General features: G+C 73.0%; 49 protein-coding genes, 3 tRNA genes and 1 pseudogene. 34 read left to right on the top strand and 19 right to left on the bottom strand.

Annotated features, from left to right (window positions below; translation table 11 throughout):
- Positions 1-11: 11 nt before the first annotated feature.
- From OO63_RS47765 to OO63_RS12320, 4 genes are all read left to right on the top strand, one after another.
- Entirely contained in the window at positions 12-425 is a 414-nt protein-coding gene (locus tag OO63_RS47765; RefSeq protein ID WP_380834613.1) for a hypothetical protein, read from the top strand.
- A 396-nt stretch (positions 426-821) separates the two neighbouring features.
- Positions 822-2,138: a helix-turn-helix domain-containing protein gene (locus OO63_RS12310; protein WP_030360004.1), complete on the top strand. Its 1,317-nt coding sequence runs from the start codon at positions 822-824 to the stop codon at positions 2,136-2,138.
- Positions 2,139-2,148: 10 nt separating this feature from the next.
- A complete protein-coding gene (gene orn / locus OO63_RS12315) occupies positions 2,149-2,751 on the top strand; it encodes an oligoribonuclease (protein WP_030360005.1) in 603 nt (200 codons plus the stop codon).
- A gap of 111 nt (positions 2,752-2,862) precedes the next feature.
- Positions 2,863-2,935 (top strand) — tRNA-His (locus OO63_RS12320).
- A 70-nt stretch (positions 2,936-3,005) separates the two neighbouring features.
- On the opposite strand, the gene OO63_RS12325 is transcribed toward OO63_RS12320, so the two are convergent.
- Entirely contained in the window at positions 3,006-3,416 is a 411-nt protein-coding gene (locus OO63_RS12325; RefSeq protein ID WP_157853991.1) for a hypothetical protein, read from the bottom strand.
- Positions 3,417-3,675: 259 nt separating this feature from the next.
- Entirely contained in the window at positions 3,676-4,731 is a 1,056-nt protein-coding gene (locus OO63_RS12335) for a LacI family DNA-binding transcriptional regulator (RefSeq protein WP_030360007.1), read from the bottom strand.
- A gap of 260 nt (positions 4,732-4,991) precedes the next feature.
- On the opposite strand from OO63_RS12335, the gene OO63_RS12340 reads away from it, so the two are divergent.
- Genes OO63_RS12340 through OO63_RS12355 form a run of 4 tightly spaced genes read left to right on the top strand, consistent with a single transcriptional unit; the run spans position 4,992 to position 9,768 of the window.
- Positions 4,992-6,332, top strand: a complete 1,341-nt coding sequence (locus OO63_RS12340; RefSeq protein ID WP_030360008.1) for an ABC transporter substrate-binding protein — start codon at positions 4,992-4,994, stop codon at positions 6,330-6,332.
- A 7-nt stretch (positions 6,333-6,339) separates the two neighbouring features.
- On the top strand, positions 6,340-7,368 hold the full coding sequence (locus tag OO63_RS12345; RefSeq protein WP_106983411.1) for a carbohydrate ABC transporter permease: 1,029 nt from the start codon (positions 6,340-6,342) through the stop codon (positions 7,366-7,368).
- Positions 7,369-7,377: 9 nt separating this feature from the next.
- The gene (locus OO63_RS12350) at positions 7,378-8,271 is read left to right on the top strand and encodes a carbohydrate ABC transporter permease (RefSeq protein WP_051810789.1); all 894 of its coding nucleotides are present in this window, start codon (positions 7,378-7,380) and stop codon (positions 8,269-8,271) included.
- A 57-nt stretch (positions 8,272-8,328) separates the two neighbouring features.
- On the top strand, positions 8,329-9,768 hold the full coding sequence (locus OO63_RS12355; RefSeq protein WP_030360011.1) for a GH1 family beta-glucosidase: 1,440 nt from the start codon (positions 8,329-8,331) through the stop codon (positions 9,766-9,768).
- Between the two features lie 118 nt (positions 9,769-9,886).
- Here the strand turns inward: OO63_RS12355 and OO63_RS12360 are convergent, their stop codons facing one another.
- The 3 genes from OO63_RS12360 to OO63_RS12370 form a co-directional block, all read right to left on the bottom strand.
- Positions 9,887-11,353 carry a cellulose binding domain-containing protein gene (locus OO63_RS12360; RefSeq protein WP_030360012.1) on the bottom strand — a complete coding sequence of 489 codons (1,467 nt, stop codon included), beginning with the start codon at positions 11,351-11,353 and terminating at the stop codon, positions 9,887-9,889.
- A gap of 314 nt (positions 11,354-11,667) precedes the next feature.
- Entirely contained in the window at positions 11,668-13,098 is a 1,431-nt protein-coding gene (locus OO63_RS12365) for a sensor histidine kinase (RefSeq protein WP_051810790.1), read from the bottom strand.
- A 28-nt stretch (positions 13,099-13,126) separates the two neighbouring features.
- A complete protein-coding gene (locus OO63_RS12370) occupies positions 13,127-13,825 on the bottom strand; it encodes a response regulator transcription factor (protein ID WP_030360014.1) in 699 nt (232 codons plus the stop codon).
- 78 nt (positions 13,826-13,903) lie between these two features.
- On the opposite strand from OO63_RS12370, the gene OO63_RS12375 reads away from it, so the two are divergent.
- A complete protein-coding gene (locus OO63_RS12375) occupies positions 13,904-14,467 on the top strand; it encodes a hypothetical protein (RefSeq protein WP_030360015.1) in 564 nt (187 codons plus the stop codon).
- Positions 14,468-14,496: 29 nt separating this feature from the next.
- On the opposite strand, the gene OO63_RS12380 is transcribed toward OO63_RS12375, so the two are convergent.
- Positions 14,497-15,282 (bottom strand): spermidine synthase, encoded by a 786-nt coding sequence (locus OO63_RS12380; RefSeq protein ID WP_380834671.1) that lies wholly within the window; start codon positions 15,280-15,282, stop codon positions 14,497-14,499.
- A 206-nt stretch (positions 15,283-15,488) separates the two neighbouring features.
- On the bottom strand, positions 15,489-15,971 hold the full coding sequence (locus tag OO63_RS12385; RefSeq protein ID WP_030360017.1) for a hypothetical protein: 483 nt from the start codon (positions 15,969-15,971) through the stop codon (positions 15,489-15,491).
- A gap of 352 nt (positions 15,972-16,323) precedes the next feature.
- On the opposite strand from OO63_RS12385, the gene OO63_RS12390 reads away from it, so the two are divergent.
- The gene (locus OO63_RS12390; protein WP_030360018.1) at positions 16,324-17,769 is read left to right on the top strand and encodes an NsdA family TPR-like regulatory protein; all 1,446 of its coding nucleotides are present in this window, start codon (positions 16,324-16,326) and stop codon (positions 17,767-17,769) included.
- Between the two features lie 45 nt (positions 17,770-17,814).
- Here OO63_RS12390 and OO63_RS12395 read toward each other — a convergent pair whose 3' ends face one another.
- Positions 17,815-18,411, bottom strand: coding sequence for a histidine phosphatase family protein (locus OO63_RS12395; RefSeq protein ID WP_030360019.1), 597 nt, complete (start codon positions 18,409-18,411; stop codon positions 17,815-17,817).
- 226 nt (positions 18,412-18,637) lie between these two features.
- Here OO63_RS12395 and OO63_RS12400 point away from each other — a divergent pair, with 226 nt between their 5' ends.
- The 7 genes and pseudogenes from OO63_RS12400 to OO63_RS12425 all read left to right on the top strand — a co-directional run bounded on the left by OO63_RS12400 (position 18,638) and on the right by OO63_RS12425 (position 25,339).
- Entirely contained in the window at positions 18,638-19,729 is a 1,092-nt protein-coding gene (locus OO63_RS12400; protein ID WP_051810791.1) for a phosphatase PAP2 family protein, read from the top strand.
- Positions 19,716-20,792, top strand: a complete 1,077-nt coding sequence (locus tag OO63_RS12405) for a hypothetical protein (RefSeq protein WP_051810797.1) — start codon at positions 19,716-19,718, stop codon at positions 20,790-20,792. Before OO63_RS12400 ends, OO63_RS12405 begins: the two co-directional genes overlap by 14 nt.
- Positions 20,783-22,387 (top strand): hypothetical protein, encoded by a 1,605-nt coding sequence (locus tag OO63_RS12410; RefSeq protein WP_030360022.1) that lies wholly within the window; start codon positions 20,783-20,785, stop codon positions 22,385-22,387. The genes OO63_RS12405 and OO63_RS12410 overlap by 10 nt, the downstream gene beginning before the upstream one ends.
- The gene (locus OO63_RS12415; RefSeq protein WP_234311265.1) at positions 22,384-23,742 is read left to right on the top strand and encodes an AAA domain-containing protein; all 1,359 of its coding nucleotides are present in this window, start codon (positions 22,384-22,386) and stop codon (positions 23,740-23,742) included. Before OO63_RS12410 ends, OO63_RS12415 begins: the two co-directional genes overlap by 4 nt.
- Positions 23,743-24,025: 283 nt before the next feature.
- A pseudogene (locus tag OO63_RS12420) lies at positions 24,026-24,367 on the top strand (hypothetical protein); the annotation flags it as partial.
- A 230-nt stretch (positions 24,368-24,597) separates the two neighbouring features.
- A complete protein-coding gene (locus OO63_RS46730; protein WP_078619091.1) occupies positions 24,598-25,275 on the top strand; it encodes a bifunctional DNA primase/polymerase in 678 nt (225 codons plus the stop codon).
- Positions 25,266-25,339: transfer RNA gene (locus tag OO63_RS12425), tRNA-Lys, on the top strand. Before OO63_RS46730 ends, OO63_RS12425 begins: the two co-directional genes overlap by 10 nt.
- Positions 25,340-25,548: 209 nt before the next feature.
- On the opposite strand, the gene OO63_RS12430 is transcribed toward OO63_RS12425, so the two are convergent.
- Positions 25,549-26,775, bottom strand: a complete 1,227-nt coding sequence (locus tag OO63_RS12430) for a M6 family metalloprotease domain-containing protein (protein ID WP_030360025.1) — start codon at positions 26,773-26,775, stop codon at positions 25,549-25,551.
- Positions 26,776-27,169: 394 nt separating this feature from the next.
- Here OO63_RS12430 and OO63_RS12435 point away from each other — a divergent pair, with 394 nt between their 5' ends.
- Positions 27,170-29,029, top strand: a complete 1,860-nt coding sequence (locus tag OO63_RS12435) for a putative bifunctional diguanylate cyclase/phosphodiesterase (RefSeq protein WP_030360026.1) — start codon at positions 27,170-27,172, stop codon at positions 29,027-29,029.
- 9 nt (positions 29,030-29,038) lie between these two features.
- Here OO63_RS12435 and OO63_RS12440 read toward each other — a convergent pair whose 3' ends face one another.
- The 4 genes from OO63_RS12440 to OO63_RS12455 all read right to left on the bottom strand — a co-directional run bounded on the left by OO63_RS12440 (position 29,039) and on the right by OO63_RS12455 (position 33,281).
- Entirely contained in the window at positions 29,039-29,947 is a 909-nt protein-coding gene (locus tag OO63_RS12440; protein ID WP_030360027.1) for a LysR family transcriptional regulator, read from the bottom strand.
- A 192-nt stretch (positions 29,948-30,139) separates the two neighbouring features.
- Positions 30,140-31,255, bottom strand: coding sequence for an LLM class flavin-dependent oxidoreductase (locus OO63_RS12445; RefSeq protein WP_397622111.1), 1,116 nt, complete (start codon positions 31,253-31,255; stop codon positions 30,140-30,142).
- 350 nt (positions 31,256-31,605) lie between these two features.
- Positions 31,606-32,346, bottom strand: coding sequence for a maleate cis-trans isomerase family protein (locus OO63_RS12450; protein ID WP_030360029.1), 741 nt, complete (start codon positions 32,344-32,346; stop codon positions 31,606-31,608).
- The gene (locus OO63_RS12455; protein ID WP_030360030.1) at positions 32,343-33,281 is read right to left on the bottom strand and encodes a maleate cis-trans isomerase family protein; all 939 of its coding nucleotides are present in this window, start codon (positions 33,279-33,281) and stop codon (positions 32,343-32,345) included. The genes OO63_RS12450 and OO63_RS12455 overlap by 4 nt, the downstream gene beginning before the upstream one ends.
- 485 nt (positions 33,282-33,766) lie before the next feature.
- Here OO63_RS12455 and OO63_RS12460 point away from each other — a divergent pair, with 485 nt between their 5' ends.
- Positions 33,767-34,708 carry a D-2-hydroxyacid dehydrogenase gene (locus OO63_RS12460; RefSeq protein WP_030360031.1) on the top strand — a complete coding sequence of 314 codons (942 nt, stop codon included), beginning with the start codon at positions 33,767-33,769 and terminating at the stop codon, positions 34,706-34,708.
- A gap of 123 nt (positions 34,709-34,831) precedes the next feature.
- Complete coding sequence (locus tag OO63_RS12465) at positions 34,832-36,241, top strand: amidase (protein WP_030360032.1); 1,410 nt, start codon at positions 34,832-34,834, stop codon at positions 36,239-36,241.
- A gap of 81 nt (positions 36,242-36,322) precedes the next feature.
- Here the strand turns inward: OO63_RS12465 and OO63_RS12470 are convergent, their stop codons facing one another.
- The gene (locus OO63_RS12470) at positions 36,323-36,811 is read right to left on the bottom strand and encodes a DUF3830 family protein (RefSeq protein WP_030360033.1); all 489 of its coding nucleotides are present in this window, start codon (positions 36,809-36,811) and stop codon (positions 36,323-36,325) included.
- Positions 36,812-36,920: 109 nt separating this feature from the next.
- On the opposite strand from OO63_RS12470, the gene ehuB reads away from it, so the two are divergent.
- From ehuB to OO63_RS12505, 7 genes are all read left to right on the top strand, one after another.
- Complete coding sequence (gene ehuB / locus OO63_RS12475) at positions 36,921-37,820, top strand: ectoine/hydroxyectoine ABC transporter substrate-binding protein EhuB (protein WP_031192602.1); 900 nt, start codon at positions 36,921-36,923, stop codon at positions 37,818-37,820.
- A complete protein-coding gene (gene ehuC / locus OO63_RS12480) occupies positions 37,817-38,563 on the top strand; it encodes an ectoine/hydroxyectoine ABC transporter permease subunit EhuC (protein WP_030360035.1) in 747 nt (248 codons plus the stop codon). The genes ehuB and ehuC overlap by 4 nt, the downstream gene beginning before the upstream one ends.
- Positions 38,564-38,607: 44 nt before the next feature.
- A complete protein-coding gene (gene ehuD, locus OO63_RS12485) occupies positions 38,608-39,225 on the top strand; it encodes an ectoine/hydroxyectoine ABC transporter permease subunit EhuD (protein ID WP_030360036.1) in 618 nt (205 codons plus the stop codon).
- The gene (ehuA, locus tag OO63_RS12490; protein WP_030360037.1) at positions 39,215-40,030 is read left to right on the top strand and encodes an ectoine/hydroxyectoine ABC transporter ATP-binding protein EhuA; all 816 of its coding nucleotides are present in this window, start codon (positions 39,215-39,217) and stop codon (positions 40,028-40,030) included. The genes ehuD and ehuA overlap by 11 nt, the downstream gene beginning before the upstream one ends.
- A gap of 232 nt (positions 40,031-40,262) precedes the next feature.
- Positions 40,263-41,021, top strand: a complete 759-nt coding sequence (locus OO63_RS12495; RefSeq protein ID WP_030360038.1) for an IclR family transcriptional regulator — start codon at positions 40,263-40,265, stop codon at positions 41,019-41,021.
- Between the two features lie 95 nt (positions 41,022-41,116).
- Positions 41,117-41,190 (top strand) — tRNA-Lys (locus OO63_RS12500).
- Between the two features lie 116 nt (positions 41,191-41,306).
- Positions 41,307-42,035: a thioesterase II family protein gene (locus tag OO63_RS12505; RefSeq protein ID WP_030360039.1), complete on the top strand. Its 729-nt coding sequence runs from the start codon at positions 41,307-41,309 to the stop codon at positions 42,033-42,035.
- 16 nt (positions 42,036-42,051) lie between these two features.
- Here the strand turns inward: OO63_RS12505 and OO63_RS12510 are convergent, their stop codons facing one another.
- The gene (locus tag OO63_RS12510; RefSeq protein ID WP_030360040.1) at positions 42,052-43,425 is read right to left on the bottom strand and encodes a class II 3-deoxy-7-phosphoheptulonate synthase; all 1,374 of its coding nucleotides are present in this window, start codon (positions 43,423-43,425) and stop codon (positions 42,052-42,054) included.
- A 261-nt stretch (positions 43,426-43,686) separates the two neighbouring features.
- Between OO63_RS12510 and OO63_RS12515 the strand changes: the two genes are divergently transcribed.
- Positions 43,687-45,210: an anthranilate synthase component I family protein gene (locus OO63_RS12515; protein WP_030360041.1), complete on the top strand. Its 1,524-nt coding sequence runs from the start codon at positions 43,687-43,689 to the stop codon at positions 45,208-45,210.
- A gap of 124 nt (positions 45,211-45,334) precedes the next feature.
- A complete protein-coding gene (locus OO63_RS12520) occupies positions 45,335-45,943 on the top strand; it encodes an anthranilate synthase component II (protein WP_030360042.1) in 609 nt (202 codons plus the stop codon).
- On the opposite strand, the gene pdxR is transcribed toward OO63_RS12520, so the two are convergent.
- Positions 45,927-47,339 carry a MocR-like pyridoxine biosynthesis transcription factor PdxR gene (gene pdxR / locus OO63_RS12525; protein WP_030360043.1) on the bottom strand — a complete coding sequence of 471 codons (1,413 nt, stop codon included), beginning with the start codon at positions 47,337-47,339 and terminating at the stop codon, positions 45,927-45,929. The two genes, OO63_RS12520 and pdxR, sit on opposite strands and share 17 nt — an antisense overlap.
- Before the next feature lie 198 nt (positions 47,340-47,537).
- Between pdxR and trpD the strand changes: the two genes are divergently transcribed.
- The 5 genes from trpD (at position 47,538) to OO63_RS12550 (ending at position 54,373) form a co-directional block, all read left to right on the top strand.
- Positions 47,538-48,602 (top strand): anthranilate phosphoribosyltransferase, encoded by a 1,065-nt coding sequence (gene trpD, locus OO63_RS12530; protein WP_030360044.1) that lies wholly within the window; start codon positions 47,538-47,540, stop codon positions 48,600-48,602.
- Positions 48,603-48,713: 111 nt separating this feature from the next.
- A complete protein-coding gene (locus OO63_RS12535) occupies positions 48,714-49,553 on the top strand; it encodes an endo alpha-1,4 polygalactosaminidase (protein WP_030360045.1) in 840 nt (279 codons plus the stop codon).
- A 209-nt stretch (positions 49,554-49,762) separates the two neighbouring features.
- Positions 49,763-51,208: a sensor histidine kinase gene (locus OO63_RS12540; protein WP_051810793.1), complete on the top strand. Its 1,446-nt coding sequence runs from the start codon at positions 49,763-49,765 to the stop codon at positions 51,206-51,208.
- Positions 51,141-51,878 (top strand): response regulator, encoded by a 738-nt coding sequence (locus OO63_RS12545; protein ID WP_051810794.1) that lies wholly within the window; start codon positions 51,141-51,143, stop codon positions 51,876-51,878. Before OO63_RS12540 ends, OO63_RS12545 begins: the two co-directional genes overlap by 68 nt.
- Positions 51,879-52,105: 227 nt before the next feature.
- Positions 52,106-54,373, top strand: coding sequence for an MMPL family transporter (locus OO63_RS12550; protein WP_078619093.1), 2,268 nt, complete (start codon positions 52,106-52,108; stop codon positions 54,371-54,373).
- Between the two features lie 42 nt (positions 54,374-54,415).
- Here OO63_RS12550 and OO63_RS12555 read toward each other — a convergent pair whose 3' ends face one another.
- From OO63_RS12555 to OO63_RS12565, 3 genes are all read right to left on the bottom strand, one after another.
- Positions 54,416-54,751 (bottom strand): hypothetical protein, encoded by a 336-nt coding sequence (locus tag OO63_RS12555; protein WP_030360049.1) that lies wholly within the window; start codon positions 54,749-54,751, stop codon positions 54,416-54,418.
- A gap of 76 nt (positions 54,752-54,827) precedes the next feature.
- The gene (locus tag OO63_RS12560) at positions 54,828-55,502 is read right to left on the bottom strand and encodes a response regulator (protein WP_030360050.1); all 675 of its coding nucleotides are present in this window, start codon (positions 55,500-55,502) and stop codon (positions 54,828-54,830) included.
- Entirely contained in the window at positions 55,460-56,794 is a 1,335-nt protein-coding gene (locus OO63_RS12565) for a sensor histidine kinase (RefSeq protein ID WP_030360051.1), read from the bottom strand. The genes OO63_RS12560 and OO63_RS12565 overlap by 43 nt, the downstream gene beginning before the upstream one ends.
- Between the last annotated feature and the right edge of the window lie 66 nt (positions 56,795-56,860).

Genomic DNA, 56,860 nt, shown 5'->3' on the forward strand with positions numbered 1-56,860 from the left:
GGGAGCACGCCGTGCCAGGACCGTCCACCGCCGCCCCGGCCGCCGCAGCCACCACCCGCCGCCGCGCACCCGAGGGGGCGCGCGAGCGCCGGGCCCCCTCGGTCCCCGCGCCACGCCCCGCGAGGACCCCGGCGCCCGCCCCGCAGGAATCGGCGAGCGACGTGGTGCGCTGGGCGGCCTTCTCCTGTGTCCTGGTTCCGGTGGTCCTCGTCGGGTACGGGACCTCGCTGGCCGGCGCGGGCGGAGCGGCCCTGGGGCTCGCCGCCGTGACCGGGGTGTGCCGGGTGCTTCTGCAGCAGTCCGAGCGCGGGGCGGCGCGGGCCCGTGCGCAGCGGGGCGCGGCCACGCGCGGGAGGCGCAAGGGGCAGGCTCCGGGGGCGCACCGGGGCGGCCGTCGTCCGGGGCCGGACGCGCCGGTGGACTGACTGATTCCCACGCACTCTCCCGTACGTTTTCAGCCAACTTCCCGGCCGTCGGCATTCCCTGGCGGAACGGGGGGTCAACCCACGTCTCACCAGGGGTGAAAGGAGCGGGGAAGGCCTCTGCACCCTACGTTGACCGGCCACTGGCACAAGGCGCACTTCCCTGCGCGGCCCGTGAGTGCGACGCTTCGTGATCGAATGCTTCACGCCAAGTTGCCATGTCGACAATGCGCCGGGTGCTGAACTGGTCACAGCGGCGTCACGTGACGCAGTAGATTCGATCTTGACTGTAGTACGGCGGGGGACTGGTGGAGGACCGAGGGGAAACGTGCAGGAGCGACAGGCCCAGAAAGCACGTCAAGAACAGGGAGCCGCGACGACCGAGGGGGGCTTAGCACCATGAGCCACGACTCCACTGCCGTGCAGGAAGCCGCGGCGCGGAAACTCTCCGGGCGGCGACGTCGGGAGATCGTCGCGGTGCTGCTCTTCAGCGGTGGTCCCATTTTCGAGAGTTCCATACCTCTCTCCGTGTTCGGCATTGACCGGCAGGACGCGGGAGTACCCCGATACCGGCTGCTCGTGTGCGCCGGTGAAGAGGGGCCGCTGCGCACCACCGGCGGGCTGGAACTGACCGCGCCCCACGGGCTGGAGGCGATCTCGCGGGCGGGCACCGTCGTGGTGCCGGCCTGGCGCTCGATCACATCGCCGCCCCCGCTGGAGGCACTCGACGCGCTGCGCCGCGCGCACGAGGAGGGCGCGCGCATCGTCGGTCTCTGCACCGGCGCGTTCGTCCTGGCCGCGGCCGGTTTACTGGACGGCCGACCGGCGACGACGCACTGGATGTACGCGCCGACGCTGGCCAAGCGCTACCCGTCCGTGCATGTCGACCCGCGCGAGCTGTTCGTCGACGACGGCGACGTGCTGACGTCGGCCGGCACCGCGGCCGGAATTGATCTCTGCCTGCACATCGTGCGCACCGACCACGGCAACGAGGCGGCGGGCGCGCTCGCCCGCAGGCTGGTCGTGCCGCCGCGCCGGGCCGGTGGCCAGGAACGCTATCTGGACCGGTCGCTGCCGGAGGAGATCGGCGCCGACCCGCTCGCCGAGGTCGTCGCCTGGGCACTCGAACACCTTCACGAGCAGTTCGACGTGGAGACGCTGGCTGCCCGCGCCTATATGAGCAGGCGCACCTTCGACCGGCGGTTCCGCTCGCTGACCGGGAGCGCTCCCCTGCAGTGGCTGATCACTCAGCGGGTGCTGCAGGCACAGCGGCTCCTGGAGACCTCCGACTACTCCGTGGACGAGGTCGCCGGACGCTGCGGCTTCCGCTCGCCGGTCGCACTGCGCGGCCACTTCCGGCGTCAGCTCGGCTCCTCGCCCGCGGCGTACCGCGCGGCGTACCGGGCGCGGCGGCCGCAGAACGAGCGGTCCCTGGAGTCGGCGTCGGCGCCCCCGGCACCGTCGGCCGCCTCCGCGGCCACGGCGGCGGCCGCCATGAGCGCCGGACCCTCGGTGGTCGCCGCGGACGGACCAGGACCGGGTCCGGGCGGACATTCCGGTCTGGCGCCGGGCCCCGTCCCGTCCCAGACCCGGCGCACGGCCGCCGCCAGCTCGCTCGGAGCCACGGCTTCGCTGCCGATGGATCCGGGCAAGCCGCACTCCGACGCGTACGCGCCGGGTCGCACTCCCCTGCCCGGTCAGAGGAGCGCGCCGTAGGGTTGGGCGCATGAACGATCGCATGGTGTGGATCGACTGCGAGATGACCGGGCTCTCGCTGACGGATGACGCACTTATCGAGGTGGCCGCACTGGTCACCGACTCGGAACTGAACGTGCTCGGCGAAGGTGTGGACATCGTGATCCGCCCGCCGGACGCGGCCCTGGAGACCATGCCCGAGGTGGTGCGGCAGATGCACACCACCTCGGGGCTCCTCGACGAGCTGGCCGGCGGCACCACGCTGGCCGACGCCGAGGAGCAGGTCCTCGCCTACATCCGGCAGCACGTGAAGGAGCCCCGCAAGGCCCCGCTGTGCGGCAACTCGGTCGGCACGGACCGCGGCTTCCTGCTGCGGGACATGCCGACCCTCGAGGACTTCCTGCACTACCGCATCGTCGACGTCTCCTCCATCAAGGAGCTGGCCCGGCGCTGGTACCCGCGGGCGTACTTCAACAGCCCGGACAAGAACGGCAACCACCGCGCCCTCGCCGACATCCGCGAGTCCATCGCGGAGCTGCGCTACTACCGCGAGGCGATCTTCGTCCCGCAGCCCGGGCCGGACTCCGACACCGCCAAGTCGATCGCCGCGAAGTACGTCCTGCCTGCGGATTAGCCCTCCCCGGCACCCCGTGTACGGGGTCCGTAAAAGGCGTGCGCGAGCACCCCTTCGGACCCTGTACACTTTTTCTCGGCCGGTCGGAAGAACGACAAAGACCGGCCCGTGGTGGGTGTAGCTCAGTTGGTAGAGCACCTGGTTGTGGTCCAGGTGGCCGCGGGTTCAAGTCCCGTCACTCACCCTGAAGGATCGGCCCCTGACCCGGGAACGGGTCGGGGGCCGATTTGTTTCCGGCTCGCGCGCGACCTGGCCTAGGGCGATGCGTGCCTCGTCACATCGGTGACCCGGCAGACGATCTTCCCCGACGCCTGACGCAGCCCGGACGCAGTCTCGTTCGCCACGCGATCCGGCGCCAAGTTGCTCGCGACAGCGCCTCCCTCGGCAATACGCACACCGTCGGCATCGACGAACTCCACCGCGATCAAGTAGTCGGACGTCTGCGAGCTGTGGTTGGTGATGCGCAGCTCAGCGGTGGGCCAGCCGGTACTCGACGCCACCGAGCACTTCGTGAGCTCTACGTCAGCACGCGCGTCCGGCTCCGACGGAGCGGTCTGCTCCTGGGAAGGGCCCCGCTCGGGAGGATTCTCCTCACCACCGCCACCGCCGCCGGAGAGCACCAGCGCCACCACGATCGCCACCAGGACGACAGCGATCAGGGCCACGTACAGAAACACCCGCCCGAGCCGCTTCCGCTTCGGCGAAGGACGCTGTCCCCAGGGAGGCCCGCTCAGTGGCCCGCTCGGCGGCCCACCCGGTGGCCGCCGCCCCCACCCACTCGGCGATGACGCGGCAGGAGGCCGCTGACCTGGCATGACGCCCCCAGATGGCGCGCGGGGCTGATACGTCAAGTATCTCTCTGCCAGATGAAAGGCGCATGTCAGGCCGCGCCTCCCGGCCCCCGCACGGACGGAGCCGAACCCCTCAGGACGAAGCCCTGCGCACCAGCTCTGTCGGCAGCACGATCTGTCGGCGGGCGAGGCGGCGGGCTGCTGCCGGGCGGGTGTCGGCTATCTCGGCGAGGAGGACGTCCGTCATGGTGCGGCCCATCTCCGTGATGGGCTGGCGGACGCTGGTCAGGGGTGGGTCCATGTGGCGGGCGATGGCCGAGTCGTCGAAGCCGACCAGGGCCACGTCGTCCGGTATGCGGCGGCCCTCCTCGCGCAGGATCTGGCGGGCGCCGGCCGCCATCACGTCCGAGCCCGCGAAGACTGCGTCCAGGTCGGGGCGGCGGGCCAGGAGCTCCGTCATGGCGCGGCGGCCGCCGTCCTCGGTGAAGTCGCCGCGGGCTGTCAGGGCCTCGTCGACGGGGTGGCCCGCCTCGGTGAGGGCGTCGCGGTAGCCGTCGAGGCGGCGCTGGGCGCCGTACACGTCCAGGCGCCCCGTGATCGTGGCTATCGTGCGGCGGCCCCGGTCCAGGAGGTGGTCGACGGCCGCCCGGGCGCCCGCGAAGTTGTCGGAGTCCACCGAGGCCAGCGGCTCGTCGGCCGAGCGGCGGCCGCTGATCACTGCGGGGATGTCGAGCTGCTGGAGGAGGTCCGGGAGGGGGTCGTCGGCGTGCACCGAGACCAGCAGGACACCGTCCACGCGGTGCGCCGACAGGTACTGGGCGAGGCTGCGGCGCTCCCGGTCACCGCCCGCGAACGTCAGCAGGAGCTGCATGTCCGTATCCGCGAGCGCGGTGCCCACGCCGTGGATGATGTCCGAGAAGTACGGCTCGGCGAAGAACCGGGACTCGGGCTCGGGGACGACCACGGCGATCGAGTCCGTGCGGTTCGCGGCGAGCGCCCGGGCCGCCGTATTCGGGACATAGCCCAGCTCCGCGACCGCCTCCTCGACGGCCGCGCGCGTCTGCTCGCTCACCCGGGGCGAACCGTTGATCACCCGGGACACCGTGCCACGCCCGACCCCCGCCCGCGCGGCGACCTCCTCCAGCGTGGGCCGTGCCCCGCCGCGCCCCCTGGGCTGACCGCTCCCCATCAGTGCCTCCCCACGACGCGAATCTAACAGCAGGGCCACGACCACCAGCGACGGCGCCGACGGCCCGCAACTCCCGGCGTCCGGTGCCTTGACACCCCCCGGGCGAGCCGCGAACCTTCAAGGCATCACACATGGGAGCGCTCCCACCCTACCCGGCTCTTACATGACCCGCACGTCCCGTCCGAGCCATTTCCCACCAACTCGCACATTTCATACGAGAGTTGACCGGCTGTCGGTACGTCTGGGACCAGGAGGACGCAATGCGCTACAGGACTCGAACGTCCCGCACGGCCGTGGTCCTCGCGGCCGCCACCGCTCTCGCCGCCGGACTGCTCGCCGGCTGCGCGGAGGACTCCGACGAGCCCGGCGGTTCCTCGGGGGGCGGCGGGGACGGCGGGGGCGGAAAGGGCAAGACGACCCTGACCGTCGGGGTGTTCGGCGCCTTCGGCCTGCAGGAGGCCGGGCTCTACGAGGAGTACGAGGACCTCAACCCGGACATCGACATCAAGCAGAACTCCGTACAGCGCAACGAGAACTACTGGCCTGCCCTGCTCACCCACCTCAGCAGCGGCAGCGGCCTCTCCGACATCCAGGCCGTCGAGGTCGGCAACATCGCCGAGCTGACCGGCACCCACTCCGGCAAGCTGATGGACCTCGGCAAGGCCAAGGGCGTGGACAAGGGCGCCTACCTCGACTGGAAGTGGCAGCAGGGCACCACCGACGACGGCAAGACCATCGGCCTCGGCACCGACATCGGGCCGACCGGCATCTGCTACCGCAAGGACCTCTTCAAGAAGGCCGGGCTGCCCACGGACCGCGAGGAGGTCGGCAAGCTCTGGGCCGGGGACTGGAACAAGTACCTGGAGGCGGGCAAGCGGTTCAAGGAGAAGGCGCCCGAGGACACCGCCTTCGTCGACGGCGCCACCGGCGTGATGGCCGCCGTGCACGGCTCCGGCAAGGAGAAGTTCTACGACGCCGAGGGCGAGCTGGTGTACAAGGACAGCGCGGGCGTCAAGGAGGGCTGGGACCTCGCGGCCGAGTTCGCCGAGGCCGGGCTCACCGCGAAGCTCCAGCAGTTCCAGCCCAGTTGGGACCAGGCCTTCTCCAACGCCTCCTTCGCCACCGTGACCTGCCCGCCCTGGATGCTCGGCTACATCAAGGACAAGGCGGGCGACAAGGGCGAGGACCAGTGGGACGTCGCCGCCGCGCCCAAGCCGAGCAACTGGGGCGGCTCCTTCCTGACCGTGCCCGAGGCGGGCAAGAACAAGGAGGAGGCCGCCAAGCTCGTCGCCTGGCTGACGGCACCGAAGCAGCAGGCCAAGCTGTTCGACAAGCGGGCCAGCTTCCCGAGCGCCGAGGCCGCGTACGCCCTGCCCGAGGTGAAGGACGCCAAGAACGCCTACTTCGGCGACGCCCCGGTCGGACAGATCTTCGCCAAGGCCGCCGAGGGCGTGCCGGTCCAGCCCATCGGCCCCAAGGACGGGATCATCTCCCAGTACCTGGCCGACACCGGGATGCTCGGCGTCGACCAGAAGGGCACGTCTCCCGACAAGGCCTGGGACAAGGCAGTGAAGACGATCGACAACGCACTGGACCAGTGATCATCCGGTGACCGACATCCCGAGCGACACCCGTACCGCCGCGCCCTCCACGGGGAAGGAGGGCGCGGCCCCCCGCGCACGGTCCGTGGCGCTGCTCGCCGACCCGGCGGCCGAGCGCCGCCGGGCCCGGCGCAGCCGCCGCTACCGCTGGGACATGAAGTGGAGTCCCTACGCCCTCATCGCGCCGTTCTTCCTCTTCTTCATCGCCTTCGGGCTCTTCCCTCTGCTCTACACGGGGTGGGCCTCGCTGCACCGGGTGGAGCTGGGCACGCCCACCGACATGGAGTGGGTGGGGCTGCGCAACTTCTCGCGGCTCCTGGAGGACGACTTCTTCTGGAACGCGCTGCGCAACACCTTCACCATCGGCCTCATCTCGACCGTGCCGCAGCTCCTCATGGCCCTCGGCCTCGCCCATCTGCTGCACTACCGCCTGCGCGGCTCCATGTTCTTCCGCGTCGCGATCCTCACCCCCTACGCCACGTCCGTGGCCGCGGCGACGCTCGTCTTCGTGCTCATGTTCAGCCGCACCGACCACGGCATGATCAACTGGGCGCTCGGGCTCGTCGGCGTCGACGCCGTGGACTGGCAGAACGGCGACTGGACCGCGCAGTTCGCCGTGTCCTCGATCGTCATCTGGCGGTGGACCGGCTACAACGCGCTGATCTATCTGGCCGCGATGCAGGCCATCCCCAACGATCTGTACGAATCGGCGGCGCTCGACGGCGCGAGCCGCTGGCAGCAGTTCCTGCACGTCACGATTCCCTCGCTGCGGCCGACGATCCTGTTCACCTGCGTGGTGTCGACGATCGGGGCGACCCAGCTCTTCGGCGAGCCGCTGCTCTTCAGCCAGGGCGCGAGCCCCACCGGCGGCTCCGACCACCAGTTCCAGACGCTCGGTCTCTATCTCTACGAACAGGGCTGGTTCAACCAGCACCTGGGCCGGTCCTCGGCGATCGCCTGGACCATGTTCCTCATTCTCGTCCTGATCGGCCTGCTCAACTGGGCGATCAGCCGCTGGATCCGCAGAAGCGCGTGAGGGGATGACGTGGCAAGCCTCAAGACACGCGGCGCAAGCCTCAAGACAAGCGGCGCACGCCTCAAGAAGCGCGGCGCCGGACGCCAACTGCACGGCGGCAAGCTGGCCTACGCCGTACTGATCCTGTTCACCATCGGCTCCCTCTTCCCCCTGGTGTGGACGGCGATCGCCGCGTCCCGCAACAACACGCGGCTCGCCGAGACACCCCCGCCCTTCTGGTTCGGCGGGAACCTCTTCAAGAACCTGGAGATCGCCTGGACCGACGCCAACATGGGCACGGCCCTGCTCAACACCCTGGTGGTGGCGGGCACCATCACCGTGGGCACCGTGCTCTTCTCCACCCTCGCGGGCTTCGCCTTCGCCAAGCTGCGGTTCCGCTTCCGGGGGCTGCTCCTGCTGCTCGTGATCGGCACGATGATGGTGCCGCCGCAGCTGAGTGTCGTACCGCTGTTCATGATGGTGGCCGAGTTCGGCTGGACCGATCAGCTGCAGTCGGTGATCCTGCCGACGCTCGTGAGCGCCTTCGGGGTGTTCTTCATGCGGCAGTACCTCATCGAGGCGCTGCCCACCGAGGTGATCGAGGCCGCCCGGGTCGACGGGGCCAGCAGTCTGCGGCTGATCTGGCACGTGGTGTTCCCCGCGGCCCGGCCCGCCATGGCCGTCCTCGGCATGCTGACCTTCGTCATGGCCTGGAACGACTTCTTCTGGCCCATCATCGCGCTGACGCAGGGCGGCGAACCCACCGTGCAGGTGGCCCTCGCCGGGCTCGGCCGCGGTCAGATCCCCGACCAGTCCGTGATCATGGCGGGCGCGCTGCTCGGCACGCTGCCACTGCTCATCGCCTTCGTCCTGTTCGGCAAGCAGATCGTGGGCGGCATCATGCAGGGCGCCGTAAAAGGCTGAACCCACTCCACCGGCACGCCTATTGGACCTTTCCGTACGACCCATGGGAGCGCTTCCATGACCCACGCGAACCTGCGATTCCCGGCCTCCTTTGTGTGGGGCGCCGCCACCGCCGCGTACCAGATCGAGGGGGCGGTGCGGGAGGACGGCAGGACGCCGTCGATCTGGGACACCTTCAGCCATACGCCGGGCAAGGTGCTCGGCGGGGACACCGGGGACGTGGCCTGCGACCACTTCCACCGGTGGCGCGACGACGTGCGGCTGATGGCCGACCTCGGGATCGGCGCGTACCGCTTCTCCGTGTCGTGGCCGCGGGTGCAGCCGACCGGGCGCGGGCCCGCCGTGCAGCGCGGGCTCGACTTCTACCGGGCACTCGTCGACGAGCTGCTCGCGCACGGCATCACGCCGATGGTCACGCTCTACCACTGGGACCTGCCCCAGGAGCTGGAGTCGGCCTTCCCCAGCGGCTCCCCGGCGGGCGGCGGCTGGCCGGAGCGGGACACCGCCTACCGCTTCGAGGAGTACGCGGGCATCGTCGCCGGGGCGCTGGGCGACCGCGTGGAGCTGTGGGCGACCCTCAACGAGCCCTGGTGCAGCGCGTTCCTCGGCTATGGCTCGGGCGTGCACGCGCCCGGCCGCACCGACCCCGAGGCCGCCCTGCGCGCGGCGCATCACCTCAACCTCGCCCACGGCCTGGGCGCCCGGGCGCTGCGCGCGGCGCTGCCGCCCCGCGCCCGGGTCGGCGTCTGCCTCAACCCGAGCGCCGTGCGCCCGCTGACCCCGTCCGCGGCGGATCTCGACGCCCGGCGCCGCATCGACGCGCTCGCCAACCGCGTCTTCACCGGGCCGATGCTCCGCGGGACGTACGACGACGATCTGCTCGCCGACACCGCGCGGATCACGGACTGGTCCTTCGTGCGCGACCGCGACCTGGCCACCGCCCGGCAGCCGCTGGACTTCCTCGGCATCAACTACTACTCCCCCGCTGTCGTGTCGGCCGCCCCGCACGCGGACGGACCGCGTCTCGACGGGCACGGCGCCGCCGACCACTCCCCCTGGCCGGGCGCCGACTCCGTCTCCTTCCACCGGGCGCCCGGCGAACTCACCGCCATGGACTGGCCGGTGGACCCCACCGGCCTGAAGGACCTTCTCCTTGAGTACACCGCTCAGGCCCCCGGGGTTCCCCTTTTCGTGACGGAGAACGGCGCGGCCTACGACGACAAGCCCGGCGCGGGCGGCCAGGTCCACGACCCCGACCGGATCCGCTATCTGCACGGCCACCTCACCGCCGTGCACGAGGCGATCCTCGCGGGCGCCGACGTGCGCGGCTATTTCCTCTGGTCGCTCATGGACAACTTCGAGTGGGCGTACGGCTACAGCAAGCGGTTCGGGGCGGTGTACGTCGACTACGAGACGCAGGAGCGGACGCCGAAGTCGAGCGCGCACTGGTACGCGAAGGTGGCGGCGAGCGGGGAGCTGCGCGCGGCCGAGGAGTGAGTCCTGCGGCCCAGGGGACAAGTGTGCGCCCCGGCCGGGTGGGGGGAAGGTGCCGGCCGGGGCGCGTGTGGGGGGATGCGGTGGCTGTGGGAGGCCGCTCCTCGGCGGCTGCTCGCGGCTACTTGTAGGCGGCGAACGCCTTCGTGAACGCCAGCGGGTCCTGCGCGATCGACGAGCACGTCGGCTGAACGGAGTTGTTGCCGCCCGCGCAGGCCTTGTCGCGCGTCGACGACCACATCGACAGCCATCCGAGGCCCTTGTCCTGGGCGAACTTCACCAGCTGGGTGGCGTCGTCGACCTTGAAGATCTCCGTGGTGACGTCGTTGACGCCGATCATCGGGGTGACCGCGACGGTCTTCCAGGCCTGCGCGTCCGACAGGCCGAGCACGCCCTTGATCTGCGCCTGGGTCGCGGTCGCCGCCTGGGTGGCGTAGGTGCCCATGTCGTCGCTGTAGGCGGGTCCGTAGTCCATGGCCATGATGTTCACGGCGCCGATCTTCACGCCGTTCTTCTTCGCGTCGGCGAGCAGGTCGACGCCCGGCTGGGTCAGGCCCTCGGGCATCACCGGCAGCGTGAAGGACACGTCGAGCCCCGGGTGGTCCTTCTGGAGGGCGGCGATGGCCTGCGCGCGGCGGGAGTTGGCGGCGGTGTCGGGCAGGGCCGCGCCCTCGATGTCGAAGTCGACCTTGGTGAGCTTGTACGTGTCGATGACCTTGCCGTACGCCTTGGCGAGCGCGCCCGCGCTGTCGCAGCGCAGGCCGAGCTCGGATCCTGCCGCGCCGCCGAAGGACACGCGGACGTCACCGCCCTTGGCGCGCAGATCACCTATCTGGGCGGCCACCTTGTCGTCGCCGAGCGCGGTGCTTCCGCCCCACAGGGGTTCGCAGCCGCCACCGGAGGTGACGAAGGCCAGGTTGAACTCCTTCACGCCGGTCTTCGTGGCGGTGTCGAGGAGGTCGTAGGCCGGAGCGAGGGAGGTGTCGACGAAGGGGGCGAACTTGGCGGCGCCCTTGGTTCCGGCGCCCTCGCTCGGGGTGGGGGTCGGGGTCGGCTTCTCCGTCGGCTTGTCGGTGGGCTTGTCCGTGGGCTTCTCGGTCGGCTTGCCGGTCGGGTCCTGGGTGGGCTTCTCGGTGGGGCGGCCGGAGGGCTGCGGGGCCGCGCCGTCGTCGGCCGCGCACTTGGCATCGTTGATCAGGCACTTGACCGGATCGGCGGCGCCGGACACGACGAAGCCGACCGTCAGGGACTCGCCCGGCGCCAGCTCCTTGTCCCACTTGGGCGGTGTGACGGTGACGCGGCGCCCGTCGACCTTGTGCTCGGCGTTCCACAGCGAGCTGAGCTCGGCGCCCGCGGGCAGGTCGAACTCCAGGGTCCAGTCGGCCTTGGCCTCGTCGGAGCTGTTCTTGACGACGTACTGCGCGGTGTAACCGCCCGACCAGTCGCTGGTCTTGCTGTACGCGGCACCGACGGAGGCCGCCTGGGCCGTGCCCGACAACAGGAAGGCACCGCCACCGACGACGGCCGCCGTGACGACGGCGCCGATCGCCTTCTGCCTGCCTGTGATTCTGCGACGGTGGGTGCTCATGGCTGCGCCTGCCTTTTCGGGGGGGGTGCGGGTGGGACCGCTCCGCACGTTAGCCCCGCGTGGGCGCGACAAATGGGGCTTCCCGGGTCCGGGGGTGGATCTTAGGGCGGGCTTAAGAGTGGGATCGGGGTGGGGAAAGGTTGGGCGGCTTCTTCCCCAATCCCGCCCCTTCCCGAAACTGGGGGCGCTGCCCCCAGACCCCCGCTCCTCAAACGCCGGAGGGGCTAGATTTTTCGCCGGTGCGGCACGGTTTTAGCCCGCCCCGGCAAAGTTTTAGCCCGTCCGGCGATTGAGGACGAGGCGCGAAGCGCCGATCAGCGGGGTCCAGGGGGCGCAGCCCCCGGTTTCGGGAAGGGGCGGGATCGGGGACGCCCCCGCCGCCGCACACTCCCCCTCCGCCGCCCCCCGGCCAGGGACCGCCGCGGATCCCGCTGGATCCAGAGGCGCACCTCCGTACCGCCGAGAACCGAGCGGCCGATGCGCACATCGCCGCCGGTGGACTCAGCGAGGCGGCGGACGATGTCGAGGCCGAGGCCGGTCGAGCCTGAGGATGCGCCCGAGTTGCCCCGGGCCAGCGCCGCCTGCGGATCGGCGATCCCGCCCCCCGCGTCGGAGACGAGCACGATCACCGCGTCCTCCCCGCTGTGCACGTCCACGGCGAAGGCCGCGCCCTCCCGGGTGTGCCGGAAGACGTTGCCGAGCAGGGCGTCCACCACGGCGACCAGGTCCGCCCGGGCCACCGGGATCCACACCGGCTGCTCCACCCCGGCGACCCGCGCCTCGCGCCCCTCGTCCTCGGCGAGCGCCGACCAGAACTCCATCCGTTCGCGGATCACCTCGGCGGCGTCGCACCCGGCGCCGGGACCGATGTGCACGCCGGCTGCCGTCTGCGGCTTCGCGTCCCGCGCCGTACGGATGATGGTGTCGACCTCGCGTTCGAGGCGTTCGACGGCGACGCGGGTCTGCTCGGCGGCGGGGCCTTCGCCCAGCGAGGCGGCGTTGAGGCGCAGCACGGTCAGGGGGGTGCGCAGGCGGTGGGAGAGGTCGGCCGCCAGTTCCCGCTCGTTGGCGAGGAGCTGGACGACCTGGTCGGCCATGGAGTTGAACGCCACGGCGGCGAGCCGCAGTTCGGTCGGCCCGTCCTCCGGCACCCGCGCGGCGAGCTTGCCCTCGCCGAGGTCGTGCGCGGCGCCCACGAGCCGCCGTGCGGGCTGGACCATGCGGACGCCGAGGCGGTCGGCGACCGCGACGGACCCGATGATGAGCGCCACGCCGACGCCCGCGAGGACCAGCCAGGCCGTGGCCACGCCGTTGCTGACCTCGCTCTCCGGCACGAAGATCTCGACGACGGCGATCTCGCCCGAGCTGAGGCCGAAGGGCTGGAGCAGCGCGGAGCCGCCGGGCACGCCGGCGGTCCTGGCCCGCCCCTCCTCCCGGGTGGCGGCCACGTCGCGGGCGGCGGCGCGGCGGTCGCCGATCCTGAGCGGCGGCTGCTCGCCGACGGCCGGTACGTACACGGCCATCCGCCCGTCGCCGCCCGCCTCCGAGCTGGCGACGGCCCGGCTGAGCTGGGTGCGGTCGGTGGTGATGGAGAGGGTCGGGCCCATGCCCGCGGCGTGCCGTTCGGCGGCCGAGAAGGCGCGGTCGCGGGCCATCTCCTGGATGACGAGGCCCAGCGGGATGGCGAACGCGGCCACGACCATCGTGGTGACGGCCAGACACACCCGCACGAGCGCCCACCTCACGGCGCGGCTCCCGCCCGCCGGGCGCGGGTCACAGCGGTGGCTCCAGCTTCACGCCGACGCCCCGCAGGGTGTGCAGATAGCGGGGGTTGGCGGCGGTTTCGCCCAATTTCCTGCGCAGCCAGGACAGATGGACGTCGATGGTCTGGTCGTCGCCGTAGCTCTGCTGCCAGACCTCGGCGAGGAGTTCCTTGCGCGGTACGACGACTCCGGGCCGCCCGGCGAGAAAGGCGAGCAGGTCGAACTCGCGCCGGGTCAGGTCGAGCCGGGCGCCGTCCAACTGGGCCTGGCGGCGCAGCGGGTCGACGGTGAGGCCGCCGACCTGGAGCACGGGCCGGGGGGTCGCCTCGCCGTTGCCGGATCCGGAGCCGCGGGAGCGCCGCAGCACGGCGGCCATGCGCGCGGACAGGTGCTCGACGGAGAACGGCTTGGTCAGATAGTCGTCGGCGCCGTCGTTGAGGAGCCGCACGATCTCCGCCTCGTCGTCGCGCGCGGTCGCGATGATCACGGGTACGTCGGTGATGCCGCGCAGCATCTTCAGCGCCTCGGCCCCGTCGAGGTCGGGCAGTCCGAGGTCCAGGATGACCAGGTCGAACCGGAAATGCGCGACCTCGCGCAGCGCCTCCAGGGCGGTGCCGACGCTCCGTACCGTGTGGGAGGCGTCGGTGAGATGCCGGATGAGGGCCGAGCGTACGAACTGGTCGTCCTCGACGACGAGCACACTTGCCATGGGCGGCACCGTACGCCATTCGGGGGACACGGGTGCCTCCTGGCCCTGAGCGCGGCGGGTGGTGCACTATGGCCCGCGATGCACAGAGGTCTCGTACACACCATCGCGTGGTCGCTCGCCACGGGCGCGGCGGTCACGCTGTCGTGGTGGGGTGTGCGCACGGTGATGGCGGGCACGGCGTACGATCCGCCGCGCGCGCTTCCCCTGGTGTCCGGCGACCGGTCGGCGCTGCCGCGGTCGTCGTCCACGCACCGCCCGGAGCCCACCCCGAGCCCGCCGGAGAAGTCCGGCGAGCCGTCCGGGTCGAAGCACCCCGACCCGACGAAGACGCCGGAGCGCGGCACGAAGAGCCCGCAACGCCCGTCCCCGGACCATCCGCGGGGCGACCGGCCCGAGAACTCCGCCTCGCCGCCCCGGTCGGGGAGCGTCAAGGGCTACACCACCGAGGGCGGCCGCGTCGTCTTCGACCTGGGCAGGTCCTCCGCGACGCTCGTGTCGGCGTCACCGGCGGCGGGCTGGTCGATGCAGGTGTGGAAGGCGCCGACGTGGATCCGCGTGGAGTACACCTCGGGCGCGGACCGCGTCTCGGTGTTCTGCACGTGGCACGACCACGCGCCGAAGGTGGACATCAACACGTACTGAACTCCGGTGTACGTGACGGAATCCGGCCGTCAGCGGAACACCGACGACGGCGGCGCGGGCGACGCCACCGCACCCGCGTCCCTGACGACCGCCGCGCCGCCGCTGAAGGCGCCGAGCGCGGGCCCGTGTTCGACCCGGGCCGGGTGCGGGTCACCGGCGCTGCGCCGGGTGAGTTCGGCGATGGGCAGCGGCTGTCCGGCGCCGAGGAGCACGGCGTTGCCGAAGCGTTTGCCGCGCAGGACGGCGGGGTCGGCGACGAGGGCGAGTTCGGGGAAGACGGTGGCGGCGGTGGCGAGTTGGCCGCGCAGATAGGCGAGCGGGGGGCCGTCGGCGAGGTTGGCGGCGTACCAGCCGGTGGGTTTCAGGGCCCTGCGGACGTCGCCGAGGAACTCGGCGGTGGTGAGGTGGGCGGGGGTGCGGGCGCCGCTGAACACGTCGGCTATGACGAGGTCGGCCCAGCCGTCGGGGGTCTTCGCGAGCCCTTCGCGGGCGTCGGTGCCGCGGACGCGTATGCGGGCGCCGGGGTCGAGGGGCAGGGCGCGGCGGACGAGCTGGACGAGGGCGGTGTCGCGCTCGACGACCTGCTGGGTGGAGCGGGGCCGGGTCGCGGCGACGTACCGGGCGAGGGTGAGGGCGCCGCCGCCGAGGTGCAGCACGTGCAGGGGCCGCGCGGGCGGGGCGGCGAGGTCGATGATGTGGCCGATCCGGCGCTGGTACTCGAAGTCGAGGTGCGCGGGGTCGTCGAGATCGACGTGCGACTGCGGCGCACCGTCGACCAGCAGCGTCCACCCCCGGGCCCGCTCCCGGTCGGGCATCAGCTCGGCAAGCCCTCCGTCGACTTCCTCGACGAGTGCTTCCCGCGCCGACCGTCCCCGCCGATTCCGTGCCACACCCCCATTATCAACGCGGCGGCAGACACCCGCTCAGCAGGCCACTACAGCCTGTCCGGCGCTTGAGGACGAGCCGCGAAGCGGCGAAAAGCGGGGCAAGGGGCGCAGCCCCCTGTACCCACGCCGCAAAGTCAACGACAGTTGTCCGCGGCCTCGATCATGCGAGCGGCCTCCCCCAGCGCGGCCCGCAGCACAGCGGGGTCGGTCACCGGGTCCGTTTCCCCTGGCGGCACGAGCCATCCCGTCCCGGCGACGGGCGGCGCGGGCACCGGATCGGGGTCCCGGACCACGGCGACACCCCGCCCGAAGGTCTGGGTACAGGCGCTGCCGGGCAGATCCCACCCGTCCGCGGTGCCGGGCGGCACGAGGAAGCCGAGCGTGTCGCACCCACCGTCGTGCAGCACGGGCCCCACGGCCTCCGCACCGGCCCCCCGGCGCAGAATGTCGACGGCCTCGAGACCCTGGCGCGCGGGGACGGTCACGAGGTCGCACTCCTCGTGACCGTCGGGGTCCTCGTAGCCGTCGAGGCCGACGCAGCCGGGTCCCGCGCTGCGGTCCTGGCTCGGCCGGTGCCCGGCCGTCGTCAGCGCGCCCCCGGATTCGCTGTTCTCCATGCCGAATTCCAACAAGGGAACCTCCTCGCCAGGGCGGAAGCGGCGTCGCTCCCTCTCCGCATGGTTCAACGCGCCGACGCGTCAACGGCTACGGCGCCACGCCGCCGCAAAGGATGGCAGTTCATGGCAGATCACGGGTGAGATATCCGGTTTGTAGCCAAACTCCGCGTGGTGGCCGGTTCACAGCCGGTACGTTCATGCTCCGCCGGAACACGCCGGAACACGCCGGACCGAGCCGGAACATGCCGGACCGAGCCGGAGGGAACACGTCCGCACCGGTCGGCGTACCGGCGGCCGACGGCGCGGGCCGGCGTGCCACGGTCCAGCACGGTCTCCAGCGAGAGGATCCGGCATGGCGTCGTCGTCATCGGCATCGTCAACTCCGCCTCCGCGTCCGAACATCGCGTTCCGGCAGCTGCGCGGGCAGCGCTCCCCGGGCGAGTTCGCGGCGGCGGTGCGGCGGGCCGCGCGCGAGATCGGCGAGCGGGTCAGCTGCGACGCGCGGTACGTCGGCCGCGTGGAGGCGGGCGAGATCCGGTGCCCCAACTACGCGTACGAACGGGTGTTCCTGCACATGTTCCCCGGCCGGACGCTGACGGACCTGGGGTTCGCGCCGCGCGCGGCCGTCCGGGGCCGGGGGGCGCGGGCCGCCGGGGACGCGCGCGGGGAGGCCACCGGCCGCCCGCATGACAACCACGACCCGAGGTACCCGCGTGCCAGTGACAGCGACAACACCTTCAGCACCGAGGAGAGCGACGTGCGGCGTCGCGCATTCATGACCAGCGGCACGGCCACCGTGGCCGTCGCCTCCCTGGGCGCCGTCGGGCTCCCGCTGAGCGCCGCCGAGGCCCGCGCCCGCGAGCCGCGCCGGTTCCGCGCGGCGGACGAGCACGAGGTGAACGCCGTCGAGGAGGCCGTCCGCGAGATCCGCCTGCTCGACGACCGGCACGGCGCCGACGGCCTCTACCAGCGGGCGGCCGCCCCGCTGCGCACCGCCTACGCCCTGCTCGACGCGGGCACCACCCGGCAGGGCGGGCAGGCGGCGACCGCCCGGCTGTACTCCGGCGCGGGCGAGCTCGCCATCTCCGTCGGCTGGCTCGCGCACGACTCCGGCCGCTTCGACGACGCCCGCTCGCACTACGCGGAGGCCCTCGCGACGGCCCGGATGGCCGGGGACCCCGCCCTGGAGGCGCACGCGTTCTGCAACACGGCGTTCCTGGCCAGGGACGCGGGCCGGCCCCGGGAGGCGGTGCGGGCGGCGCAGGCCGCGGCGCGGGCCGCCCGGCGCCTGGAGTCGCCCCGGTTCCTCTCCCTGCTCGCGCTGCGCGAGGCGGGCGGCTGGGCCGGGCTCGGCGACCGCACGGGCTGCCGCCAGGCGCTCATCCGGGCGCACGCCCTGTTCGACCGCGGCCCGGCCGAGACCGACCCGGAGTGGATGACCTTCTACGGCGCCGCGGAGCTGGCCGGCCTGGAGGCGCAGTGCTGGTCGGCGCTCGGGCAGTGGGAGCGCGCGGCCCGGCACGCGCAGCGCGCGGCGGGCGTGGCGGCGGAGCAGACGCCGGAGTTCACGCGGAACATCGCGCTGTACACCGCGGAGCTCGCCGACGACCTGGCCCGCGCGGGCCGCCCGGACGAGGCCGCGGCGGCGGGCCTGCGGGTCCTCGCCCTCCTGGACGAGGTCCAGTCGTCGCGGATCGCGTGCATGCTCGCGACCACCGCCCGGCTGCTTCTGCCGCACCGGCGGGCCGCCGAGGTGACGGGCTTCCTGGAGCAGCACGCGGCACGCGCGCGTGGCTGACGGCACACGACGCACGCGCGCGTGGGCGACGTTCCGGCCCGCGAGCTATCCGGCGAGGTGGCCGGTCTCGTTCCAGGACTCCAGGGCGGGCTCGCCATAGGCCCAGCCCAGGACCGAGAGGGACGTCGGGTTGAGGCGGATGCGGGACGCGAACTCGATGTCGTAGCCGAGCCAGCGGGCGCCGATCGCGCGCAGGATGTGGCCGTGGGCGAAGACGAGGACGTCCCGGTCGGCCTCGCGGGCCCAGGCGACGACCTCGTCGGCGCGCGCGGACACCTGCGCCAGCGTCTCGCCGTCCGGGACGCCGTCCCGCCAGATGAACCACCCGGGGCGCAGGGCCTGGATGTCGGCGGGCGTCAGTCCGTCGTACGCCCCGTAGTCGAACTCCATCAGCGCGTCCCACTCGGCGGCCCGGTCGCCGAACCCGGCGAGCTCGCACGTCTCCCGCGCGCGGGACAGCGGGCTGGTGCGCACCTCGACTCCGGGGAGGCCGTCGTAGGGCGCCCGGTGCAGCCGCTGGCCCAGGAGTTTCGCGCCGCGCCTGCCCTCTTCGAGGAGCGGGATGTCCGTCCTGCCGGTGTGCTTTCCGGACAGCGACCACTCGGTCTGTCCGTGCCGGGCCAGCAGGATGCGCGGTGCCATGAGAAGCCTTTCTACAAGGACATGCAAGGACAAAAGGGGACAGTCGCCTGTCCGTTCCTTCCATCATCACTCACACCGCAGAGGCGCAACCCGGGCGGCGATCTCTGCGTCTTTGAGGCACAGGGGGATGGCTCATCGGCCTTCGCGTACGCCGTAAAGTGACCCAGCGGCCGTACGCCGCGACAACAGAGCGGGAACAGCGCGAATGAGATGGGGGACCCACCGGATGCCGCAGACCGAGGCAAAGGGCGCCGGCAGCCGCGGCATATCCGAGGGCCCGACGACCCCACTGCGCCCGCGCTGGTGGACGGAGCTGCCACTGATCCTCCTGGTGTACGGGGCCTACTCCGCCGGGCGGCTGCTCGCGCGCGGGGACGTCACGACCGCCGTGGGGCACGGCCTGGACATCCTGCGGGTCGAGAAGGCGCTGCACCTGAACCTGGAGCATCCGCTCAACCGGCTCTTCACGGCCCACACCTCCATCGGCGTCCCGGCGGACTTCTGGTACGCCTCGCTGCACTACCTGGTCACTCCGCTGGTGCTGATCTGGCTGTTCCGCAGCAGGGCCGTGCACTACGCCGCCGCCCGCACCTGGCTGATGGTGTCCACGCTCATCGGCCTGGTCGGCTTCACGCTGATGCCGACCTGCCCGCCGCGGCTCCTCGACGGCAAGCACGGCTTCGTCGACACGATGGCGCAGTACAGCGACTGGGGCTGGTGGGGCGGCCAGGCCAGCGCCCCGCGCGGGCTCGGCGGCATGACCAACCAGTACGCGGCGATGCCCAGCCTGCACGTCGGCTGGTCGCTCTGGTGCGGCGTGATGCTGTGGCGGTACGGCCGCACGCCCCTGGTGAAGGCCATCGCCATCGCCTATCCGCTGCTCACCACCATCGTCGTCATGGGCACCGCCAACCACTACTTCCTCGACGCGGTCGCGGGCGCGGCCGTGATGGGGCTCGGCCTGCTGCTCGTCCGGCCGGTGCAGCGCGGCGCGGCCCGGGTCAAGGCCCGGCTGCGGCCGGTCCTCGCGACCGCCGTCGCCACCCGCGCCGCCGGACGCGACAAGGCCGCCACGGACACCACCGCCGCCACCGCCGCCTCAGACGCCACTGACTCCTCGATTGTCAGTGCCGGATGCCAGACTTCGGCGGGTGAGCGAATTCCCCATCAGCGCAAGCTCGGGACCGATCCGGGCGGCAAGTCCGCCGCCAAGCCGGGCGGCAAGCCCCGCGGGAACAAGGGCGCCCGACCCGCGGGCCGCGCCGCGGACACCGGGGACGGCGCTCAGACACCGGCTCGCGGAGCTGCGCGGACCTGACGTACCGCCGCAGTCCCTGGACGCCCGCGCCCTGGCCGCCCTCGCGGCGAACCCGGGCTGCGGGCGGCGCGCGCTCCTGGACGGCGCGGGCGTGCCCAAGGCGGCGCTCGCCGAGGCGCTCGGCTCGCCCTCGGGCTTCGGGCAGTCGCAGTTCGCGTTCATGCGGGGGCACGCCTTCGAGGCCCGGGTGAAGGCCGACGGCGGCACGGAGCTGCTGCGCCTCACGCACGCGTGCCTGGGCGGCGGCCCCGAGCCGGAGCCCGGCGCGGCGAGCGTTCCTGACCTCACGGCGGCCGGACCCGCGGGCCGCACGGCCCGCACGGAGCTGGCCCTCGAGGAGGCCTCGGCCACCGGGACCTGGACGCTGCTCGACCACCCGATGCTGGCCCTGGACGTCGCGGGCACGCCCGCCTTCCTGGAGCCGGACGCCGTGGTCGTCGCCCCGGACGGGACCTGGACGGTCGTCGAGATCAAGTCCTTCCCCATGATCGACGGCGCCGCGGACGCGGCGAAGGTGGGCGCGGCCGCGCGCCAGGCCGCGGTGTACGTCCTCGCCCTGGAGGAGGTCGCGCGCCGCCTCGACCCCGCGCCCGAGGTGCGCCACCGCGCGCTCCTCGTCTGCCCCAAGGACTTCTCGAACCTGCCGACCGCCTCGGCCGTGGACGTCCGCAAGCAGCTCGCCGTCACCCGCCGCCAGCTGTCCCGCCTGACCCGCGTCGAGGACATCGCGGCCACGCTGCCGCCCGGCACGACGTTCGACGTGACGCGGCCCGCCGCCGAGCTCGCCGCCGCGGTCGACGCGGTCCCCGCGACGTACGCCCCCGAGTGCCTGGCCGCCTGCGAGCTGGCCTTCCACTGCCGCGACCGGGCCCGCGCGGCGGGCGAGCTGACCTCGCTCGGCCGCTCCCTGCGCGCCGACCTCGGCACGCTGGCCACCATCGACGAGGCCCTCGCCGCGGCCAGGGGCGAGGCGGGCGACGCCGACGACCCGGCGGTGGCGGCGCTGCGCCGCGCGGGCGCGCTGCGCGCGGAGGCGCTCGCCGGAGGTGTGCGTTGTCCCTGATCGACAACCTGGCCCGGCTCGACGCCGCCACCACAGGCCGCGCCCAGCCCAGGGCCACCGTCCGGCACCGGCACCTGTCCGAGCGCCCCTTGGTCTTCGTGCCGCTCATCACCGCCGGCGAGACGGGCGCCCCGCTCGGCGCCCTGATCGGCACGGAGCGCACGTCCCCCCTGCTGCTCACGGTGGCCCAGCCCCGCGACCGCGACCTGCGCTTCGCGTTCCTGTCCCGGCTCGCCGAGATCCTGCTGCCGTACGTCGAGTCGTACGCGGACGACGTCGAGGCCGCCGAGCGCACCGAGGCCGACCCGGAGACCGGCAAGCGCGTCAAGGTCGAGGTCGAGCTGTGCGCGGACGCCCCGCAGCTGATCGTGCCGAGCCGCGCGGGCATCGAGTTCGTCCGGCTGCTCGGCCGGTCCATGCGGTTCCGGCGGACCGCCGAGCAGGATCCGGACGCGCCGTATCCCGCGCCCCCGCGCGTGCCGCTGCTCGGGCGCTGGCTCACGCACTACGGCGAGCGCTCCCGGGTGCCCGGCTCGTCGCTGCTGCTCGCCATGACCGACCTGCTGTCCCGGCACTGGGCCACGGGCCAGTCCTCCCTGGAGGAGCAGCACCTGGGCGCGCTGCTCGCGTGGATCGAGGCGCCCGAGGGGACGTCGGGGGCGGACGCGGCGCTCCGGGCGGAGCTGGCCAGGGACGCCGACGGGCAGTTGCTGTGCCCGCCCGCGGGCCCCGCCACTGACCCGGCGTTCGACAACCAGCTCCTCGCCCCGGCCATCGAGCGCCACGACCGGGCCCGCACCGCGCTCGCCGCCGCCGCGGACGGCGTCGAGGCGGACGCGCTGCTGGCCGCGCTCGGCGCCGCCGAGCGCGAGATCGACGCCCTGGTGGCCAGCCGCACCCGGCCCACGTGGGACGCGGTGTGGCGCGGCCTGGACGCGCTGTGCACGCTGCCCGAGGCGCCGAGCGCGGTCGACCGGTGGCGCGGCGACCGCTGGTCGTTCACCGGGCACCGCGACCGCGTCGCCGCCGGTGAGCCGCCGCAGCCCCGCGTCGACGACGCGGTCACCGCCGCGAACAAGCTGGCAACCCGCGAGCGCGAGCAGGCCAGGCTCGACGCCCAGGAGGCCCTGGACGACCCCCTGGTGATGGCCGGGCGGCGGCTCGCGGGCGAGGCGTTCGCCGGGGAGGTCACCGACGTCGTCATGGCGTACAGCGAGGGCCGCTCGCCACGGCCGCGCCCCCTCGTCACCGTCCGCACCCCCGACCGCCCCCAGCTCGACGAGGGCGTGAAGGCCTACCGCTCCCTCGCGGGCAAGCCCCAGTCCTTCCAGTTCGTCGCCCACGCCCCCGACGGCGGGCTCGTCCTGCGTCTCCTGGACAAGATGGGCCGCGGCAAGGAGCCCGAGCCGGGCTCGGTCCCGGAGGTGGGCGACCGCCTGTGCTGGACGCTCTTCGAGCACGAGCAGCGGGGCGGGCCGCGCCTCCCGGACCCGGAGGACACCCCGTGGACGCACGGCGGCCCCCCGCGGACCGAACCCGCCGCCACCCCCGTCGGCGAACGGCCCGACCCCGTGACACCGGAGGACATCCTGTGAGCCCGGCCCCCATCGCCCCCGGCCAGGCGCCGTTCGACCCCGGGACGGAGGCCGCCCGGGCCACCGACGCGATCCTGCGCGACACGCTGCACGGGGCGCACCGGGGCGTCGTCGTCGACTCCCCGCCCGGCGCCGGGAAGTCCACCCTCGTGGTCCGCGCCGCCCTCGAACTGGCCGCGGCCGGGCGCCCCCTGATGGTCGTCGCCCAGACCAACGCCCAGGTCGACGACCTCGTCCTGCGCCTCGCCGAGAAGAATCCCGAGCTGCCCGTCGGACGGCTGCACAGCAGCGACCCGGACCCGTACGACAAGGCTCTCGACGCCCTTCCGAACGTACGCAAGTCAGCGAAGGCGGGCGACCTCGCAGGGCTCGACGTCGTGGTCTCCACCGCCGCGAAGTGGGGGCACGTCAAGGACGTCGAGCCCTGGCGGCACGCCATCGTCGACGAGGCGTACCAAATGCGGTCGGACGCCCTCCTCGCCGTGGCCGGGCTCTTCGAGCGGGCCCTGTTCGTGGGCGACCCAGGGCAGTTGGACCCGTTCGCCATCGCCGAGGCCGAGCAGTGGGCGGGGCTCGCGTACGACCCGTCGGCCTCCGCGGTGACCACGCTCCTCGCCCACAATCCCGGGCTGCCGCAGCATCGGCTGCCCGTGTCGTGGCGGCTGCCCGCGTCGGCGGCGCCGCTGGTGTCCGACGCGTTCTACCCCTTCACGCCCTTCCGCAGCGGCACCTCCCATGCCGACCGTGCCCTGAACTTCGCCGTCCCTTCCGACGGTTCGGGCCCCGACCGCGTGATCGACGAAGCGGCCCTCTCCGGGTGGGGCCTCCTGGAACTGCCCGCACGGAACACCCCGCGTACGGACCCCGAGGCGGTCCGGGCCGTCGCTCTCGTGGTGCGGCGCCTCCTTGACCGGGGCGGGGCGGCGACCTCGGAGCGGTCCCCCGACCCCGCGCCGCTCACGGCCGACCGGATCGCGGTGGGGACGGCGCACCGGGACCAGGCGGCAGCCGTACGCGGCGCGCTCTCCGCCCTCGGGGTCGTGGACGTGACCGTCGACACGGCCAACCGCCTGCAGGGCCGGGAGTTCGACGTGACCGTCGTTCTCCATCCGCTCTCCGGCCGACCGGACGCCACGGCGTTCCACCTGGAGACGGGGCGCCTGTGCGTGCTCGCGTCCCGGCACCGGCACGCGTGCATCGTCGTGTGCCGTGCAGGAGTTGACGCGCTCTTGGACGACCACCCGTCCACGGAGCCGGTCCAACTGGGCGTCACCGTCAAGTTCCCCGACGGCTGGGAGGCCAACCACGCAATTCTCTCGCGTCTCGCGGAACACCGGGTGCCCTGGCGCCCGTAGCCCACAGCGCCCGGGGGCCGCCGTACCCCTCCCCACACATCAAAGTGACCGTCGGACGGGGCTGTGCCCACCCGTTCCGCCCTCTGGGCGGCCCAGCTGCCCACAGGGTGGGACGACAGTGGCCGCCACCACCGGACCGTCGGACGGACCGGGAACCCCCACCGGACCGATCCCCGCAATCCGAACCGGAGGGGACGTGCCGGTATGTCCGCGCGCAGCTCGGCTCACCACGAGGGGCGTACAGGGAACGTGGGCGACGACGCACACGCGAGAGGAAAACGACATGGCGGAGCCCTCGCGGCCCCGGTCCAGCCAGCGCATGCGCCCCGCACCGCTCCTCTTCGAGCCCGCGGAAGCCACCGCCGACCCCGAGCACTTCTTCGACCTGGAGTCCATCGACGACCCCCGCGAACTCCTCTCCCGGTCCACCGAGTTGACCCTGGCCTTCCGCGCCGCGACCGACCGCTCCGTCGAGTTCCAGGCCCTCGCCGCCGCCCAGCTCGCCGACCCGCGCCGCTTCGACCGCCTCACCCCGGCCGACATCGCGGAACGCGCCGAGTGGACCGAGGACTACGCGCAGAAGATGATCGAGTTCGGCCGCGAACTCCTGCGCGGCGACCCCGAGGCGTCGGGCTCGAGCCCAACCGGCACGACCGGCACGACTGGCACGACCGGGAGGACCGGGCTGACCGGCACGACGGACGCGACGGATTCCCCGGCGGAACCCGGGCCTCACTGAGCCACAAGATCCGCTGGCATATGCCGGTGGGGCAAGGTACCCCACACCCCCGGCCACTGTCCCGGATTCCGGCAACTCTGCGAGAGTGCACGCTCACGCCCGGTAGATGTATCGACATGAGCAACTCCCCCCTCAGCCTCGCCCCCCACCCCCACAAGGCGTCCGGACCCCCCACCAACGCCTGCGACGTCACCCCCGCGGGCGCAGCCTGGCTCACCTCCGCCGAAACGTATCCGCACCGAGCCCTGGCCGACTGGCGCGCCCGCCCCAGCACCCCGGCCGTGCTGTCCTGCGGAACGGTCTTCGACGTGGTCAGCGTGCCCGCGGTCTTCGGACGGCGGATGGTCGACCGGTTATGGCACGAGGGCCCGGGCTCGGGCCCGGTGGCGACGTACCGCGGCCGAATGCTGCTGTTCACGGCGCCGGGCACGGCCCGCCGCCTCCCGTCGCTCCTGGAGTGGGAGGAATGGGGCCCCGCGGTCCCTTCCTTGCTCTGCCACGGCGCAGGCGACGCGGTGACCGTGCCCCCGCTCACGGCAAGCCACAACACAGACGCCACACCCACACCCACACCCGCACCCGCACCCGCACCCGCACCCGCACCCGACGACAGACTCGGATCCCGCTGGCTGGTGGCCCCCGGCACCCGCAGGCCCTGGCTCCCCGGCCCCGACGTAGTGCTCTGGGCATGCGTCCGCGCCGCCCGCGCCGCAGCCGGATCCGCGGTGCGTATATCGATTTTTCCTCGCGGCGATCAGGATGCTAAGGTCTACGACGTCAGCAGGCGCCGCTAGCTCAGTTGGTTAGAGCAGCTGACTCTTAATCAGCGGGTCCGGGGTTCGAGTCCCTGGCGGCGCACGACACCGGCACCGGCGTATGTCCACAAAAAGCGTGGACATACGCCGGTGTCGTCGTTTTTGCGCGGCTTCGCCGCGCGTTGTGGGGGCTTCGCCACCCACACCCCCCTTTGGGTCGGCCGGGGGTGCCGGGACATCTGCCCCAAAGAACAGCCCGGGCACCCCAAGCACCTCCCCCCCCCAAGCCCCGGCCCCCTCCCCCGAGAAGGTCTACGTGGGGCTGATCTTGACGGTCCAGGCGCCGGACGGAGTCCTGTCCTCGACCTCGATGCGGATCCGCTCCCCGGGAACCGTGAAGGCCTCCCCCACCCGCACAGGCGCGTCGGCCAGCGGCGGGTAGACCGATTCGGTGTCGCACGCCTCCGAGCCGGGGTGGGCGTCGATGACCTCGACGGGGCCCCGGCCGGACGCCGTCTCGTTGCGGACGTGATAGGCGAGGACGCCCTCGCTGCACGTACCCCGGTCGTTGCCCACGGCACCCCGCGCCTCGACGGCGACGGCGCTGCCCCGGCCCGTGCGGATCACGGCGAGCTTGGTGGCGCCCACGCCGCCCCGAACGGGCTGGGCCGCGAGCGGGTCGAGGGTAAGGCGCCGCGGACCGCCGTCCACGCAGACGACCTGGCGGGGCCCCAGCCAGCCGAGCTTCCACTTGTGCCAGCCGAACAGCTCAGGAGCGAGGCCGAACTGGCTGCCCATGACGTCCCAGTCGCCGACGTGGGTGTCCCAGTCGCCGTCGCCGTCGGTGGGCCGGTGATAGAGATCGGGCAGGTCGAAGACGTGGCCGGTCTCGTGGGCGAGGACGTTGCGGTCCGGCGGATGGCGCTCGAAGACGGTGACGATGCGGCGGATGCTGGTGCCGTCGGCCCGCATCGGACGGTCGAAGTTCACGACCTTCGTGGCGTCCGAGTTCACGCCGGGCGCGTCCGGATCGGCGACGAAGTAGACGATGTCGTACGCGGAGAAGTCCACGCGCGGATCGGCCGCGGCCACCGCGTCCCGGAGGTAGGACGCGCGGTGCTGCGGGTCCCAGTCCCGCTCTATGGCGTACATCGTGGAATCTTCCGGCATTTCCACCCATTCGTGTTGCGGGTGCGCGCGCAGCCGGAACCTCCCGTAGGAGGCTTGGTCGAAGAAGTCGCTCGTGGCCGGGAAGTAGTCGGCGGCCAGCTCCCGCGGTGTCGTCAGCGGCGGGGAGTCCGGGAAAGAAAGGAAGACCATGACGGCGTCGAGGGCGCGGGAGGGGCGCGGATAGGCGCCGTTCCAGGTGTCGAGGCCTTCCGAGTGGTGCGCGGGCGTGCGCCGCAGGGCGCACGGACCCGCGTCGCCGTGGGCGATCGCCGGGCCCGCGACCAGCGACGTGGCGGCGAGAGCGGTCAGGCAGGTGAGGAGAATGCCCGCGGTGCGCAGCCGCGGCCTCTCCCCTTCACGGGTGAGCATCCAAGGGGGGAGCTGACGCTCCACATCGACCTCCGGGTGCGGAATGCGAGACACCTCACCCACCTTGTGATGCTTTGTCGCACTTCGCCCTGTTTGTCTGACCCGGTCGAGTGAGGATCGGCCAGGATGCGACACTCCGACCGCTCACCGGCTGTCACAAGCGGTCGAGCGGCAAAGAAGCCTGTACAGGGCCGAGCAGAAACGATCTGTCGGTCGCCTTGGGGGCCCGCACGGGGCGTGGTACGGCTGGAACGGGCCGTCGGCCTGCCTCTATGATCGGCACACTTTCCCGGCCCCGTCGGCCGCCCCCCAAACGGCCGACCGCCTCCCCAGACCCGCCAGGATTCGGGGCCCATCGACCTGCTCGACATCAATTGCACTGCGGGAGCAAGCGGTGAACGGAACCTCACAAGGGCCGACCGCCACAGCGGTCGCAGACCCCGGCCGTGCCCGGCCTGCCGTCACGGAGCGTAACCAATCGGGCCCGACCGGGCCCCTCGCCCAGTACGCCGCCGACTACCGCGCCGCCTTCGCAGCGGCCCCCCTGGCCCTCGCCGTCGTGGACCGCGAGGGCCTGGTCGTCAGCGCCAACGAAGCGCTGGCCGAACTGCTCGGCGCCGATGCCGCCGACCTCACCGGGCGGGTCGCCGCCGACCTGGTGGACCTCGCGTCCGACGCCCGCACCTGGCACGCGTACCGCGAGGTGCTGCGCGGCCGGCAGGCCAAGCTCCGCTGCACCCGCCGCCTCAAACACCCCGAGGGGCACTCGCTGTGGACCCAGATCACCGCGTCGCCGCTGCCCGGCGGGGCCGAACGGCGCGGCGCGGGCACCGTCCTGCTCGCCGCCGCCGACATCAGCGCGCGCCGTGACCTGCAGGCCCGGCTGCGGCATCTGCAGATGCACGACCCGGTGACCCGGCTGCCCAACCGGGCGCTGTTCTTCGAGCGCCTGGCCACGGCCCTGGAGGCGGGGGCGTACGACGACACGAGCACCGGCCGGATCGGGCTCTGCTATCTGGACCTGGACGGGTTCAAGGCGGTCAACGACACGCTCGGCCACCGCGTCGGCGACCGGCTGCTCGCCGCGGTCGCCGAGCGGCTGACCGCCCTCGCCGACCGCGCCGGATACGGCAGGGCGTCGGCGCCGCTCGTCGCGCGGCTCGGCGGCGACGAGTTCGCGCTGCTCGTGGAGGACTCCACCGGCACCGACCAGCTCACCGAACTCGCCGAGACGGCCTTGCGGACACTCCAGGAACCCTTCGACCTGTCCGGGCAGCGGCTCTCCGTTTCGGCCTCCATCGGCGTCGTCGAGCGGCGCGCCGCGGGCACCACGACCACCGGTCTGATGCAGGCCGCCGACACCACGCTGTACTGGGCGAAGGCCGACGGCAAGGCCCGCTGGACCCTGTTCGACCCCGAGCGCAACGCCCACCGCATGACCCGCCAGGCGCTCGCCAGTTCGCTGCGCCCCGCCGTCGAGCGCGGCGAATTCGTCCTGGACTACCAGCCGTTGGTGGGCCTGGAGGGCGGCGACGTGCGCGGCGTCGAGGCACTCGTTCGGTGGAATCATCCGCAGTTCGGGTTGCTCACGCCGAATCGGTTCATCGGACTTGCTGAAGAAGACGGCTCGATCGTGCCGCTCGGCCGCTGGGTGCTGCGGACCGCCTGCCTCCAGGCCCGGCGCTGGCAGCTCGAACACCCCGGCCGGGAGCCGCTGTTCGTGAGCGTCAACGTCGCCGTGCGCCAGGTGTGGGACTCCGACCTGGTGGCGGACGTGGCCGAGATCCTGGCGGAGACCGGTCTCGCGCCGGGGCTGCTGCAACTGGAGCTGACCGAGTCCGCCGTCATGGGCTCCGCCGGACGGCCGCTGCAAGCCCTGCAGGCACTCAGCGACATGGGCGTCCGCATCGCCATCGACGACTTCGGCACCGGCTACTCCAACCTCGCCTACCTCAGCCGCCTCCCGGTGTCGGTCCTGAAGCTGGACGGCTCCTTCGTGCGCGGATTCCAGTACGACGAGGGCGAGTACGACGCGGCGTCCGCGCACATCAACCCCGCCGACGAGGTGATCGTCGAGGCCCTGGTCCAACTCGCCCACCGCCTCGGGCTCACCGTCACCGCGGAGTGCGTGGAGACGTCCGGCCAGGCGGAGCGGCTGCGCAGGATCGGGTGCGACACCGGGCAGGGGTGGCTGTACTCACGGCCGGTGGGGGCGGATCGTATCTCCGTACTTCTCGGGTCGCGGGACACATGAGCCCCGCGGTCACTTCCCCGCTTCGGGCTCGTCGCGCGCGGTGAGGCACGCCTGTACGAAGTCCATTACCTCCTGCGGGACTTGGGCGCCGGGGGCGTGGGCCACGCCGACCCGGGCCGGGCTGACGCCCCGCACCGGCCGGTAGACCACGCCGGGGCGGCGGCAGGCGCGGGCCGTGGCCGCCGAGGCGAGGGAGACGCCCTCGCCGTCGGCTATGGCGGTCAGCCACTCCTCGACGGTACGGGCGACGGCGCCCACCTTCGCCGGGCGGCCGTCGCGTTCGTCCGCCGCCAGCCAGTAGTCGCGCCACCAGCCGGACTCCGGCGGGGCCGCGACGAAGGGCTCGTCGAGGAGTTCGGCGAAGTCGACCTCCTCGTACGCGGCAAGCCGGTGCCCTGCGGGCAGCGCGACGCGGCGCGGCTCGGTCAGCAACACCTCGACGTCCAGGGCCTCCTGGCCGGGGAACGGCAGCCGCAGCAGCGCCGCGTCGACGGTGCCCGCGGCCAGGCCCCCCGTCGGGTCGTCCGGCGCGGCCTGCGTCAGGCGCACCCGCCAGCCGGGCCTGCGGCGCGCGAACTCGGCGACGCTCCGGCGCCCGAGCCCCTCCGCCCCGTCGGTCACGAAGCCCACCCGCAGCACCCGGTCCGCGCGCGCCGCCGCACCCCGCGTGGAGCACAGGGCCGCTGCCCAGGCGTCGAGCACCGCGGGCGCGGTGGCGGCGAGCACCGCGCCCGCGTCCGTCAGCGCCATCCCGGCGCGCGACCGCGTGAACAACTCCGCCCCCAACTGCGTCTCCAGGCGCCTGAGCTGCCGGGTCAGCACGGGCACCGACAGGAAGAGGCGGTCGGCGGCACGCGCGAGGTCGCCCTCCTGGGCGACGGCGGTGAAGCAGCGCAGCAGGCGGGTGTCCATGTCCATGGCGACAGGTTAGGGAAGCGGGTGGGGCGTGCGGGCCTGGGGGTGGTCGCGAGGCGCACACGCCAAGAGGCTTATGGATGGCGGGAGTTCGGGTGGCGGGCGCTCAGGTGATGGGAGTGCGGGTGGCGGGAGTTCGGGTGCCGCCCCGCCCCGTCGGGGGCGGCACCCTCCTTCGTGGTGTGCCGGCCGCGGTCAGGCGGGGTTCGGCAGTCCGTAGGCGTCCGCGATGAGTTCGTAGCTGCGCAGGCGTACGTCGCCGCTGTGCGCGTTGGCCGTGAGCATCAGCTCGTCGGCGCCGGTGCGCTTGGCGAGGTCGTCGAGGCCGGTGCGGACCTGGTCGGCGGTGCCGTGGACGACGTTGGAGTTCCAGCTCTCGATGAAGTCCCGCTCCATTTCCGTGAATCGGTGCGCCTCCGCCTCCTCCGGCGTCGGCACGAGGCCGGGGCGGCCGGTGCGCAGGCGGACCATGTTCAGGGCGGCGGCCATCACCTGGCGGCGGGCCTCCTTCTCGTCGTCCGTCGCGAGCGCCGAGACACCGATCAGGGCGTACGGGGCGTCGAGGACGGCGGACGGGCGGAACGACTCGCGGTACAGGTCGAGGGCCGGGATCGTGTTCCGCGCGGAGAAGTGGTGCGCGAAGGCGAAGGGCAGGCCGAGCGTGCCCGCGAGGCGGGCGCTGAAGCCGGACGAGCCGAGCAGCCAGATCGGCGGGCGGTGCGGGGACTGCACGCCGCCGGGGGACGTGGCCTGGACGGGGCCCGGGACCGCGTGGATGCGGGCGTAGGGGTGGCCGTCGGGGAAGTCGTCGTCCAGGAAGCGGGTCAGCTCCGCGAGCTGCTGGGGGAAGTCGTCGGCGCCCTCGTTCAGCCGCTCTGTGCGGCGCAGGGCCGCCGCCGTGGCGCCGTCCGTGCCCGGGGCGCGGCCGAGGCCGAGGTCGACGCGGCCCGGGGCCAGGGCCTCCAGGGTGCCGAACTGCTCCGCGATGACCAGGGGGGCGTGGTTGGGCAGCATGACGCCGCCCGAGCCGAGGCGGATGCGGGTCGTGTGGGCTGCCAGGTGGGCGAGGATCACCGCCGGGGACGAGGAGGCCACGCCCGGCATCGAGTGGTGCTCGGCCACCCAGTGGCGGTGGTAGCCGCGGGACTCGGCCAGCTTGGCCAGGGCGACGCTGGTGCGCAGGGCGTCGGTCGCGGTGCGGCCCGCGCCCACGGTCACCAGGTCGAGTACGGACAGGGGCGTCGGCGCTTCGCCGTGCCTCGGGGCCCGGATTCCGTCGCCGTCGCCGCCGCCGCTCTGCTCCACCGTCACCGGGGCCTCCTTGTTCTCGCCGTCTTCGCCTGCGTCGCTGCTGTACGCAGGGTCGAACAGGAGGGTGGCTCCGCTTATTCCCGCGTGGGACGCCCCAGTCCCGCCCCTTCACCGAAACCGGGGCTGCGCCCCTGGACCCCGGGGGGTGTCCCCGTCGGGTGGGACGGTCCTCCCCCGAATCGGCGCTCCGCGCCTCGTCCTCAATCGCCGGACGGGCTGAAAACGTCGCCGGCGTGGGGGCCTGAGGGTGCCGGGCTGTTGGTCAGTCCGTGGAGAGTTGGGGCGGGTGGGTGGGAGAGAGCCCCTCCGGCGTTTGAGGAGCGGGGTCTGGGGCGGAGCCCCAGGCAGGGCTACCGGTCGCGGATCTGGACCACGGGTTCCTTCGTGAAGAGGGTGCCGAGGGCGGGGGCGTTCACCCGGCGGGAGGCCAGGCGGAGGGCTTCCCAGACGGTGACCTGGTTGGCGGTGAGGACCGGCTTGCCGAGGTCCGCTTCGAGGGGCTGGATGTGGGCGGCCGTGTGGAGCGCGGTGTCGGGGAGGAGGACGGCGTCCGCGTCGGGGTGATCGCCCGCGCGGGCGAGGGCGAGGACCTCGTCCCACCCCCAGGTGCCGACCTCCGCGGCGGTGATGATGCCACTGCCCCGCATGGCGACGACCTCGGCCCCCGCCGCCTTGAGGAAGGCGGAGAAGTGGAGGGCCACGTCCTCGGGATAGGTCGCGGCGACGGCGACGCGCTCGACGCCGAGTTCGCGTACCGCGTGGGCGAAGGCGAAGGACGTGGAGGACGCGGGTAGACCGGCGGACCGGGCGAGCGCGCGGACCTGGTCGTGCGCCCCGTCCCAGCCGAAGACGAAGCTTCCGCTGGTGCAGGCCCACACCACCGCCTCCGCGCCGGTCAGCCGCAGCTCCTCGACGCCGGCGGTGAGCCGCGCCGCCGAGCCCATCTCCAGGAGCGCGTCCACGCGGTGGGCGTCCTCGCCGATGTCCGTGTGCACGACGTGCAGCCGGATGTCCGAGTCGAGGAGTTGTTCCATGCGGGGGTAGTCGTCCTCGGCCGAGTGTCCGGGATAGAGGAATCCGAGTGCGGTCAAGTCCAGCCTCCTTCGGCGGTCGGTCCTGCGGGCCCGGTGGGTTCCGTGGGGCCCGAAGGACCCCCGGGCGGGTCGGGCAGGCTGTCCGAGGGCGCCGCGCCCGGCGGCACCGCGGGTGACACCGGTGGCTCGGCCAGCTCGCCGAGGGCCCCCAGGGCGCCCAGGGCGCCGAAGTCCGCGGTGCCCGGCCGCGCGCCCGCGTCGATCAGCGCTTGGTAGGGCCCCACGGCTCGCGTACCCAGCCTGCGCAGGGACGACCACATCGTGACCTGGTTCGCCGAGATCACCGGCATCCGCAGCTCCGCCTCCAGCTGCGGGATGACGTCGTACGTGGGCAGGTTCGTGCAGCTGATGAACAGCGCGTCGACGGGTCCGGACGCCGCCTGCCGCGCCATGTCGGCCACGTCGCGGTAGGGCACCTTCCAGATGTGCCGGGTGAGGCCGAGATAGGCGCGGCCCACCACCGAGACGCCCGCCTCGGCCAGATACTCCTCCAGGGACTGGGTCACCGACCAGGTGTAGGGCGTGACCAGGGCGATCCGCCGCGCGTCCAGCTCGTCGAGCGCTTCGAGCAGGGCGCCGGACGTCGTCACGGAGGCGACCGAGCCCTCGCGCGACATGGCCTCGCACATCGCCCGCTCGCCCGCGATGCCGCCGACGAAACTGCCCGACGTGCAGGCGTAGGCGAGGACTTCCGGTTCGGCGGCGGTGAGCGCGCGCACCGCCTCGGCCAGGGTCTCGTGCTCGCTGACCAGGCGGGCCAGGTCGAGGCTGACTTCGACGGGCACGTACGGCGTACGCGTCAGATGCAGGGAGACCTCGTCCGGGACCCAGCGCCACAGCTCCCGGTCGAGGGCGAAGTCGAAGGGTGCGACGACACCGACACCGCGCTGAGGGTGTGGTCCGCCGAGGGTGGAGAACGAAGTGACGTCCATGAGCAGGCCCTAAGTTCGTGCGTGCAGGGACAGGGCCGGCCGGGGGCCGGACAGTGGAGCTTGGCGGCGCGCGACGCGCCGGGACGTCGGGACGGGGATGCGTGTGCGGCGAGCACACCGTGCGCGAGGGAGGAGGCACGCAGCGTGCTCGTCCCTGTGGTGCCTGAGCTGAACTGCTTCTGTTGACGAAGGTAGGTTGGGGTGCCAGCGTGGTCAATCCGCACATCTCAGACGGCTGAGAACGTCGGCCGCCGGGACGCTGCGGTGTCGTCCTGACGCTCTCCCAGGGAAGCGGGCTCTCGTTGCGAAACGGTTTCTCTGCCATGTCCGAAAGCGGTGGCTCCGGGAGCGCCGCGCGTGTCGGAAGCGGGGGCTCCGACGGCGGGGCTTCCGGAAGCACGGCGCCCGGTGAGGGCGTGCCCCGGAGTGCCGCGGCGCGGGGCGCGGGGCGTGGTGAGCCCCTCGCGCCCCCTTCCGTCCCCACCGTGCTCGTACTGGACGCCCCCTCTCCCGCACCCCCGCCCCGCCTCGGCTCCCTCACCGGGCGCGCCCGGGTGCTGCACGCCGACGAGGACACCCTCGCGGACCGGCTCCCGGACGCCGATGTGCTCCTGGTGTGGGACTTCCTCTCGCACGCGGTGCGGCGCGCCTGGCCCGGCGAGGGGCCGCGGCCCGCGTGGGTGCACACGGCGAGCGCGGGCGTCGACCATCTGATGTGCCCCGAACTGGCCGCGTCCGACGCGGTGGTGACCAACGCGCGGGGCGTCTTCGACGAGCCGATCGCCGAGTACGTGGCCGCGCTCGTGCTCGCCATGGCCAAGGACCTGCCGCGCACCCTCGACCTCCAGCGGGAGCGGACCTGGCTGCACCGCGAGAGCCGGCGGATCGCGGGCACGCGCGCGTGCGTGGTGGGTTCGGGGCCGATCGGCCGCGCCGTCGCCCGCACCCTGAAGGCGCTCGGTATCGCGTCGGCCCTGGTCGGGCGGGCCCCGCGCGCCGGGGTGCACGGCCCGGACGACCTCAACCGGCTGCTCGCGCGCGCCGACTGGGTGGTGTGCGCGGCGCCCCTGACGGACGACACGCGCGGCATGTTCGACGTGCGCCGCTTCGGTGTCATGCAGCCGTCGGCGCACTTCATCAACGTGGGCCGGGGTCAGCTCGTCGTCGAGGACGACCTCGCGGCCGCCCTGTCGAAGCGGTGGATCGCGGGCGCCGCGCTCGACGTCTTCGAGCGGGAGCCGCTGCCCGCGGACAGCCCGCTGTGGAGCGCTCCGGGCCTGATCGTCTCGCCGCACATGAGCGGTGACACGGTCGGCTGGCGGGACGAACTCGGCGCGCAGTTCGTGACGTTGTTCGGCCAGTGGGAGGCGGGTCGGCCGCTGACGAACGTGGTCGACAAGAAACGTGGGTATGTCCCTGGGCACTGATCGTTCGGCGCCCGCGACGGGCACCGGCCGACCGGCGCCGGGTGTTCGTCGGCGCACGCCCGCCCCGCCCTGCCTCGCCCCCGTCTCGCCCCCGTCTCGCCCCCGTCTCGTTGAGGAGCACGCATGACCGAGCTCACGGACCTCACCGCCGTACAACTCGTCGATGGCTACCGCAAGGGCGAATTCAGCCCCGTGGATGTCACCCGTGCGGTGCTGCGCAGGGCCGAGGAGATCCAGCCGGTCGTCAACGCGTTCGTACGTCTGGACCCCGAGGGGGCGCTCGCGGCGGCCGAGGAGAGCGCGGGGCGGTGGCGGCGCGGGGAGCCCGCCGGGCTCGTCGACGGGGTGCCGGTGACGGTGAAGGACATCCTGCTGCAGCGCGGCGCGCCGACCTTCCGTGGCTCCAAGTCCGTTTCGGAGAAAGGGCGTTGGGACGAGGACGCACCCTCGGTGGCGCGGCTGCGCGAGCACGGCGCGGTGTTCGTCGGCAAGACGACGACGCCGGAGTTCGGCTGGAAGGGCGTGACGGACAGCCCCCGGCACGGCGTCACCCGCAATCCGTACGACCCCTCGCGCACCGCGGGCGGCTCCAGCGGCGGCAGCGCTGCGGCCGTGGCGCTCGGCGCGGGGCCGCTGTCGCTGGGCACGGACGGCGGCGGTTCGGTGCGGATCCCGGCGGCGTTCTGCGGGATCTTCGGGTTCAAGCCGACGTACGGCAGGGTGCCGCTGTATCCGGCGTCGGCGTTCGGCACGCTCGCGCACGTCGGGCCGATGACGCGGGACGCGGCGGACGCGGCGCTGATGCTGGACGTGATCTCCGCGCCGGACGCGCGGGACTGGTCGCACCTCGGACCGGCGCCGGGGAGCTTCCGGGACGGGCTCGACGGTGGGGTGCGGGGGCTGCGGGTCGCCTACTCGCCCTCGCTCGGCGGGCAGGTCGCGGTGCGGCCCGCCGTCGCGGCGGCCGTGCGGGACGCGGTGGGGAAGCTGGCCTCACTCGGCGCGTACGTCGAGGAGGCCGATCCCGATTTCACCGATCCGGTGGAGGCCTTCCACACGCTGTGGTTCAGCGGGGCGGCCCGGGTCGTGCAGCAGCTGCCGCCCGGGCGGCGGGAGTTGATCGATCCGGGGCTTCGGGAGATCTGTGCGCAGGGAGCGCGGTTCAGTGCGCTCGACTATCTGGCCGCGGTCGATGTGCGGATGGCTCTGGGGCGGCGGATGGGGGTCTTCCATGAGACGTACGACCTGTTGGTGACGCCTGCGTTGCCGGTCACCGCGTTCGAGGCGGGGGTCGAGGTGCCGGGGAAGTCGGGGCTTCGACGGTGGACGGGGTGGACGCCGTTCACCTATCCGTTCAACCTGACGCAGCAGCCTGCTGCGACGGTGCCCTGTGGGGTGGATGGGGACGGGTTGCCGGTGGGGGTGCAGATTGTTGCCTCGCGGCATGCGGATGCGGTGGTCTTGCGGGCTGCTCAGGCGTTGTACGGGGTGGGCGCTGCGCTGGGCGTCCCCCAGCCCCGCCCCTTCCCGTAACCGGGGGCTGCCGCCCCCGGGCCCCCGCTGATCGGCGCTTCGCGCCTCGTCCTCAAACGCCGGACGGGCTAAAAACCATTCTCATGCCCGCCGGAAGTTCAGTGTCTCCCCCAGCGCCCCCGACCTCCACAAGTCGTTGCACGCCTCCGCCATCTCCTCCAGGCCCTCCACGATCTGGCCCCACACGATTCCGGGGACCCAGCCCACGTCGCCGTTGATCAGGAGGTTGTTGCGTTCGTAGAAGAGGGCCAGGTCGACGATGGTGCCGCGGTGGTCCTGGTCGTAGCCGTAGGACTTGGTGCCCAGTTCTGTGCCGGTGAAGGTGAAATAGCACAGGTCGCCGGGGATGGGCGTGATGGTGGGGTTCTCCAGGGGCGGCTCCTCGGGGGCGAAGGCCGGGAACAGGGCATAGATCTCGTTCCGGGCATACTTCGCATGGAACACTTCTCCGCCCAGCGGGAGCGCGTCCCAGACCGCCGCGCAGGTGACCGGGGCCCGGTCGTCGAGGAGCTTCGCCGTGGCCTGAACGCCCCGCTTGGCGAGGGACACTTCGATGTATCGGTCTGCCATGGGGCCCATGGTCCACCCCGGGTCGGCGCCCGCGTCAAGTGGACAACGATCGCATCAGGGGCTGAAATTCAACGGCATACCTCGTGTCGGCTCGGGTAGCCGCGCGGCCATGGCTCCACCATCGAGGAACCCAAACAAGACAGAGCGCGCGCTCGGCGTGCGCCGGAGATCCGTGCTCGCCTCCGCCGCCGTCCTGGGCGCGGGCGCGCTCGGCGCGACGGCGTGCAGCCGGGTGCCGACGGGCGACACGCTGGCCCGCCTGAAGTCGCAGGGCACGGTGCGGCTCGGCATCGCGGGCGAGGCCCCGTACGGCTACATCGACGACAAGGGCGACTTCACCGGTGAGGCGGTGGAGCTCGCGAAGATCATCTTCAAGCGGCTCGGCGTGGACAGCGTGCAGCCCGTCGCCACCGACTTCAGCTCGCTGATCCCGGGACTCAAGACGCAGCAGTTCGACGTCGTCGCGGCAGGGATGTACATCAACAAAGCGCGCTGCCAGCAGGTGATCTTCTCCGATCCCGAGTACCAGATGCTGGACGCCTTCATCGTGCGCAAGGGCAACCCGAAGGGGCTGCACACGTACGCCGACGTGGTGAAGAAGAAGGCCAAGTTCGGCACCGGGACGGGCTACGCCGAGATCGCGTACGCCGTCGCCGCCGGGTACAAGGAGAGCGACATCGTGATCCTCCAGGATCCGGTGGCGGGGCTCAACGCCGTCGAGGCCGGACGCATCGACGTCTTCGGCGGCACCGCGCTGACCGCGCGCGGCGTCGTGAAGAAGAGCCGCAAGGCCGAGGCCACCGAGCCGTTCGCGCCCCTCGTCAACGGCAAGAAGCACGTCGACGGCGGCGGCTTCACCTTCCGTCCCAACGACACCGAGCTGCGCGACGCCTTCAACGTGGAGATCCACAAGATGCGCAAGAGCGGCGAGCTCTTCCGGGTCCTGAAGCGGTTCGGTTTCACCAAGGACGAGATGACCACCCTGACCGCAGAGGAGCTGTGCAAATGACAGCGGGACTGTGGGAACACTGGGTACTCCCGGGCATCTGGATCACCATCCAGCTCACGCTCTACAGCGCGGCGCTCGCGACCGCCGTGGCCTTCGCCGTCGGCATCGCGCGCACGCACCATCTGCGCGTGGTGCGCTTCTTCGCCGGGTTCTACACCGAGATCTTCCGCGGCACCTCGGCGCTCGTGCTGATGTTCTGGATCTTCTTCGTCCTGCCGCAGCTCGCGGGCTGGGCGCTCGTCCCGATGTGGGCGGCGGTGCTCGCGCTCGGTCTGTCGTACGGGGCCTACGGCGCCGAGGTCGTGCGCGGCGCCCTGAACGCGGTGGCGCCGGCGCAGCGCGAGGCGGGGGTCGCGCTGAGCTTCACGCCGTGGCAGCGGATGCGGCTCATCCTGCTGCCGCAGGCCGTGCCGGAGATGATCCCGCCGTTCTCCAACCTGCTGATCGAGCTCCTGAAGGGCACCGCCCTGGTGTCGCTGCTCGGCATCGGTGACGTGTCCTTCGCCGCCTATCTGGTGCGGCTCGCCACCACCGAGAGCGCGGAGATCTACTCGATCACCCTCGTCATCTACTTCGTGCTCGCCTTCCTCCTGACGCGCGGGATGCGGGTCCTGGAGCGCCGGGCCAAGGCCGGGATCGGGCAGCGGCCCGAGCCGGGCGTCGGCATCCTGCGCAGGCTCAATCTCCGCAGGACGACCGAGGAATCCGGCAACATGATCGCGGGCGGGGGTGGTGGGGCGTGAACAACGGAACCGACAAGTGGGACTGGGGCGCCGTCTCCGACTTCATGCCGCACTTCTGGGACGGGCTGCTCGTCACCCTCCAGGTGCTCGCCCTCGGCTCGCTGATCTCCTTCGGCCTCGGCCTCGTCTGGGCGCTCGCGTTCCGGGCGCCGACGCGGTTCGTCCGCTGGCCGGTCGGGATCCTCACCGAGTTCATCCGTAACACGCCGCTGCTCGTGCAGCTGTTCTTCCTGTACTTCGTGCTGCCGGAGTGGGACATCCAGTACTCGGCGATGACCACCGGCACCCTCGCGATCGGCCTGCACTACTCGACGTACACCGCGCAGGTCTACCGCGCGGGCATCGAGGCCGTGCCCGTCGGCCAGTGGGAGGCGGCCAAGGCGCTCAGCCTGTCGTACTCGCGCACCTGGACCGCGGTGATCCTGCCGCAGGCGATCCGGCGCGTGATCCCGGCGCTCGGCAACTACGTCATCGCGATGCTCAAGGACACCCCGCTGCTCGCGAGCATCGGCGTGCTGGAACTGCTCCAGCGCTCGCGCCTTGAGGCCGCACAGACCTTCCAGTACACCGAGGCGCTGACCGTCGTCGGTGTCGCCTTCATCCTCATCGCCTACCCGTCCTCACTCCTCCTGCGAGCCCTGGAGCGCCGTCTTGTCCGCTGACACGAATCTCACCAAGGACCAGCCGAACCCGGCGGTGGACGGCAGTGAGCTGATCCGCTTCGACAAGGTCGTCAAGCGCTTCGGGGCGAACACGGTCCTGGACGAGCTGGACTTCTCCGTCGCCTCCGGCAAGCACGTCACCCTGATCGGCCCCTCGGGGTCCGGCAAGACGACGATCCTGCGCCTGCTGATGACCCTGCTCAAGCCGGACGAGGGCACGATCAAGGTCGGCGGGGAGTATCTGACGCACGAGGAGAAGAACGGCAAGCTCGTCCCGGCGGGCGAGAAGCACGTGCGCGAGGTCCGCAAGAACATCGGCATGGTCTTCCAGCAGTTCAACCTCTTCCCGAACATGAAGGTGCTGCGCAACATCACCGAGGCGCCCGTCACCGTGCTCGGCCTGTCCAAGGACGAGGCGGAGCAGCGCGCCCGCGACCTGCTCGACCTGGTCGGCCTCGGCGACCGCTGCGACTCGTACCCGACGCAGCTCTCCGGCGGCCAGCAGCAGCGCGTCGCGATCGCCCGCGCCCTCGCGATGCGGCCGCAGGTGCTCCTCCTGGACGAGGTGACGTCCGCGCTCGACCCGGAGCTGGTCGCGGGCGTCCTCGACGTCCTGCGGGACATCGCGCACACCACCGACATCACGATGCTGTGCGTGACCCACGAGATGAACTTCGCCCGGGACATCTCCGACCAGGTCCTTATGTTCGACGCGGGCCGGGTGATCGAGTCCGGGCCGCCGGAGAAGATCTTCACCGAACCCGAGCACGAGCGGACGCGGGGATTCCTCTCGGCGGTGCTCTGACCACGGCCGCCCTGCCGCGCGGTGCCGTGAGCACGGCGCGCAACGCGTGAGGCCATGGCCCCGGTGTATTCACTTGGCATATGCCAGGGTGGCGCGTTCCTGCTCAGCGAGCCGGAAACGCGCCACTCTTGTGGCCAACACCCCCTCCCCAGGGGGTATTTGGCGGTTATCGTGGACAGTGTCCAGCTGTCCGGAACCGTTCCATCTCAGGCTCAGGGATCAGGGAGAAGCCGTGGCGGTGCAGCGCGAGTCGACGACGGCCCACCAGTTGGTGCAGAACGCCCTGCGGGTGCTCGAAATCGTCGCGCGCCGGGGCACCGGCGTCACCGAGGAAGAGCTGGCCCGGCGCACCACGATGCCCGCCGACCGGCTCGCCGCCCTCCTGCGCATGCTGCGCCGCGAGGGGTACGTCGAGCAGATCACCGACGGGGCGTACGTCACGGGTGTCTCGCTCACCCGCCTCGGCTCCGCCCACGACCGCGCCCTCGCGCTGCGCGACAAGCTCCGGCACACCCTCGGCGGCCTGCGCGACTCCATCGGCGCCGCGGTCTACGTCAGCCGTTACGTGGACGGCGAGATCCGGGTCACCGACTTCGCCGACGGCCCCGGCACGCCGAAAGTCAACGAATGGGTGGACTTCCGGGTCTCCGCGCACGCCAGCGCCGTCGGCAAGAGCCTGCTCGGCCAGCTCGACCTCGACGCCCGCCGGGACCACCTGTCCCGGCACAAGATGGCCCGCCTCACCTCGCGCACCATCACCAGCGAGCGCGTCCTGCTCAGCAACCTCGACGCCCAGGCCGCCACGGTCCCCGTCCTCGACCTCCAGGAGTACGCGGTCGGCACGGTCTGCGCCGCCGTCCCCATCACCGCGGGCGCCACGGTCGGCTCCCTCGCGCTCTCCCTGCCGGTCGAACACGCCCACCGCCTGCGCGAGGCTGCGGAGACCCTGAACCGCAAGGCGGCCCCGGTGCTGCTGTCCCTGGCGATCTAGGCAGTCCCGGACAGGTCCTGTCCGGGTCCCGCCCCGGCCCGCCCCAGGTGGTCCGGAGCACCCCTCGGGACCAGGTATTATTTTCGAGTCAGCAGGCGCCGCTAGCTCAGTTGGTTAGAGCAGCTGACTCTTAATCAGCGGGTCCGGGGTTCGAGTCCCTGGCGGCGCACAAGCGAGCAGGTCAACCACCTGAGGCTGGCTTCGAAGGGCGTTTCCGGTTCTCCGGGAGCGCCCTTCGCGCGTACCGCCCTCAGTGGAAGCTGCACCGGCAACCGGGGGATCGCAATGGTGTGGACACGAGCAGTCGAGTCACGGCCCTTCGCCTCGAGCCGCCTGGTGTGCTTCCCGCACGCCGGCGGCTCGCCGCACTTCTACCGCTCGTGGGGCAAGGCCCTCACGGACATCGAGGTCCACACGGTCTGCTACCCGGGGCGCGCCACCCGCATCGCCGAACCGCCCGCCACGGACCTCAAGGCGATGGCGCGTGACCTCGCCGCCGAGCTGCGCCCGCTGCCCGACGGGCGGCCCACGGCGTTCTTCGGGCACAGCATGGGTGCGTTCGTCGCCTACGAAGTGGCGCGGCTCTGGCAGGCCGACGGCGCGGACCTCGGCCACCTCTTCGCGTCGGCCGCCCGCGCCCCGCTCACGGCGCACGGCACCCCGGAGCGCGCCGCCGAGCTGGACGACGCCGCCGTCCTGCGCACGCTGGCCCAGCTGGGCGGCACGGACGCGGCGCTCCTCGACAACCCGGCCTTCCTGGAGCTCGTGATGCCGTACGTGGGCGCGGACTTCCGGATGGTCGCGGGCTACGCGGGGCAGCCGGACGCGCTCCTTGACTGTCCCGTCACGGTGCTCCGCGGCGACGCGGACCCCCGGGTGAGCCCCGCGGAGGCCGCCGCCTGGCGGGAGCAGACCCGGGGCCCGGTCACGCTGCACACGCTCTCCGGCGGGCACTTCTACCTGACGGACGAGCCGCCCCTGCGGATCGTCGAGGACGCCCTGCGCACGGGCTGACGCCGGTGCGCCCCGGTCATCTCCCGCGGTACATCTCGGCCAGCAGGAACGCCAGGTCCAGGGACTGGGTGTGGTTGAGGCGGGGGTCGCAGGCCGTCTCGTAACGGTGCGGCAGGTCCTCCTCCAGGACGGCGTTGCCGCCGCCGACGCACTCGGTCACGTCGTCGCCGGTCAGCTCGACGTGGATGCCGCCGGGGTGGGTGCCGAGCTCCTGGTGGACCTCCACGAACCCGCGCACCTCGTCGAGGACCGTGTCGAACCGCCGGGTCTTGTGGCCGCTCGGTGCCGTCGTGGTGTTGCCGTGCATGGGGTCGCTCACCCAAGCGACCTGCGCGCCCTCGGCGTTGGCCTTCTCCACCAGCGTGGGCAGCAGGTCCCGCACGCGTTCGGCGCCCGCGCGCACCACGAACGTGAGGCGGCCGGGCTCACGGTCCGGGTCGAGCCGGTCGAGCAGGGACACGACGGTGTCGGGGGACGCCGTCGGGCCGAGCTTGACGGCGATGGGGTTGGCGACGCGGGAGAAGTACTCGACGTGGGCGCCGTCGAGGTCGCGGGTGCGCTCACCGATCCAGAGGAAGTGGCCGCTGGTGGCGTAGGCGCGGCCGGTGTCGGGCTCGGTCCGGGTCAGGGCCGACTCGTAGTCGAGGAGCAGCCCCTCGTGGCCGACGAAGAACTCGGCGGTGGCCAGCTCCCGGGTGTCGACGCCGCAGGCCCGCATGAAGCCGAGGCTGCGGCCGATCTCGTCGGCGAGCTGTTCGTAGCGCTCGCCCGCGCCGGACGCGGCCACGAATCCCTCGTTCCAGGCGTGCACTTGGCGCAGGTCGGCGAAACCGCCCGTGGTCAGGGCCCGCACCAGGTTGAGGGTGCGCGCCGACGCGTCGTACATCGTGCGCAGGCGCCGGGGGTCAGGGACGCGGGCCCCCTCGGTGAACTCCAGGCCGTTGACCGCGTCGCCCCGGTACGAGGGCAGGACGACCCCGGCGCGCTCCTCGACCGCGCTGGACCGCGGCTTGGCGTACTGCCCCGCCATGCGCCCGACCTTCACGACCGGCAGCGCGGTGGCGTGGGTCAGGACCACGGCCATCTGGAGCAGCGTCTGGAGCTTGCCGCGGATCGCGTCGGCGGTGGTCCGCTCGAAGGTCTCGGCGCAGTCGCCGCCCTGGAGCAGGATGGCCTCGCCGCGCGCGACCGCCGCCATGCGCCGCCGCAACTGGTCGCACTCCGCGGCGAAGACCAGCGGCGGCGCGGCGGCCAGGTCATCGGTGACGGCCCGCAGGGCGTGCGGGTCCGGCCAGTCGGGCTGCTGCCGGGCAGGGAACGCCCGCCAGGACGCGGCGGCCTGGTTCGCTGCTTCGCTTTCCCTTTTGCTGGCTCTTGCGCGGTCTTTCATGACGGCCTTCCCCGTGCGGACATAGGACAGGAGGAACGGAGGAACGGAGGAACGGAGGAGCAGGAACGAGCTTCCACTGAATCCGTGCGCCCGCGCCCGGGTCAAGCGATTCGGAATTGGTCCGATTCAGGGCCCGGGAATTGGTCTGGCACCGGTGGCGACGGCGCTGTTTGACTTCCGGCAACAACGGAAGGCAGCCGTGGGGACAATCCGACGGCGGTGAATTCAACGGGAGTTCACCACGCCGGAAGGGAGTTCTCCATGCCGGAAATGACCACGGTCGACGTGCGGGTGACCGACAGCGAACTGCCCCGCCACGACCCCCTGGACCTGTACGTCCCGCTGCGCGCGGCCCTCGGCCAGGACGACGTGTTCTTGTTCGAGAGCCTCGACGGCGCCGACCAGGACGGCCGTGCGGCCGTCGTCGGCTTCGGGCGGCTCGCGGAGATCCGGGTGTACGACGGGTACGTCGACCTCGACGGCACGCCCGCCCTCACCCGCGCGCTCGCCGGGGCGGCCGTGGCGGCAGGCCTTCGCGGGGACCACCCCCGCGAGCCGGACCCGAGCGTGCACCGGCTCCGCCTCACCGCCGCCGACCAGGTGTGGGACTTCCTCGCCCAGGCGCAGCGCCTGTTCACCCTGGACACCGAACTACCCACGACGGGCTACGCGTTCGGCTTCCTGACCACCCTGGCGTACGAGGCCGCCTGGCACATGGAGGCGCTGCCCGCGCGCACCGAGCAACCGGGCGCGCCGGACATCACCCTGACGCTCTTCCGGGACACCGTCTGGTACGACCCGGACGACGGGCCGGTGCGTCATGTGCGGGCCGAGAGCAGGGCGTTCGGGGACGGGGACCCGGCGGCGGCCCGCGAGGTGGCGCACGCTGCGGCGCGGGAGGCCGCCACGGGCACGCGACGGCCGGCGGTGGTCCCGGAGGCGCCGGGGCCGGAGTCGGTGCGGGACAGCGTGGACCGGGAGACGTTCCTGGGCTGGGCGGAGACGTGCCTGGAACACATCGGGGTCGGCGACATCTACCAGATCCAGATCGGCCACCGCATCGATGTCCGCACCGCGTTGACACCCGTCGACGTCTACCGGCGGCTGCGCGCCCGCAACCCCTCGCCGTACATGTATCTGATGCCGCGCGCGGGGCGCACGCTGATCGGGGCGAGCCCGGAGCTGTTCTTCCGGATCGAGGGCGACGAGATCGTGATGCGCCCCATCGCGGGCACCGCGCGGCGCGGCCCCGACGAGGAGGAGAACCAGCGCCGGATCAAGGAGATGCGCGAGTCCATCAAGGAGCAGGCCGAGCACATCATGCTGGTCGACCTGTGCCGCAACGACATCGGTCGGGTGACCACGGCGAGCACCAAGCCGGTGGACCGGCTGATGGCCGTGGAGGGCTTCAGCCATGTCTTCCACCTGGTGTCGACGGTGTCGGGGCGCCTGGAGGAGGGCACGGACACCTGGCAGGCGGTGCGCGCGACCTTCCCCGCGGGCACGATGACCGGGGCCCCGAAGGTGCGCGCCATGGAGATCGTCGACGGCCTTGAGCGGGAGCGGCGCGGCGCCTACGCGGGCGCGGTCGGCCTGGTCGACGTGCGCGGCTGGAGCGAACTCGCGCTGTGCATCCGCACCGTCGAGCACGACGGGGACACCTATTCCACGCAGAGCTCGGCGGGGATCGTCGCCCAGTCCGAGCCCGAGGCCGAGTGGCGCGAGACGCTGGCGAAGATGGGCGCCGCGTACTGGGCCCTGACCGGTGCGGAGCTGCTGCCGTGACCGGCGCACCGTGGCCGCGGCCGCTCGGGCCGCGCGGACTCACTCCGCCGCCCGCGTCGGCCGCCCCCATCACACCGTCCGCGTACGACACCCCCCGGCCCCGTACGAGAGAGGCATCCCGGGCATGAACGTCCTGCTGATCGACGCCTACGACAGCTTCGTCCACATCATCGACCAGTACCTGCGCACGCTCGGGGCACGCACCCGGGTGGTGCGGTCGCTGACCCGGTCCCCCGCCGACCTGGCCGCGACCGAGCCCGACGCGGTGGTGCTCGGGCCCGGTCCGGGGCATCCCTCCGCGTCCGGGCACGTGGAGCTGGTACGGGAGTTCGCGGGGCGGGTGCCGCTGCTCGGCGTGTGCCTGGGGCACCAGGCGATCGCGCTCGCGTACGGCGGGCGGATCGAGGTGGCCGGGCAGGTGATGCACGGGCGGACGAGCACGGTGCGGCACGACGGCGCCGGGGTCTTCCAGGGCCTCGGCCACACCCTCGAAGCCACGCGCTACCACTCCCTGGTCGTCGCCGAACCGCTGCCCGCGGAGCTGGTGACGACGGCCACCGACCTCGACCACGGGTACGTGATGGGGCTGCGGCACCGGACACTGCCTGTGGAGGGCGTGCAGTTCCACCCCGAGAGCATCATGACGAGCGGGGGGCTCGCGATGATGGAGAACTTCCTGGGGCAGGCCGCCGCGGCCGGGGTGGCCGCTGACGGGCTCACCGCCGCGCCCTGACGACCTCCCCGATCTCCCGTATCGCCTCCGCGACGCCCGAGCAGGGCAGGTGGGCGTGGCCGATGACCAGGGCGGGTGCCGCGGAACCCGGCCGGGCGTGGAACGCCGCGCCGCCGCGCACCAGCACGGACCGGGCGAACGCCCCGGACACCAGCGCGGCCTCGTCCAGGTGCCGGGGCAGCCGCACGTACGCGTGCAGGCCCGCCTCCCGCCCGATGATCCGCGCACCGGGAAGCTGCTTCTGCACCGCTTCCTCCAGGGCCTCGCGGCGGCTGCGGGCGCGGGCGTTGAGGCGGCGCAGATGGCGGTCGAACTGGCCGCCGCGCAGGAGCTCCGCGAAGGCCAGCTGGGTGAGGGTGTCCGTGCCCAGGTCCTGCCGGGCGCGCACCCTCAGCAGCCGGTCGAGCAGCGGCCGGGGCGCGGCGATCCAGCCGAGGCGCAGGCCGGGCACGAGGGTCTTGCTGACCGTGCCCGAGTACACGACGTGGTCGGGGGCCTCGCGCTGGAGGGCGAGCGGGCGGATGCCGCCCTTCTCGTACCAGAGCCCGCCGTCGTAGTCGTCCTCGATGACCAGGCCGCCGGTCTCGCGCGCCCAGCGGGCCAGCGCCTCCCGACGGCTCGCGGACAGCTGGACGCCGGTGGGGAACTGGTGGGCGGGCGTGACGAGGACGGCGCGCAGGCCGGACGCGGCGAGCGCCGCGACGTCGATGCCCTCCGCGTCCACCGGCAGCGGCACCGGGCGCAGTCCGCTGTCGCGCACGAACTGCCGCTGCCCGGGGTGGCCCGGGTCCTCGATGCCGAGTTGCCCGATGCCTTCCTGGGTGAGCATCGCGCACACCAGGGACAATGTCTGCGCGAACCCGGCGACCACCATCACCTGGTCCGCGCTCGTCCGCACGCCCCGCAACCTGCCGAGGCAGTGGGCCAGTTCGACGCGCAGGCGCATCTCGCCCGCGAGCGGCGGATAGCCGTGGTCACCGGCTTCGGCGTGGTCCAGGGCACGCTGGTAGCAGCTCAGCCACTCGCGACGCGGGAACGCCGCGAAGGTGTGGCTGCCGGGTCTGAGGTCCCAGCGGGCGCCGAAGGCCTGCGGGGCCGGTCCGTCGTCGAGCAGTGCGGGCACGACCTGCGGCGGCTCGGCCTCCAGGTGTGTCACCACGCGGGTGCCCGCGCCCCGCACGGCCTCCAGATAGCCCTCGGCGACGAGTTGCCCGAACGCCTCCACGACCACGCTGCGGGAGACGCCCAGGTCGTCCGCGAGGCGGCGGCTGGACGGCAGACGCGTGCCCGGGTGCAGGATGCCCTCCACTATCTCCTTCCTGATGAACCCCTGTATCTGGGAGGTCAGGGACTGTTCCGATTCCCTGACCACGTCCACTGCCATGTGCAGGGCCATGGTCCTCTCTTTCCCCGTGCCTGCTCGGATCCCGGTGCTCCAGTGAACTCTTGCGTATTTCCTCGGGATTGGCTGTCCTGTCTCCCGTCAGGAAAATGGTCCGTACGGAGCTTCGAAAAGTGGTCTGGAGGACGCGGCCCGCGCTCCCCAGACTGCTGGGGACGATCCCTTCACCCCTCTTCCTCGAGGAGAGTTCCCGTGACCGCCGACGAGCCACAGGGCCGTAACTGGCCGGAACTGCTGAACGCACTGCTGAGCCGCAGGGATCTGTCCGCGGCCGAGACCGCCTGGGCGATGGACCAGGTGATGTCGGGGGCCGCGGGCCCCGCGCGGCTCGCGGGTCTGATGGTGGCGCTGCGCGCCAAGGGCGAGACCGCCGAGGAGATCGACGGCCTGGTCGACGCCATGTACGCGCACGCCGTGCCGCTGTCCGTGCCCGGGCCCACGCTCGACATCGTCGGCACCGGCGGCGACGGGTCCCACAGCGTCAACATCTCCACGATGTCGGCGGTCGTGGCCGCCGGTGCCGGGGCGCGTGTCGTCAAGCACGGCAACCGCTCGGCGTCCTCCGCGTGCGGCTCCGCCGACGTCCTGGAGGAGCTGGGCGTGGCGCTCGACCTGCCTGCGCCGCAGATCGCGGAGGTGGCGGAGGAGGTGGGCATCACGTTCTGCTTCGCGCCGCTGTTCCACCCGGCGATGCGGCACGCCGCCGGGCCGCGCCGCGAGTTGGGCATCCGCACGGTGTTCAACATCCTGGGCCCGCTGACGAACCCCGCCGCGCCGAAGGCCCGCGCGGTGGGCGTCGCGGACGCCCGGCTCGCGCCGCTGCTCGCGGCGGTCCTCGCCCGGCGGGGCGTCTCGGCGCTGGTCTTCCGGGGTGACGACGGGATGGACGAGCTGACGGTCACGACCACCTCCACGGTCTGGTCGGTCTCCGGCTCCGAGGTGCGTACGGAGACCTTCGATCCGAGGGACGTAGGCATCGCGTACGCCACCGGGGACGCGTTGCGCGGCGGTGACCGGACGCACAACGCCCGCGTGACACGCGAGTTGGTCGCCGGGGCCCGCGGCCCGGTCCGGGACGCCGTCCTGCTCTCGGCCGCGGCGGGTCTCGCGGCCCTTGAGCCCGCCACCGCCTCCGTCACGGAGCGCATCGCCGCCGGGGTGGAGCGCGCCGCCGAAGCCCTCGACTCGGGCGCCGCCGCGGCCGTTCTCGACCGGTGGGCGGCGGTCACGACGAAGCGCCGCGACAAGGGGGCGTGAGCAGGACGGCGGGTCGAGCACCGCACGCGGGCCCCGGGTGACCGGGGCCTTCGGCCGAAAGCACACACTTGAGGGGCACCGCACGACCCGTACGAACCACAGGACGGCCAGATGCCCCGCCCACCCCGCCCCGCACGCCTGGCCCTGGCCCTGGCCCTCACCGCCGCCCTCGCGGTACTCACGGGCTGCTCCACCGACGAGCCCGCCGACCGCCGCACCACCGCCGACAAGGCCCCCCGCCCGCCCCGCCCCGGCACCCCCTTCGATTATCAGCTGGGCGGCGCCTACGCACCCCCGGACGGCGTCCGCGCCGTGGCCCGCGACCGTTCCGCGAAGCCCGCCCCCGGCCGCTACAACATCTGCTACGTCAACGCCTTCCAGGCCCAGCCGGGCAAGAAGGCCGCCGCCTGGTGGGACGACCGTCACCCCGGCCTGATCCTGCGCGACGACGACGGCGACCCGGTGATCGACGAGGACTGGGACGAGCCGCTGCTCGACATCTCCACCGCCGCCAAGCGCGAGGAGCTGCTCGGCGTCGTCGGCGACTGGATCGACGGCTGCGCACGCGCCGGCTTCGACGCGGTCGAGCCGGACAACCTCGACTCCTACGCCCGCTCCGACGACCGCCTCGACCCGGCCGACGCGACGGCGTTCGCACGGCTCCTGGTCCGCCGGGCGCACGACCAGGGGCTCGCCATCGCGCAGAAGAACACCGCCGAACTGCTCGGCAAGGGCATCGGGTTCGACTTCGCGGTGGTCGAGGAGTGCGGGCAGTACGACGAGTGCGAGCCGTTCTCGTCCGCGTACGACGGGAGGGTCTTCGACATCGAGTACGAGACGAAGGGGTACGACGCCGCGTGCCGCCGCTGGGGCGAGGAGCTGTCCATCGTCCTGCGCGACCGGGACGTGCTCCCCGCCGGGGAGAAGGGCCACGTGTACCGGCGGTGCTGAGAGCCTGTCTTTGAACCCCCGTCGTTCGCGCGAAGCGCGGGCGCAGCGGCGGTCGGTGCGTGCGATCGGCGTGCGGCGCCCCGGAGTGAGCCGGCGCCGCATCCCCCGCCCCACCGATCCACCGCCCCCGTCATCTCCCCCGCACCGGCGAGGACGCGCCCCGCCGCCCCCGGCGATACTGGCAGCCGCCTCCGCCCGGGAGCCGCCGTATGCCGCACCACCCCTTCCGCAGTCTCCGCACCCTGGTCCACACGCGCTGGCGCGCCCTCAGCAGGCGCCCGTACGTCGTGGACGCCGCCCTCGCCGCCCTCGTGCTGCTCGCCGTGTCGTTGCAGTTCGTGTTCCCCGACGACGGCGAGGACGACCGGCTCTCGGTGGCCGGCTATCTGCTGGCGGCGGGGACGGCCGTGCCGCTGGCCTGGCGGCGGCGGACGCCGATGACGGCCGTGTTCCTCGTCAGCCTGTTCACGCCCGCGATGGCGGTGTACCGGCAGCCGCCGCCGGACGTGGCGTACGGCGGGCTCGTCGCGCTGTACACACTCGCCCTGGTCGGGCGGCCCGTGCAGCGGCGGCTTGTGCTCGCGGTGTGGCTGGTCGCCTCGACGGCGACGATGACGTTCCGGGAGCGGGCGGAGCCGTTCGAGTACGCCTTCCACCTGCTCAGCTTCGTCACCGCGTACGGGTTCGGGGTGCTCGCGCGGGTGCAGCGGGCGTACACGGCGGCGCTGGAGGACCGGGCCCGGCGCCTGGAGCGGGAGCGGGCCGCCGAGACGGCGCGGGCGGCCGCGCGGGAGCGGGCGCGGATCGCCCGGGACATGCACGACGTGCTCGCGCACGCCGTGAGCCTGATGGTGGTGCAGGCGGAGGCGGGGCCCGTGGTGGTGCGGGCCGATCCGGAGCGGGCGATCACGGCGTTCGACGCGATCAGCGCGTCGGGGCGGGACGCGATGGCGCAGCTGCGGCGGATCCTCGGGGTGCTGCGGGACGCGGAGGGCGCGGGCGGGGCCGGGGCGGGCGCGGCGGCGGAACGCGGGCCGCAGCCGACGCTCGGCGCGCTGCCGTCGCTGGTGCGGGACGTCGAACGCGCCGGGATACCGGTCGAGTCGCGGGTCACCGGGGAGCCGGTCCCGCTGCGGGCGGACGTGGAGGTCGCGGCGTACCGGGTGACGCAGGAGGCGCTGACCAACGTGCTCAAGCACGCGGGCGCCGCCCGGGTCGTGCTCGAACTCGCCTGGTCACCGGGCGAACTGAGGCTCACGGTCACGGACGACGGCGCCCGCGCGACGGACGACGGAGCCCGCGCCACAGACGTCCGCACCCGCGCCGAGGGCAACGGCGCCCGCACCACCGCCGATGGAACCCCCGCCCCGGCCAACGGGATTGTTCCCGGCAGCGCCCCCGTCCCGGGCCCGCGCCCGCGGCCCCTGCCGTTCACGGCGACACCCGCCGAGGGTGAACGCCCCGGCGGCCAGGGCCTGGTGGGCATCGCCGAGCGCGCCGCGGCCTGCGGCGGCGCGGCCGAGGCCGGGCCCGTGCCGGGCGGAGGTTTCCGTGTCGCCGTGACGCTGCCCACGGCATCCTTGACGCATGAGCATCCGCGTAGTGGTGGCCGACGACCAGGAGCTGGTCCGCAGCGGCTTCACGATGATCCTTGACGCGCAGCCCGACATCGAGGTGGTGGCGGAGGCGGGCGACGGCGCCCAGGCGCTCGACGCGGTGCGCCGGCACACCCCGGACGTGGCGCTCCTGGACATCCGGATGCCCGTCATGGACGGCATCGACGCGGCGCGCGCGATCTGCGCGGAGTCCACGTGCCGGGTGGTCATGCTGACGACGTTCGACGTCGACGCGTACGTGTACGACGCCCTGTACGCGGGCGCGAGCGGCTTCCTGCTCAAGGACGTGCGCCGTGACGACCTGGTGCACGCGGTGCGCGTCGTCGCGGCGGGCGACTCGCTCCTCGCGCCGTCCGTGACGCGCCGCCTGGTCGCGGACTTCGTGCGCCGCGGCCGTACGACGCGGTCCGTCACGTCGTCGCCCGCGCAGCGCCTGGCCGTGCTCACCGCGCGCGAGGAGGAGACCCTGCGGCTGCTCGCGCGCGGCCTGTCGAACGCGGAGATCGCGGCGGCCTTCACGGTGAGCGAGCACACCGTGAAGACGCATGTCAGCAACGTGCTCTCGAAGCTGGCGCTGCGCGACCGGGTGCAGGCGGTGATCTGCGCGTACGAGAGCGGGCTCGTCGTGGCGGGAGAGCCGGGCGAGACGGATGAGCCGGGTGAGCCGGGCGAGACGAAGCCCGGGCCGGACGCCGACCAGGACCGCTGACCGCGAGGGCCGCCCCAGCGCCGCCCCTGCACCGCCACCGCTCCCGCGACTCCCTCGCGACTCCCCCGCCCGGGGGAGCCCTAGCCCGCGCGGGCGAGGCGCCAAGACCGCTCCGCGCGGCGATCCGACGCGCGCGTTCCACGGCGAAGGTGTGGGCCAAGGCGTCCGTGGCCGCAGACCGGCCCCGGACCCCGGTCCTTTCGCCTTCGAGCTCCCGAGGAGCGGTCATGCTCGCCACCCTCGCCCGGACGGCCACGCGCCGCCCCCGCACCGTGCTCTTCATCTGGTTCCTGCTGCTCGCCGTCGGACTCGGCTTCGGTACCCGGGTGTTCGGCGACCTCACCTCGACGGTGGAGGACGTACCGGGCAGCGAGTCGGTCGTCGCGGACGACCTGCTGTCCCGGCTCGACCCCGACGGCGACGACTTCACCGCGGCCGTCTTCGGCGGCCCGGTCCGCGCCGCCGACGTGCGCGAGGCGGTGACCGAGGCCGTCGCGGACGTCCGCGGGGCGCCCGGGGTCGCCGTCGCCACCGACCCGTACGAGACCGAGGGCCTTCTCGCCGCGGACGGCAAGGCCCTGCTCATCCCCGTGACGCTCAAGAGCGGCCTCGACGACGACGCCGAGGAGGACGTGGTCGGCGACGTCGCGGACCGGCTGCGGGAGATCGGCGCGGCGGTGGACGGCCGCGTCGACGTGGCGGTCAGCGGTGATCCGCTGCTCGGGGAGCAGATGGGCGGCCGGGCCCAGGAGGACGTGGCGCGCGCGGAGTTGATCACGCTGCCGGCCGTCCTCGTCGTACTGCTGCTGATCTTCGGCGGGCTGCGGGCGGCCGGGCTTCCGCTGCTTGTCGCGGTCAGCGGGGTGGCGGGCGCGTTCCTCACGCTGTTGGGGTTCCAGCAGGTCACGGAGATCTCCGTGTACGCGGTGCAGGTCGTCACGATGCTCGGGCTCGGGCTCGCGGTGGACTACGCGCTGCTCCTGGTGATGCGGTTCCGGGAGGAGCGGGCGCGGGAGGACGACGTGGTGACGGCGGTACGGGCGACGGTCGCGAGCGCCGGGCGGACCGTGCTGTTCTCCGGTCTGACGGTGGCCGTGTGTCTGTCGGGGCTCGTGTGGTTCCCGAGCCCGTTCCTGCGCAGCATGGGGCTCGCGGCGGGCGCGGTGGTCGTGGTCGACATGCTGGCGGCGCTGACGCTGCTGCCCGCGCTGCTCACGCTGTTCGGCGGCAGGATGAAGCCGAGCCCGGCGACGTCCCGCAGCGGCGCGTTCTTCGCGCGGCTCGCGCGCTTCTCGCTGCGCCGCCCGCTCGCCGTCGTGACGGCGGTCGTGGCCGGGCTCGTGGTGCTCGCGCTTCCGGTGTCCGGGATGCGGATCGAGATCGGCGACGCGCGCCAGCTGCCGCACGACACCGAGGCGCGGCAGCTGTACGACACCGTGCACGCGCACTTCCCGCCGGGCACGGACACCGACACCGTCGACGTCCTCATCAGGCCGGGCGCCGAACCGGACTGCGAGCGCAAGATCCGCGCGCTGCCGGGCGTGACCCGGGTGGAGAACGGCCGGATGACCGACGGCACGGTGCTGCTGCGGCTCACGGCGCCAGGCTCGGCGGACGGTCCGGAGGCGACGCGCCTGGTGGAGCGGGTACGGGACCTGCGCGGCGCCGAACCCGTCGTGGTCACCGGTGACGCGGCCCGGCTCGTGGACTTCCGCGACATGCTGGCCGACCGGGCGCCGTGGGCCGTACTGACCGTCCTCGCGGGCCTGTTCGTCCTGCTCTTCGCCTTCACCGGGTCGCTCCTGAGCCCGCTGCGCACGCTCCTGACGACGCTCCTGAGCCTCGGTGCCGCGCTCGGCGTGGTGGTGTGGGTGTTCCAGGACGGGCACGGCGCGAGCCTGCTCGGCGGCGAGGGGCTCGGGGCACTCAGCCTGACCGCGCCGCCGCTGATCATCGCGATCGCCTTCGGCCTCGCCATGGACTACGAGCTGTTCATCCTGGCGCGGATGCGCGAGGCGTGGACGTCGGGGCCGGGCGCGGGCGACCACCGGGCGGCGATCGTGGCGGGGCTGCGCAGTTCGGGGCGCGTGGTGAGCTGTGCGGCGCTGCTGCTCGCGATCGTGTTCGGCGGGTTCATGACGGGCGGCTTCTCACCGATCCTGCAGATCGGGCTCGGCCTGACGCTCGCGGTCCTCATCGACGCGACGGTCGTGCGGATGTTCCTGGTACCGGCGGCGATGGCGCTGCTCGGGGAGCGCGCCTGGTGGGCGCCGCCGGGGCTGCGGCGGCTGCACGAGCGGTACGGGCTCTCCGAGGGTGCCGGGCCCGCGGCCGGCGAACCCGAGGGTTCCGGCTCCGCCGCGGGTTCCGCGTGCGCCTCGGGCACCGGCCCCGTCGAAGGGTCCGGGTTCGCCGAAGGGTCCGGGTTCGCCGAAGGGTCCGGGTTCGCCGAAGGGTCCGGGTTCGCCGAGGGGTCGGCGCCGGAAGCGCGCTAGGGCCTGTCCGGTGCGACGCCGCGCCGACCCGTCGGACAGGCCCTAGGACAGCACCACCACGTCCATGAGCAGTGCCGCGACCAGGCCGGTGGCCAGCAGATAGCTGCCGAGCCTGGTCCGGCCGCGTCTGCTGACCTCGATGACCAGGCCGCAGAGGATGAGCAGCAGCCCGTACACGCCCACGACGAGCACGGACGACCGGCTCGCGAGCCGGACGGCGAGCAGCACCGCCGCGGCGGCCATGAGCAGCGAGGCCGCGGCGATGCGCAGCCGCCGGGCCTGGCGCGGGGTCAGCCCGAGGCGCTCCGGTGCCGCCGCGTCGGCGGGCGCTGCGTCGGCGGGCGGTGGGTCGCAGGGCTCGCGGTCGGGGACGCTCATGTCCGGCAGCGTAGTCGAGAGGTACACGTCAAAAGGGTCGGGGCTCCGGGGCTCGTGGGCCGGGCCTGCGGGGCGCTCAGGCCCGCAGGTAGGCGAGGACGGCGAGCACCCGGCGGTGGGTGGCGTCGGCGACCGGCAGGTCGAGCTTGGCGAGGATGTTGCCGACGTGCTTGCCCACCGCCGCCTCCGTGACGACGAGTTCGGCGGCGATGGCGGAGTTGGAGCGGCCCTCGGCGACGAGGGCGAGTACCTCGCGCTCGCGCGGGGTCAGCCGCTCCAGCGGGTCGCGTCTGCGCCGCAGCAACTGGCGTACGACTTCGGGGTCCACGACGGTGCCGCCCGCCGCGACCCGCGTGAACGCGTCGACGAACTGCTCGACCTGGCCGACCCGGTCCTTCAGGAGATAGCCGACCCCGCCGCCGTCCCCGGTGTCCAGCAACTCGGCGGCGTACGACCGCTGGACGTACTGGCTGAGGACGAGCACGGGCAGGCCGCGCCGCTCGGCACGCAGGTCGATCGCGGCGCGCAGCCCCTCGTCCTGGAAGCCGGGCGGCATCCGTACGTCGGTGACGACGATGTCGGGGTCGTACGCGGCCACGGCCTCCCGCAGCGCGTCCGCGTCGCCGACCGCGGCGACCACCTCGTGCCCGAACCGGCCGAGCACGCCCACGAGTCCCTCGCGCAGCAGCACGCTGTCCTCGGCGAGGACTACTCGACGGGCGCGGGGCCGCTCGGTGGGCGCGGGGTGCACGGGATCTCCAGGGTCAGGACGGTGGGGCCACCGGGCGGACTGGTGACGGTCAGTGTGCCATCGAGGACGGCGAGGCGGTCGGCGAGCCCGGTGAGGCCGGAGCCGCGGGCGGGGTCGGCGCCGCCGGTGCCGTCGTCGCGCACGGTCAAGCTGAGGGCGCCGCGGGCGTGGCGGGCGTGGACGGCGGCGCGGGTGGCGCCGCTGTGCCTGGCGACGTTGGTGAGGGCCTCGCGGACGGCGAAGTAGGCGGCGGACTCGACGGGTTCGGGCAGCCGGGGCAGCGGCGTGCCGGTATCGGTACCCGTGTCCACGTCCACGGGGACGGGTGAGCGGTCGGCGGCGTCCTCGATCGCGGCGGGCAGGCCGTAGTCGGCGAGGACCTGCGGGTGGATGCCGCGGATGAGCTCGCGCAGCTCGGCGAGGACGGCGTCGGCCTCGCCGTGGGCGGTGGCGAGGGCGGCGGCGAGCGGGCTGTCCGGCTCGGCGTCGAGGCGGGCGAGGCCGAGGCTCATGCTGAGGGCGACCAGGCGCTGCTGCGCGCCGTCGTGCAGGTCCCGCTCCACGCGGCGGCGTTCGGCCTCGAAGGCGGTGACGAGGCGGGCCCGGGAGCGGGTCACCTCGGCGAGCAGGGCGTGCGTCTCGGCCTCGCGCGGGGCGAGCAGGAGCCGGGCGAGGGCGGCGCGGGCGGCGGCGTACGCGCCGAGGGGGTGCAGCAGGGCGACGAGCAGGACGAGGCCGAGCGCGGCGGTGCCGCAGGCCGCCGGATAGCTCTCGACCAGCCAGAGCTTGGCAGGTCGTACGCCGCCTCCGGCCGGGCCGCCCGCGAGGGCGAGGTGGGCGGGGGCTCCGGCGAGGAGCAGCGGAAGGGCGAGGGTGCAGGCGGCCACGACCAGGTCCAGGGGCCACAGGACGAACGCCATCAGGACGGCGTACGCGAGCTCGCGCCACGTCGCCTGTTCGCGGGCGCGCAGCCGGAGCCAGGCGGTGAGGCCCGGGGTGTCCGGGGCGCGGTGCGGGGTCGGCGCGGGCGCCGGGTCGACGAGGCGGAGCCTGCGGCGCTCCAGGGCGGCGACGGGGAGGCCCGCGAAGGCCAGGGCGGCGAGGAGGGGGAGGCCCACGAGGGTCACGCTCAGGACGGTCCCCACGGCCAGGGACGCCGTCAGTGTCACCAGTACGGGTACGCCGGTGAGCGCGCCGCCCACCACGTACGCGGCCGCTCTCCAGGGCGCGGTCCCCCACAGGTACCGTCGGCCGCCGCCCCGCAGGTCGGCCCACACACTCTCCCGTCGCATGGCCGCACGGTACCGGCGCCCCGTTCGAATCCCCGCCGCTCCGCGGCGTATCCCCACCCACCCACC

It is taken from the genome of Streptomyces alboflavus (assembly GCF_000716675.1).
GTDB lineage: Bacteria > Actinomycetota > Actinomycetes > Streptomycetales > Streptomycetaceae > Streptomyces > Streptomyces alboflavus.

Bases quoted from the DNA above. Each gene is read 5' to 3' on its own strand.
- OO63_RS12310 (WP_030360004.1), top strand. From the start codon at position 822: ATGAGCCACGACTCCACTGCCGTGCAGGAAGCCGCGGCGCGGAAACTC.
- orn (WP_030360005.1), top strand. From the start codon at position 2,149: ATGAACGATCGCATGGTGTGGATCGACTGCGAGATGACCGGGCTCTCG.
- OO63_RS12335 (WP_030360007.1), bottom strand. From the start codon at position 4,731: ATGGGGAGCGGTCAGCCCAGGGGGCGCGGCGGGGCACGGCCCACGCTG.
- OO63_RS12340 (WP_030360008.1), top strand. From the start codon at position 4,992: ATGCGCTACAGGACTCGAACGTCCCGCACGGCCGTGGTCCTCGCGGCC.
- OO63_RS12355 (WP_030360011.1), top strand. From the start codon at position 8,329: ATGACCCACGCGAACCTGCGATTCCCGGCCTCCTTTGTGTGGGGCGCC.
- OO63_RS12360 (WP_030360012.1), bottom strand. From the start codon at position 11,353: ATGAGCACCCACCGTCGCAGAATCACAGGCAGGCAGAAGGCGATCGGC.
- OO63_RS12370 (WP_030360014.1), bottom strand. From the start codon at position 13,825: ATGGCAAGTGTGCTCGTCGTCGAGGACGACCAGTTCGTACGCTCGGCC.
- OO63_RS12375 (WP_030360015.1), top strand. From the start codon at position 13,904: ATGCACAGAGGTCTCGTACACACCATCGCGTGGTCGCTCGCCACGGGC.
- OO63_RS12380 (WP_380834671.1), bottom strand. From the start codon at position 15,282: ATGCCCGACCGGGAGCGGGCCCGGGGGTGGACGCTGCTGGTCGACGGT.
- OO63_RS12385 (WP_030360017.1), bottom strand. From the start codon at position 15,971: ATGGAGAACAGCGAATCCGGGGGCGCGCTGACGACGGCCGGGCACCGG.
- OO63_RS12390 (WP_030360018.1), top strand. From the start codon at position 16,324: ATGGCGTCGTCGTCATCGGCATCGTCAACTCCGCCTCCGCGTCCGAAC.
- OO63_RS12395 (WP_030360019.1), bottom strand. From the start codon at position 18,411: ATGGCACCGCGCATCCTGCTGGCCCGGCACGGACAGACCGAGTGGTCG.
- OO63_RS12400 (WP_051810791.1), top strand. From the start codon at position 18,638: ATGCCGCAGACCGAGGCAAAGGGCGCCGGCAGCCGCGGCATATCCGAG.
- OO63_RS46730 (WP_078619091.1), top strand. From the start codon at position 24,598: ATGAGCAACTCCCCCCTCAGCCTCGCCCCCCACCCCCACAAGGCGTCC.
- OO63_RS12430 (WP_030360025.1), bottom strand. From the start codon at position 26,775: ATGCTCACCCGTGAAGGGGAGAGGCCGCGGCTGCGCACCGCGGGCATT.
- OO63_RS12440 (WP_030360027.1), bottom strand. From the start codon at position 29,947: ATGGACATGGACACCCGCCTGCTGCGCTGCTTCACCGCCGTCGCCCAG.
- OO63_RS12455 (WP_030360030.1), bottom strand. From the start codon at position 33,281: ATGGACGTCACTTCGTTCTCCACCCTCGGCGGACCACACCCTCAGCGC.
- OO63_RS12465 (WP_030360032.1), top strand. From the start codon at position 34,832: ATGACCGAGCTCACGGACCTCACCGCCGTACAACTCGTCGATGGCTAC.
- OO63_RS12470 (WP_030360033.1), bottom strand. From the start codon at position 36,811: ATGGCAGACCGATACATCGAAGTGTCCCTCGCCAAGCGGGGCGTTCAG.
- ehuB (WP_031192602.1), top strand. From the start codon at position 36,921: ATGGCTCCACCATCGAGGAACCCAAACAAGACAGAGCGCGCGCTCGGC.
- ehuC (WP_030360035.1), top strand. From the start codon at position 37,817: ATGACAGCGGGACTGTGGGAACACTGGGTACTCCCGGGCATCTGGATC.
- ehuD (WP_030360036.1), top strand. From the start codon at position 38,608: ATGCCGCACTTCTGGGACGGGCTGCTCGTCACCCTCCAGGTGCTCGCC.
- OO63_RS12505 (WP_030360039.1), top strand. From the start codon at position 41,307: ATGGTGTGGACACGAGCAGTCGAGTCACGGCCCTTCGCCTCGAGCCGC.
- OO63_RS12510 (WP_030360040.1), bottom strand. From the start codon at position 43,425: ATGAAAGACCGCGCAAGAGCCAGCAAAAGGGAAAGCGAAGCAGCGAAC.
- OO63_RS12515 (WP_030360041.1), top strand. From the start codon at position 43,687: ATGCCGGAAATGACCACGGTCGACGTGCGGGTGACCGACAGCGAACTG.
- OO63_RS12520 (WP_030360042.1), top strand. From the start codon at position 45,335: ATGAACGTCCTGCTGATCGACGCCTACGACAGCTTCGTCCACATCATC.
- pdxR (WP_030360043.1), bottom strand. From the start codon at position 47,339: ATGGCCCTGCACATGGCAGTGGACGTGGTCAGGGAATCGGAACAGTCC.
- OO63_RS12535 (WP_030360045.1), top strand. From the start codon at position 48,714: ATGCCCCGCCCACCCCGCCCCGCACGCCTGGCCCTGGCCCTGGCCCTC.
- OO63_RS12540 (WP_051810793.1), top strand. From the start codon at position 49,763: ATGCCGCACCACCCCTTCCGCAGTCTCCGCACCCTGGTCCACACGCGC.
- OO63_RS12545 (WP_051810794.1), top strand. From the start codon at position 51,141: ATGAGCATCCGCGTAGTGGTGGCCGACGACCAGGAGCTGGTCCGCAGC.
- OO63_RS12550 (WP_078619093.1), top strand. From the start codon at position 52,106: ATGCTCGCCACCCTCGCCCGGACGGCCACGCGCCGCCCCCGCACCGTG.
- OO63_RS12555 (WP_030360049.1), bottom strand. From the start codon at position 54,751: ATGAGCGTCCCCGACCGCGAGCCCTGCGACCCACCGCCCGCCGACGCA.
- OO63_RS12565 (WP_030360051.1), bottom strand. From the start codon at position 56,794: ATGCGACGGGAGAGTGTGTGGGCCGACCTGCGGGGCGGCGGCCGACGG.